This is a genomic window from Cohnella luojiensis (assembly GCF_004564235.1).
Taxonomy (GTDB): domain Bacteria; phylum Bacillota; class Bacilli; order Paenibacillales; family Paenibacillaceae; genus Cohnella; species Cohnella luojiensis.
Map to the genome: position 1 here is coordinate 57,672 of NZ_SOMN01000019.1, position 42,237 is coordinate 99,908.

The 42,237-nt window shown below is 51.0% G+C and carries 34 protein-coding genes and 1 pseudogene (1 of these 35 cut by a window edge); 24 read left to right on the top strand and 11 right to left on the bottom strand.

Annotation, left to right across the window (positions count from 1 at the left end; translation table 11 throughout):
* The 8 genes from E2980_RS13890 to E2980_RS13930 form a co-directional block, all read left to right on the top strand.
* Nucleotides 1–1,025: the 3' portion of an adenylosuccinate synthase gene (locus E2980_RS13890; protein WP_135152779.1), read on the top strand. 265 nt of this gene lie to the left of the window's left edge; the window shows 1,025 of its 1,290 coding nt (coding positions 266–1,290); its start codon lies off the left edge, out of view; the stop codon is at nucleotides 1,023–1,025.
* A gap of 936 nt (nucleotides 1,026–1,961) precedes the next feature.
* Complete coding sequence (locus tag E2980_RS13900; RefSeq protein ID WP_135152781.1) at nucleotides 1,962–2,609, top strand: hypothetical protein; 648 nt, start codon at nucleotides 1,962–1,964, stop codon at nucleotides 2,607–2,609.
* A gap of 177 nt (nucleotides 2,610–2,786) precedes the next feature.
* Nucleotides 2,787–4,349, top strand: coding sequence for a M23 family metallopeptidase (locus E2980_RS13905; protein ID WP_135152782.1), 1,563 nt, complete (start codon nucleotides 2,787–2,789; stop codon nucleotides 4,347–4,349).
* 164 nt (nucleotides 4,350–4,513) lie between these two features.
* On the top strand, nucleotides 4,514–5,254 hold the full coding sequence (gene yycF / locus E2980_RS13910) for a response regulator YycF (RefSeq protein WP_135152783.1): 741 nt from the start codon (nucleotides 4,514–4,516) through the stop codon (nucleotides 5,252–5,254).
* Nucleotides 5,251–7,083, top strand: coding sequence for a cell wall metabolism sensor histidine kinase WalK (gene walK, locus E2980_RS13915; protein ID WP_135152784.1), 1,833 nt, complete (start codon nucleotides 5,251–5,253; stop codon nucleotides 7,081–7,083). The genes yycF and walK overlap by 4 nt, the downstream gene beginning before the upstream one ends.
* On the top strand, nucleotides 7,080–8,402 hold the full coding sequence (yycH, locus tag E2980_RS13920; RefSeq protein WP_135152785.1) for a two-component system activity regulator YycH: 1,323 nt from the start codon (nucleotides 7,080–7,082) through the stop codon (nucleotides 8,400–8,402). Before walK ends, yycH begins: the two co-directional genes overlap by 4 nt.
* A 20-nt stretch (nucleotides 8,403–8,422) precedes the next feature.
* Nucleotides 8,423–9,202: a two-component system regulatory protein YycI gene (gene yycI, locus E2980_RS13925; RefSeq protein ID WP_135152786.1), complete on the top strand. Its 780-nt coding sequence runs from the start codon at nucleotides 8,423–8,425 to the stop codon at nucleotides 9,200–9,202.
* 145 nt (nucleotides 9,203–9,347) lie between these two features.
* Entirely contained in the window at nucleotides 9,348–10,166 is an 819-nt protein-coding gene (locus E2980_RS13930; RefSeq protein ID WP_135152787.1) for an MBL fold metallo-hydrolase, read from the top strand.
* On the opposite strand, the gene E2980_RS13935 is transcribed toward E2980_RS13930, so the two are convergent.
* Nucleotides 10,161–10,361, bottom strand: coding sequence for a hypothetical protein (locus tag E2980_RS13935; protein ID WP_135152788.1), 201 nt, complete (start codon nucleotides 10,359–10,361; stop codon nucleotides 10,161–10,163). The two genes, E2980_RS13930 and E2980_RS13935, sit on opposite strands and share 6 nt — an antisense overlap.
* Before the next feature lie 315 nt (nucleotides 10,362–10,676).
* On the opposite strand from E2980_RS13935, the gene E2980_RS13940 reads away from it, so the two are divergent.
* The 9 genes from E2980_RS13940 (at nucleotide 10,677) to E2980_RS13980 (ending at nucleotide 22,814) form a co-directional block, all read left to right on the top strand.
* Entirely contained in the window at nucleotides 10,677–12,005 is a 1,329-nt protein-coding gene (locus tag E2980_RS13940) for a S1C family serine protease (RefSeq protein WP_135152789.1), read from the top strand.
* A 40-nt stretch (nucleotides 12,006–12,045) separates the two neighbouring features.
* Nucleotides 12,046–12,213 carry a CxxH/CxxC protein gene (locus tag E2980_RS13945; RefSeq protein ID WP_135152790.1) on the top strand — a complete coding sequence of 56 codons (168 nt, stop codon included), beginning with the start codon at nucleotides 12,046–12,048 and terminating at the stop codon, nucleotides 12,211–12,213.
* Nucleotides 12,214–12,893: 680 nt separating this feature from the next.
* Nucleotides 12,894–14,645, top strand: coding sequence for an ABC transporter ATP-binding protein (locus tag E2980_RS13950; protein WP_135152791.1), 1,752 nt, complete (start codon nucleotides 12,894–12,896; stop codon nucleotides 14,643–14,645).
* Nucleotides 14,646–15,114: 469 nt separating this feature from the next.
* Entirely contained in the window at nucleotides 15,115–17,136 is a 2,022-nt protein-coding gene (locus tag E2980_RS13955; protein WP_135152792.1) for an ABC transporter ATP-binding protein, read from the top strand.
* Between the two features lie 322 nt (nucleotides 17,137–17,458).
* A complete protein-coding gene (locus E2980_RS13960) occupies nucleotides 17,459–18,559 on the top strand; it encodes a GerAB/ArcD/ProY family transporter (RefSeq protein ID WP_135152793.1) in 1,101 nt (366 codons plus the stop codon).
* Nucleotides 18,560–18,753: 194 nt separating this feature from the next.
* The gene (locus E2980_RS13965; RefSeq protein WP_135152794.1) at nucleotides 18,754–20,235 is read left to right on the top strand and encodes a spore germination protein; all 1,482 of its coding nucleotides are present in this window, start codon (nucleotides 18,754–18,756) and stop codon (nucleotides 20,233–20,235) included.
* 11 nt (nucleotides 20,236–20,246) lie between these two features.
* Nucleotides 20,247–21,344 (top strand): GerAB/ArcD/ProY family transporter, encoded by a 1,098-nt coding sequence (locus E2980_RS13970; protein ID WP_135152795.1) that lies wholly within the window; start codon nucleotides 20,247–20,249, stop codon nucleotides 21,342–21,344.
* Nucleotides 21,344–22,558, top strand: coding sequence for a Ger(x)C family spore germination protein (locus E2980_RS13975; RefSeq protein ID WP_167747124.1), 1,215 nt, complete (start codon nucleotides 21,344–21,346; stop codon nucleotides 22,556–22,558). The genes E2980_RS13970 and E2980_RS13975 overlap by 1 nt, the downstream gene beginning before the upstream one ends.
* Nucleotides 22,559–22,571: 13 nt before the next feature.
* Complete coding sequence (locus E2980_RS13980) at nucleotides 22,572–22,814, top strand: hypothetical protein (protein ID WP_135152797.1); 243 nt, start codon at nucleotides 22,572–22,574, stop codon at nucleotides 22,812–22,814.
* 176 nt (nucleotides 22,815–22,990) lie between these two features.
* Here E2980_RS13980 and E2980_RS13985 read toward each other — a convergent pair whose 3' ends face one another.
* The gene (locus tag E2980_RS13985; protein ID WP_135152798.1) at nucleotides 22,991–23,146 is read right to left on the bottom strand and encodes a DUF1540 domain-containing protein; all 156 of its coding nucleotides are present in this window, start codon (nucleotides 23,144–23,146) and stop codon (nucleotides 22,991–22,993) included.
* A gap of 397 nt (nucleotides 23,147–23,543) precedes the next feature.
* On the opposite strand from E2980_RS13985, the gene E2980_RS13990 reads away from it, so the two are divergent.
* Nucleotides 23,544–25,484 carry a DEAD/DEAH box helicase gene (locus tag E2980_RS13990; RefSeq protein WP_135152799.1) on the top strand — a complete coding sequence of 647 codons (1,941 nt, stop codon included), beginning with the start codon at nucleotides 23,544–23,546 and terminating at the stop codon, nucleotides 25,482–25,484.
* Nucleotides 25,485–25,631: 147 nt separating this feature from the next.
* On the opposite strand, the gene E2980_RS13995 is transcribed toward E2980_RS13990, so the two are convergent.
* Nucleotides 25,632–27,911 (bottom strand): bifunctional diguanylate cyclase/phosphodiesterase, encoded by a 2,280-nt coding sequence (locus tag E2980_RS13995; RefSeq protein WP_135152800.1) that lies wholly within the window; start codon nucleotides 27,909–27,911, stop codon nucleotides 25,632–25,634.
* An 89-nt stretch (nucleotides 27,912–28,000) separates the two neighbouring features.
* A complete protein-coding gene (locus E2980_RS14000; RefSeq protein ID WP_135152801.1) occupies nucleotides 28,001–28,219 on the bottom strand; it encodes a TetR-like C-terminal domain-containing protein in 219 nt (72 codons plus the stop codon).
* A gap of 142 nt (nucleotides 28,220–28,361) precedes the next feature.
* Between E2980_RS14000 and E2980_RS14005 the strand changes: the two genes are divergently transcribed.
* The 6 genes from E2980_RS14005 (at nucleotide 28,362) to E2980_RS14030 (ending at nucleotide 32,778) form a co-directional block, all read left to right on the top strand.
* Nucleotides 28,362–28,574 (top strand): YwbE family protein, encoded by a 213-nt coding sequence (locus tag E2980_RS14005; protein WP_135152802.1) that lies wholly within the window; start codon nucleotides 28,362–28,364, stop codon nucleotides 28,572–28,574.
* Between the two features lie 5 nt (nucleotides 28,575–28,579).
* Nucleotides 28,580–29,059, top strand: coding sequence for a 23S rRNA (pseudouridine(1915)-N(3))-methyltransferase RlmH (gene rlmH, locus E2980_RS14010; protein ID WP_135152803.1), 480 nt, complete (start codon nucleotides 28,580–28,582; stop codon nucleotides 29,057–29,059).
* Between the two features lie 188 nt (nucleotides 29,060–29,247).
* Nucleotides 29,248–29,946 carry a response regulator transcription factor gene (locus tag E2980_RS14015; protein WP_135152804.1) on the top strand — a complete coding sequence of 233 codons (699 nt, stop codon included), beginning with the start codon at nucleotides 29,248–29,250 and terminating at the stop codon, nucleotides 29,944–29,946.
* A 17-nt stretch (nucleotides 29,947–29,963) separates the two neighbouring features.
* The gene (locus E2980_RS14020) at nucleotides 29,964–31,343 is read left to right on the top strand and encodes a sensor histidine kinase (protein ID WP_240703027.1); all 1,380 of its coding nucleotides are present in this window, start codon (nucleotides 29,964–29,966) and stop codon (nucleotides 31,341–31,343) included.
* Between the two features lie 99 nt (nucleotides 31,344–31,442).
* Nucleotides 31,443–32,102, top strand: coding sequence for a hypothetical protein (locus E2980_RS14025; protein WP_135152805.1), 660 nt, complete (start codon nucleotides 31,443–31,445; stop codon nucleotides 32,100–32,102).
* A gap of 73 nt (nucleotides 32,103–32,175) precedes the next feature.
* Nucleotides 32,176–32,778, top strand: coding sequence for a class I SAM-dependent methyltransferase (locus E2980_RS14030; RefSeq protein WP_135152806.1), 603 nt, complete (start codon nucleotides 32,176–32,178; stop codon nucleotides 32,776–32,778).
* Nucleotides 32,779–32,836: 58 nt separating this feature from the next.
* Here the strand turns inward: E2980_RS14030 and E2980_RS14035 are convergent, their stop codons facing one another.
* The 7 genes and pseudogenes from E2980_RS14035 to E2980_RS25015 form a co-directional block, all read right to left on the bottom strand.
* Nucleotides 32,837–33,907, bottom strand: a complete 1,071-nt coding sequence (locus E2980_RS14035) for a protein-glutamate methylesterase/protein-glutamine glutaminase (RefSeq protein ID WP_135152807.1) — start codon at nucleotides 33,905–33,907, stop codon at nucleotides 32,837–32,839.
* 12 nt (nucleotides 33,908–33,919) lie between these two features.
* Nucleotides 33,920–34,702, bottom strand: coding sequence for a CheR family methyltransferase (locus E2980_RS14040; RefSeq protein WP_135152808.1), 783 nt, complete (start codon nucleotides 34,700–34,702; stop codon nucleotides 33,920–33,922).
* A gap of 15 nt (nucleotides 34,703–34,717) precedes the next feature.
* Nucleotides 34,718–36,748 carry a chemotaxis protein CheA gene (locus E2980_RS14045; protein WP_240703028.1) on the bottom strand — a complete coding sequence of 677 codons (2,031 nt, stop codon included), beginning with the start codon at nucleotides 36,746–36,748 and terminating at the stop codon, nucleotides 34,718–34,720.
* A gap of 16 nt (nucleotides 36,749–36,764) precedes the next feature.
* Complete coding sequence (locus E2980_RS14050) at nucleotides 36,765–37,187, bottom strand: chemotaxis protein CheW (protein ID WP_135152809.1); 423 nt, start codon at nucleotides 37,185–37,187, stop codon at nucleotides 36,765–36,767.
* Between the two features lie 13 nt (nucleotides 37,188–37,200).
* Nucleotides 37,201–39,063 (bottom strand): methyl-accepting chemotaxis protein, encoded by a 1,863-nt coding sequence (locus E2980_RS24470; protein WP_205699974.1) that lies wholly within the window; start codon nucleotides 39,061–39,063, stop codon nucleotides 37,201–37,203.
* A gap of 26 nt (nucleotides 39,064–39,089) precedes the next feature.
* Complete coding sequence (locus E2980_RS14060; protein ID WP_135152810.1) at nucleotides 39,090–40,733, bottom strand: methyl-accepting chemotaxis protein; 1,644 nt, start codon at nucleotides 40,731–40,733, stop codon at nucleotides 39,090–39,092.
* Between the two features lie 216 nt (nucleotides 40,734–40,949).
* Nucleotides 40,950–41,144: pseudogene (locus E2980_RS25015) on the bottom strand (response regulator transcription factor); the annotation flags it as partial.
* Nucleotides 41,145–42,237: the final 1,093 nt, after the last annotated feature.

Here is a 42,237-nt window from a genome sequence, read left to right on the forward strand (position 1 = left end):
ACGGATTTTCTACCGACAACTTGAAAATCAGCGATCGCGCCCACGTCATCATGCCGTATCACCTCGTGCTTGACGCTCTGGAGGAAGATCGCAAAGCCGACAATAAAATCGGCACTACCCGCAAAGGCATCGGACCTTGTTATATGGATAAAGCCGCGCGCAACGGGATTCGCATCGCCGATCTGATGGTCGCGGATGCCTTCGAAGAGAAAGCGCGCGCTATTATCGCGGATAAGAATCAAGTGATCACGCAGATGTACAACGGCGATCCGCTCGACGCGGAAAGCATCATTAAAGATTACCTGGCGCTCGCGGAATTGCTTCGTCCGTTCGTAACCGACACTTCGGTAATCCTTAACGATGCGATCGACGCAGGCAAGAAGGTGCTGTTCGAGGGCGCGCAAGGCGTCATGCTCGACATCGACCAAGGAACTTACCCTTACGTTACGAGCTCTAACCCATCGGCGGGCGGCGTGTGCATCGGCTCCGGCGTCGGTCCGTCCAAGATTAAGGAAGTTATCGGCGTTGCGAAAGCCTATACGACACGCGTTGGAGACGGTCCTTTCCCGACGGAATTGAACAATGATCTGGGCCAGTGGATTCGCGATAAAGGCCACGAGTATGGCACGGTTACCGGACGTCCGCGCCGCGTAGGCTGGTTCGATACCGTCGTGGTACGCCATGCCCGCCGCGTCAGCGGCATCACGGGATTATCCTTGAACTCCCTGGACGTATTGACCGGATTAGAGACGGTTAAAATCTGTACGGCTTATAAGTTCCGCGATGAGCTCATGGAACACTATCCGGCGAACCTTAAGCTTCTGGAAGAATGCGAAGCGGTATATGAAGAGCTTCCAGGCTGGAGCGAGGATATCTCGGGCGCGAAGACGTTGAGCGACTTGCCGGAGACGACCCGCAAATTCGTGGAACGGATTACGGAGCTTACCGGAATTCCGATCGCGATCTTCTCGGTCGGCCGTAACCGCGAGCAGACGAACCAAGTTGCGCCGATCTACGGAGCGTAATAATAATAGAAATTAATTAAGCCGTTCGACGGGGAATGTGAACCCGGCGAACGGCTTTTTTGAACATATCAGACTTACATGCCGCTGCGCGGCACCACTGATGAATGAAAATATTGTCCATACTGGTTACTGGGGCTGGCGAAGGTAGGTCGTCCTTTCTTGGTGTCACGAACCCGTATATCAGACGGACCACAACGACCCGGTGTATCGCAGATTGTTGCTCCTTCGGGAAGCACGCAGGGCAGAATAACCCTTTATTGGTCTTTGCACCAGCCTTAATCAACGACCAGTCGCAAGGAGAAGCAAGAATGGACGTATTAATGGAGCGTTGCTGCGGATTGGATGTTCACAAAAAAAGCATTACCGCATGCATCATTACCCCAAACCACCAACCACCAACCACCAACCACCAACCACCAACCACCAACCACCAACCACCAACGTCTCGTCGGCAAGCAGCACCCCGCAATCATTGGAAAAAACTAAGTGTAAAATAGTCAGTTAATTTGAAGGAAAAGGCAACCTATCCGAAACTAATTGCAGAACATAAAGTTAGTTGAATGAATGAAGGGTTGACTCGACCGGCCTCGCTCGATATAAACGTATACTGCAGTCTGAAGGATGGCGAAAAACCACCTATGTGATGGACCATACTTCCGTTATTTCGTAAATTGTGAACCGAATCCTAGATCAGCGGACTCATGTTCCGTTATTCGTCTTATATAGAGCATTTCACCACGATTTTCCGGTTGTTAACGGAAGCTCGGTCCGGAAGTGACCCCGAATGCGAGGAAATCACACAAATAACGGATTCCTTGTCCGAAACGCGCGATGGGAGAACGAGAGACCTTTTCCCTGTTTTTCTACTAGTTGAATGATTAAAGGGAGGTTTGCCCATACTAAAACTATGAAAAGCATATAGCAGGAGGTATCCTAATGTTTAAATGGGTAAGCTGGGTGATCCGGATGGGAGCGACAGCTTTGCTGCTCAGCTTCTTGTGCATATGGACGACGGGCTATATCGTGAACAGTTATATGGAATCGGTAATCAAGCAGCTAGATTTGCCGATAGATATACAGCCGATCGCTTTGTCGGGCATGTGGGGGGGCTTATGGGGCGCGGATAAAGCTCCGAAGGTAGAAGAAGTCGCGAGCCAGCTGGCATCCGAAGAAGCAGATCCGAGTTCTTCCCCATCGAATTCAGCGGAGGAGCCCGTTACGGAAAGTCCGGACTCGGAAGCGGGAGGCATCGTCCCGAGTTTTCCGAATGGGGAAGCTAACCCCAGCCCAAGTCTTGATCCCGAGGTAAGCGAAGACGATTCGGTTCCGGTGTTTAACGGCGAAGCAGGCATGAAACAATTGAGCGATGAGGACAGACAAGCATTGTATGCGATGGTCGTATCCAAGCTGGATCAGTCGCAGTTGAAGCAGCTGTCGGACTCGTTAAAAGGAGGGCTGACCTCGGAGGAGCTAACCCAACTGGAAAGCATGCTCAAAGCTACCTTGACGGATGAGGAATACTCTCAAATGATGGAAATTCTTCAGAGTTCCAAGAAAACGGATTTAGACCCTGTTTCAGAGTAAATAAAACGGTTACATTATTAATAGCCACCGGAGAAATGACCGGGGGCTATTGCCATTTTTCATAATTCTAATCTGGCCAAACGGTTGATAGATTTGCCGGACGTATGCTAAAGTTAGGTACGAACTTTTGCCAAAACCGGGAAAAGAATACCGAAAGTTAGCGAAAAGGAGCAAATCATGGCCGTTTTCAGGGGAATGGATCGAATCCGGAAATTGATTACCGCAACGCGGCAAACCTTCCGGCATGTTCGGTCCACGCAATTGAAAGGCAAGTCCGTAAGCCATCAGCAGACGCAACCTATTCTCAGCCATATATTCCGCCATTATCGCCATCCTCTTATCGTGACAGCCTGTGGCATTTTCGCAGTAGCCGCGGTCGGAATCGGAGGGCAACAATATGTGCAAGCCCATAGCGTTAATTATTATAGCGTGCTCCTTGACGGTAAACCCGTAGGAGAGATCAGCAGCCAGGAAAAGGTTGAGCAGCTACTGGCAGCCAAAGCTTCCGAGCTGGAGAAAGCAGACACCCCCGTACGCTTCGTGCTGGATGAAGATCAGGTCACATTCGAGCCTGAAAGGGCTTACAATCCGAAGACAGACGACGAAGGGACGTTAACGCGTCTTGCGGGAATGCTTCAAACCCATCCGGTCGGCGTAAAGGTGATCATCAATGGCAAAGAAGTTGGCGTCGTACGCGACCAGCAAGCGGCGGATAAGCTGCTGCAGCGGGTCAAGAATAAATATGTTCCCGCTAGACTTACCGTAAAAAAAGCGGCAACCGAAGTTCAGTCCTTGTCGATGAAAGCGGGGGCGACCGCAGCGGCCGCCAAACCGGAACGTATCGTTACTTCGGTCAGTTTCGTGGAGAAGGTTCAGACGGTCACGGCGGATATCGAGGCTTCGCAGCTGTCGGATCCGGAAGAACTATACCGCAAGTTGACGGAAGGGGAGCCGATTCCGAAGAAATACACGGTAAAGAAAGGCGATTGCATAGGATGCATTGCCTCTAAGCTGAACGTTTCCGAGAATCTGATCTACGACAATAACAAATGGATCAAGAACGATAGCATCAAGATCGGCGATGTATTGGATCTGTCCCAGGAAAAGCCGCCGATTCTGAACGTGAAGTCGGAGGAGCGAGTCACGGAGATCGAAGCCATCGAGCCGCCGGTCGAATATAGGAAGAGCGATTCCATGAAGCTGGGACAGCAAAAGGTGCTTCGAGAAGGAACGGAAGGCAAGCAACAGGTAACCTACCGTTTCCTTAAGCGCAACGGATCGCTGATCGAAGAAGAACAAATCGCGCAGAAAGTGCTGAAGAAGCCTATCTCTACGATTATTCTCAAGGGCACGAAGGTTATTCGCGGCGAAGGCTCCGGGAAATTCTCGTGGCCGGTCATGGGAGCCCGGATCACGAGTTACATGGGCGCCAGATGGGGCCGGATGCACAACGGAATCGACATCGTCGGCAAGAGCAGCATTTTAGCGGCCGATGAAGGGGTTATCGAGTATGCAGGCTACAAGTCGGGCGGGTTAGGCAACGCTGTTATCATTAACCATAACAATGGATTTAAGACCGTTTACGGCCATATGAAGAGCGTTAATGTGAAGAAAGGCCAGATCGTCGAGAAGGGCGATGTTATCGGCATCATGGGCAGCACCGGGCGATCTACCGGAACCCATCTTCATTTCGAAGTGCATTTGAATGGCAAGATGAAGAATCCGACAAGTTACCTGTAAAAATAAAAAAAACCAGTCCAAACCCTACAAAAGGTTTCGGACTGGTTTTTGCTTGCGCTAGATTAGGGACTATGGAACTCCCACGAAACGCCATTGGGGTCTTGACCGCATTATGGTAAGATAACAATAGAATAGCTTCCGAGAAGCGGAAGGCGGTGACGCGAATGTTGGGTAAAATACTGGTCGTTGACGATGAGCGGCCGATTGCGGATATTCTTAAATTCAATCTTGAAAAAGAAGGCTACGAGGTCGTCTGCGCATTTGACGGGGAGGCGGCGGTTCGCCTCGCGTTCGAGGAGGAGCCGGATCTGATCCTGCTCGACTTGATGCTCCCCATTAAGGATGGAATGGACGTCTGCCGTGAAGTACGGACGCGGTTATCGACGCCTATCATTATGTTAACGGCCAAGGACAACGAGATCGACAAGGTGCTTGGGCTGGAGCTCGGCGCCGACGACTATGTGACGAAACCGTTCGGTACGCGGGAGTTGCTCGCCCGGGTGAAGGCGCATCTGCGCCGCCAGAGAAAGGTCGAGCCGATCAGGGCGGACGAGGACGTGCAGCCGGAATCGGAGCGGCAGGGCTTAAAGCTGTTTAATCTGTTCATCGACACGGATATGTACGTCGTCTATAAGAACAATCTGCCCCTCGATCTTACTCACCGGGAATTCGAGCTTGTTCATTACCTTGCCAAGAATAGCGGCAAAGTAATGACGCGCGAGCACTTATTGCAGGCGGTGTGGGGCTTCGAGTATTTCGGGGACGTGCGCACGGTTGACGTTACGATCCGCCGGCTTCGGGAGAAGCTTGAAGACGATCCTAGCCGCCCGGAGATCATTATGACGAGGCGCGGCCTGGGTTATTTGGTGCGTAATCCGAAAATGACGGGCGGTCATTACGGATGAGAGGCGTACGTTTGTTGCGCAGCATTCAGATTAAATTGATTACGATGGTGCTGCTGCTCATCCTGATCGCGGTTCAATTAATCGGGGTGTACTTCATCAGCACGATGAAGAATTCCCTGATCGACAGCTTTACCGATAATTTGAATAAGCAGGCGAACCTGCTGACTTTCTTGACGGCTTCGAACCTTTTTTCGGACAATAAGGATACGACATCCCAAGCGGACTTGGAAGCGAAGCTTAGCGACCTCATCAGAGGCTTCGATACGATCAGCGGCGCGCAGATACAGGTTCTGGATGCGGGAGGCAAGGTGCTCGCTACCTCCAATCCCACCCAGAAATCGTATATCGGCCAGAAGAATACTTCCCTCCTCGTTAGCCGCGCGCTGCAAGGCGTCCGCGATAACGAGGAAGACATCATCGATGAAAACAACACGCGCAATAAGGTTCTTGCTAAGCCGGTATTCAGCGAAGGCAAGATCGTAGGCGCTATCTATGTCGTCGCCTCCATGAAGGACCTCTACGCGACGATGGAAGGCATTAACCGAATTTTCGTCTCGGCGACCTTAATCGCGCTCGGGCTGACCGCCATTCTCGGCGTTCTTCTCGCCGGGACGATCACATCGCCGATCAAGGCGCTTACTCGGCAAGCGACGGCGGTCGCCGAAGGGCGGTTCGACGAGCGGGTGCCCGTGTTCGGAAAGGACGAGATTGGCCAGCTTAGCGTGGCCTTCAACGACATGACCGATCGACTCAGCGATGCCTTATCGATTAACGAGGAAGAGAAAGAGAAGTTAGCGTCCATTCTCTCCAATATGAGCGATGGCGTCCTCGCCACGGACGAACTTGGGCGGGTCATCGTGACTAACCGAAGGGCAAGAGGAATGCTGGGAATATCGGAACTGAAGGATGGAACGACGTTATCCGAAGCTCTCGATATGGAGAAGGAACCGATCGCCGACACCCTTCAGGGAAAGGAATCCTCGCTTCTGTTGAACCGGGTGCTGGATGACCAGGAAGAAGAGCTTGTGTTCCGGGTAACCCTGACGCCTATCCGCCGCAGGGACAAGGGCGTGGCCGGGGCGATCGCGGTGCTTCAGGATGTAACCGAGATGGAGAAGCTGGAGCAATCCCGCAGGGAGTTCGTCGCGAACGTCTCTCATGAACTAAGAACGCCGCTCACAACCATTAAGAGCTACGCGGAAGCGCTGGACGACGGGGCGTTGGACGAGCCGCCGCTCGCCGACCGGTTCGTGGGCGTCATCCGAAGCGAGACCGAGCGGATGATCCGCCTTGTGACCGATCTCCTCCACTTATCCCGATTCGATTCCCGCCGCAATCAGCTTCGCCGGCAGAAAACGGATTTGGCCGATATGCTGGAGGAAGTGGTCGACCGGTTCTCGTTCCAATTGCGACAGAAGGCGATTACCGTGACCGTGAAGGTCGACAACAAGCAGAAGACGGCATGGCTGGACCGGGACGGCATCGACCAAGTGCTCGACAACCTCGTGTCCAACGCCATTAAATATACGCTAGACGGCGGTTCGATCGACATTTCCGCCAAGAGCAATGAAGCGGGTCAGCTGGCGATCGCTATCAAAGATACCGGAATCGGGATTCCGAAGAAGGATTTGAACCGGATATTCGAGCGGTTCTACCGGGTGGACAAAGCCCGTTCGCGTAATATGGGCGGCACGGGACTGGGCTTATCGATTGCCCGGGAAATCGTACGCGCGCACGGCGGTTCGATTACGCTCGATTCCGAATCGAACGTGGGAACCGTCGTTACGGTGCTGCTGCCGATCGTACCGGAAGGAAGTGAGACCGCATGATCGAGAAGGGTAAATCGGTACTGCTATTCTTGCTCGTGGTCGTTAGCCTCGTTCAGAGTTATTTTCTAGCTTATAGTACTCCCTACATGGAAGCCAAAGTAAAGACGGATCTTGATTACGTAAAGACGGAGCCGCTAGGCACGGAAGAAGATGTGAAGAACCTGATTTTCCCCGAGCAGCTCGTCATTCATTTGGGTAACGATAAACATACGGTATTCTATCCGAGTACCAAGACTTATTACGAGTTAATTCTTGATAAGCTGATAATCCGCGAATTCAAAGGTATGCAGCGCGATACGGTGAATTCCGTGGATTGGGATCAAATCAGGCGCGAGAATCAAGGGGTAGAGCTTCGCTTCGGCAGGGCTGTGCCTTTCGATCTGCTACAACGGGTGTTCAAGATCGATCGCGACTTCCTGTTCTTCGGGGATTCGATCGACCGCATCTGGATCTACAAGACCAAAGGCAACGACGAAGTGAGAACGTTCTTCTTCAGTTCCGACGGAAGGTTCGTGTACGAATCCCAACGGGCGGATTTAACGGTCGGGGACGTTGAGGGCTACGTGGGCTTCGGACAATACTGGGATCCGTATTACACGATCGACGGCAACCTCTACATTCCCGAGAAACCGATTACGAAATTGCTAGCTATGGAGGTCGCGTTCGACCGGTACACGACGGAGCAGATGCAAGATAACCTGTTCTTCGATCCGGGAAGCACGAGAACGATCCAAGACAGCAAATCCGGACCGAAATTCTACACGGACGGCAGGGGGAGCGGGCTTAAGATAGAGCAGGACGGATCGTGGTTGTCGTATACCGATTCCGTCGCGCCAGTCGGAGGAGATAACGACCTGGTCGATAACGTGATGGCCGCGGTTAGTTTCGTGAACCAACATGGAGGATGGAACGGCAAGCATCAGTTTGTGAAAGAAACCAATACCGAGACGGGCTGCGCGGTGATCCGGTTCCAGCAATACTACGAGGAAGTTCCTATCGTGTCAGGCGGCGGGATGAACTTCGGATTCATGCAGCTCACGATGCAGCAAGGCGGAGTGTCCTCGTATAATCGGTCTTTAGTCGTACTCGGCGACAAAACGACGAACAAGAGCCTAAAGCAACTGCCCGGCGGAGACGAGTTAAGGAAGATTATTCAGAACAAGGATTCCGGCGGCAGGGAAATCGAGGCGTTGTTCCCGGCTCTCAGGCCGACGATGAAGAAGGATACGGTAGTCTTAAGTCCGGTCTGGGCGGTTAGGCTGGCCGATGGCGAAGTGAACATTATCGCCGATTCCGGACCGGTCATCGCAAACAAATAACGCGAAGGGAGGAGAAGCGGATGGACTGGAGACGTGCGAAAAGCGTATTGATCTTCTCTTTCCTCCTGTTGAATATCGTACTCGGATATCAATTGTGGACGGAGTGGCGGGAACGATTGAATACGGCGGTCGACTGGACCTCCCTCCCTCCCGAGACGTTGCAATTCATGCGCGATAATAACATACAAGTGGTCGACAACGCCAAGATTCCGACGGAGACGCCGGCTATGCGGGAATTGACTTATATTTTCAAGCAGCGGGCCGGGGACAGCATTAATGATCGGGTAGCGATTCAGCAAACGCCGGAAACAAGATTCGTGTTTAATCAACAAGAGCTTGCGAACGCGTTAGGCGGGGTCGTTCCCGAGCTTGGCAGCTATACGTTGGATTGGCCGGCAAGCAAGGAGGGCGTGTACTTCGTCTTAAATCGGATGGAAGGCGCATGGCCGATGTTCGACATCAACTTGAATCTCTATTATAGCGAGCAGAAAATCAGAGCTTACGCGCAGGATCTCGTAGAGATTCAATCTACGACAGGCGTGAAAGAGCAGCAAGTACTGCCTGCGACTAAAGCGTTGGCCAAGGTCATCGAGAGAAATTTGCCGGCGGGATCGGTCATCAAGGAAATTCGGCTGGGATACCACGGGGAAATATTCGACGACGCGGAAGCGGAAGTACTGCAAGTATCATCCCCCTCTTGGAGGGTTCTGCTGGAGAATAGCGAAGAAGTGTATTACGTCAATGCGATTACCGCGGAAGTGACGACAGAGAAAGGCGAGGTTCTCGTTAATCCTAAATAAGTTAGTATTGGCGGGATAAGAGCTTCGTTCCGTAAACTATCAGAAAGTATATTTTTCTATGTCTTTATTCTCATCTGATAGCACGTTACAAACGTATTAGCCGTCCCATGGACAGCGAAGCCGTTTTACTTGGAGGAAAGAAATCATGGGACTTCGATTTACGGTATTGTCCAGCGGATCAACCGGCAACGCGACCGTCGTGTCTACGGACTCGGCGACGGTGCTTATCGATGTTGGATTCAGCGGGAAAAAGGTAGAGGAATTAATGAGAGAAAGAGAGATTTCCGGAGAAAATCTGGATGCGATATTCGTCACGCATGAGCATTCCGATCACATTAAAGGACTGGGAGCCTTCGCTCGAAAGCATAAGCTTCCCGTATATGCCAACGAGAAGACGTGGGGAGCGATGCTGCGGACGGTCGGCGATATCTCGGACGACCAACGAAGGATACTCCCAACCGACGGCGTGATGGAGATCGCGGATATGCGAATCGAATCCTATGCGATATCTCACGATGCCGTGGAGCCTGTGGGTTACTGCTTTCAGGCGGACGGGGCGAAGCTAAGCTTGGCCACGGATCTCGGCTATGTGAGCGACAAGGTGATGCGCCAGCTGCAGGATTCCGACGTGATGGTGCTAGAGTCGAATCATGACGTCGAAATGCTGCGAATGGGAAGGTATCCGTGGAACATCAAGCGGCGGATATTAGGCGATACCGGGCATCTGTCCAACGAAGCTGCCGGGGAAGCGTTGTGCAGCCTGTTGACGGGAAGCTTGCGAAGGGTCTACTTAGCGCATTTAAGCCAGGAGCATAATTTAATGGATTTGGCTAAACTGACGGTGAATACAGTATTAGAGAACAATGGCTTTTTCTATCATAAGAATGAATTCGAGCTATGCGATACTTATCATGACCGGCCGACTCCCTGGGACGAAGTGAGAAGTCAAATGAGAAAATTATAACAAGAGCTGCCTGTCGAGTTCCGCTTCCATCTCCGCTGCCTTGTCGCGGATTTCGTCCGGTGTCAGGAGGCCTTTCTCGACCAGCAACTCTATGAGCGTACTGACGGCAAGGAGTTGCCTGTAGTGGTCATGCTTCATATCCGACACCTGAGAAGCCAGGTCAAGGAAATGCCATCCGTATTCCGTTGATCTCATGGACATCCTTCCTTTCTTTACCTGCGGAATATGAGGGGAAAACACTTGTTTGTCCTCTCTCAATCTATTACTATTCTAGTCAAAACGTTTAAAAACATTCCTATTATTTTAGTTTCGCAGTATAGAAACCGAATAACGAGATATGATAAGCATAAAGGGCTGTCGCCGTTCTTGCGATGGCGGCAAAGATTTATGTCGGAGACGATTCAGAAATGGATAGAGTAATAGGATGCATTCTGAATCGCGGTTAAGAGGATTGCCCGCAGCGGTGAGGGGGACGTTAGGTTCCCTAATAGAAGGATGGTGCATGACCGTATGAGCTTGTTCGATGATGATTTCTATTCCACGCGGGTGAAAAGAAGTTCGCGAAACAACGATGGCTCCCCATTTCGGCCCTTCCGGGGATCACGCAATGGGTCCACGTTCCGCATTGCCATTATTTCTTCCGTTGCCAGCTCGCTTTTCGTGGCATTCTTATTCATTATCCTGAACGGCGGAGGCAAGGCGGAGCCTGAAGCCAGGCCGGCACTGACAGGAGGTCAGGCGCTGGTAGAGACGTCGGAGAGGATTATTTCCGCCTCCGAGAAAGTACGACCGGCGGTTGTCAGCATCATCAACGTTACGAATCAAGCTCTCGAGCAACAGGATGACGAGGGCAAGCTTGGCGAGGACGAAATTCCGTACAACGCGAGCATGGGGTCGGGCGTTATTTTCCACAAAAAAGACGGCAAGGCCTACATTATCACGAACGCGCATGTTATTCAGGATGCCGGGCAATTGGAAGCGGTCCTGGTTAACGGGGATAAGAAAGAAGCAACGATCGTCGGCTTGGATATCGTAACAGACCTCGCGGTGTTGCAAGTGGACGCGGAAGGGATCGATACCGTCGTCGAGATCGGCGATTCCGGCAAGCTGAGGGTCGGCGAGATGGTCATCGCGATCGGCAACCCGTTAGGATTCGGCGATTCGCTTACGCAAGGTATCGTATCTTCGACGAAGCGGATTATACCGGTCTCGATTAATCAAGACGGCAATTACGATTGGGAGCAGGAAGTGATCCAAACGGACGCGGCTATCAATCAAGGCAATAGCGGCGGGGCACTGGTCGACTTGGACGGCAAGCTCGTCGGGATCAACAGCATGAAGATCGCGGATATGGGAGTCGAAGGCATCGGATTCGCGATCCCGATCGATGACGCAATGCCTATCCTGAACGCTTTGCTGGAGGACGGCAAGGTATCCAGACCTTATATGGGCGTCTACACGATGGATTTGGGCTTATATCTCGATAGTCCTCAGGCGGACGACTCGGATGAGGAAGCCGGGGAACAGCCTGCCGAAGACGAAGTTGAAGGTGAGGGCGAAGGCGAGGAGTTCGAGATTGCCGCGCCCGTCATTCCCGAAGGCATAACCGAAGGGGTCCTCGTGCTGGAAGCAGTCGGTCCATCGCTTGATGCGGGATTGGAGTTTAACGACATCATCGTCGCGCTTGACGGAAAAGCGATCGAAAGCACGATCGATCTCCGCAAATATTTGTATAACGCCAAAAAAATCGGGGAATCGTTGAAAGTAACGTATTACCGCGACGGGAAGAAAAAAACTCTCGATGTGAAGCTTGAGGAAAAAGCGGAAGAACAAGAATAGCGTTAAGCCGGGTAGAAGCGGGCAAGAAGGGAACATAAACATGTACTGTGTATGCCGCGAGCACGTTGAGCTTGCGATCGATAAATTCGTCGACGAATACGAGGATGCTCCCGATCTGGTGAATCTCCAGACGACGACTTTCTCGGCATGGGTACCTCCGGAGCATTGCGAGTGGTGCGGTAACAAGGCGGAAGTGTTGGTCGTATAAAGTGGATTAATCGGAAAGCCGCGAACTCCTTATTTGAGGGGGTTTGCGGCTTTATTTGAGGCTTAGCTAATTCTAAGTGTAAAATCTACACTAATATTGACGGAAAAGCGTGGAGAAGGCATTTTAGTTGCAAAAGCATTGTGCACGTAGTTTGTGTTTTGAGCAAGCTATGCCTGAATTAGATGTATTTTCTGCAATTAGGTAAGTTCGGGAGTGAAGCGAGTTCAACGTGGATTTATTTCCGTTGCAAGAGGCGTTAACAAAAAAGAACTAAAAAATTTACCAAATGCCCGTTGACAGCTTTCGGGGGGCGATGGTAAAGTGACACATATACTTTGATGAACGGAAAGGAGGGTTACGACATGCGCAACGGAGATCATGACGGAATTAGAATGCTCGTTAACGGAGCATTGGTATTTGTTCGGTATGGTCGTAACCCTCTCGCGAACAATCATTGACGGCTAGAGAATGGCGGATTCTCTAAGTTGGCTTTGATGAGGCGCATGGTTACGGTGACGTAATCGTGCGCCTTTTTTATCGCATCGGGTAGTTGTAGCGGTCTTATAGACGTCTTCAGCTCCGTATGCGGCAGGGGAATGGGTAACCATCCTTTGGGGGCGTATCGCTTACGGCGGTATGCCTTTTTTGTTCTTCATTTAGAAGGGTGTGAACATATAGATATGTTTATCGTATTGAAGAAATTAAGCTGGTTTTTCAAAATGCACTGGAAGCGGTATGCGATTGCGATCGTGCTTCTGACCATCGTGGGCATCATGGACGTTATCCCTCCTAAGCTGATCGGTGTGGCGATTGACGGCATTCATCAGGAGACGCTGACTTCGGCTAAACTGACGGAGCTGCTTCTCTTCTGGATAGGTCTTACCGTCGTCGGGTATGGCATCACTTATGTTTGGCTATATCAACTGTTCGGCGGCGCGTTCGTGCTGGAGCGGCTTCTTCGTTCCCGTCTGATGCGGCATTTGCTAAAAATGAATCCAACGTTCTACGAGCGCAACCGCACTGGCGACCTAATGGCTAGGGCCACTAATGATCTCGGAGCGGTGTCGGTGACGGCCGGCTTCGGCATCTTGACGCTCATCGACTCGACTTTATTCATGGCAACGATCCTTGTGGTGATGGCCGGATTAATCAGCTGGAAGCTGACGCTTGCGGCGATGCTGCCCCTGCCGATCATGGCGCTGCTCATGCAGCACTTCGGCAAGAAGATTCACGACCGGTTCATGAAGTCCCAGGATGCCTTCGGCAGCTTGAACGATCAGGTGCTGGAATCGGTATCCGGGGTACGGGTCATCCGGGCTTTCGTTCAGGAGCAGGCGGATCGGAAACGATTCAGTAACTCGACGGACGACGTGTTTAACAAGAATATTCAAGTTGCCAAGATAGACGCTTTATTCGAGCCGACGGTGAAAATTTTGGTGGGCATAAGTTACTTAATCGGATTGTGTTATGGCGCTGTACTCGTATTCAGGGGAGAAATTACCCTTGGTGAAATGGTATCGTTCAACATGTTCCTCGGAATGCTGATCTGGCCGATGTTCGCCATTGGCGAGCTGATCAACATCATGCAGCGGGGTAACGCCTCTCTAGATCGAATCAACGAAACATTGGGCGTGAAGGAGGATGTGAAGGAAGTCGAGGAGCCGGTCGATCTGGCGGTTCCGGAATCGATCGCGTTCGATCGCGTAACTTTCCGATATCCTTCCTCTTCGATCGATAATCTGGTGGACATTTCGTTCTCGCTTCGCAGAGGCCAGACGCTTGGAATCGTGGGACGTACCGGAAGCGGGAAAACGACTTTACTTAAGCAGCTATTGCGCGAATATCCGATGGGAGAAGGAAGTCTCACGGTCGGCGGAGTTCCCTTGACCGAGCTTGAACTGAATAGGTTGCGGAGCTGGATCGGCTACGTGCCGCAACAGCCGATTCTGTTCAGCAAGACGATCCGCGAGAACATCTGGTTCGGAACGACGGACGAAGCGAAAGAGGAGGACCGATTGAACCGGGCTCTGGAGCTGGCCGCGTTCCGCAAGGACGTCACGTTCCTTCCAGAAGGTATGGAGACGCTCGTTGGCGAGAAGGGCGTCGCTTTGTCCGGAGGACAGAAGCAGCGCGTGAGCATCGCGAGGGCGGTCATCGCCGATCCCGAGATTCTAATGCTTGACGATGCGCTATCGGCAGTAGACGCAAAGACGGAGACCGAGATCCTAGAGGGTATCCGCAACGAACGCGCAGGCAAGACGACGATCATCACGACGCACCGCCTTACCGCCGTACAGCACGCGGATTGGATCATCGTACTCGACGAAGGCCGGGTCACGGAAGAAGGCACGCATGAACAGCTGCTGCAGCTCGGCGGATGGTATAAAGAACAGTATGATCGGCAACAGCTAGCTTCGATCGTGGAAGCTTAAGAACATGGGTAGATTGGCGGCCGAGTTAGCTTATAAATCGAATTAACTCCGCCCGTCGCAGTCAAATGGAGCCGAGATAGTAAAGAAAGTTTGCTAACTCCTCCCGCCGTAGTCGAATGGAGCCGAGATAGTAAAGAAAGTTTGCTAACTCCGCCCGTCGCAGTCAAATGGAGCCGAGATAGTAAAGAAAGTTTGCTAACTCCGCCCGTCGCAGTCAAATGGAGCCGAGATAGTAAAGAAAGTTTGCTAACTCTGACCGTCGTAGTCGAATGGAGCCGAGATAGTAAAGAAAGTTTGCTAACTCTGACCGTCGTAGTCGAATGGAGCCGAGATAGTAAAGAAAGTTTGCTAACTCCTCCCGTCGTAGTCAAATGGAGCCGAGATAGTAGAAAAGTTTGCTAACTCCGCTCGCCGCGGCGGGAATGAGCCTTTTGCAAGAGTCAAAGAAGAAGCGTAGGTGACATTATTCATGGGTAATAACGGCAAACGATTGTTTCAATATGCATTGAATTACAAAAAACCGATACTGCTGGCGCTTGTGCTGCTATTAATGGCGGTAGGCGTTGAGCTAATCGGTCCGTTCCTTGCCAAGCGGATGATCGATACGAACATTATGGGTATCGAGAAGCCTTGGTACGATACGGAGCAAAACGAGAAGTATGCGGTCGCATATGATGGCGGCTGGTACAAGAGAGAGGACCACTTCGCGGCAGGAGAGGCGAAGGGGCGCGAAGTACGCGTTCTGCAGTCCGGAAGAAACTATTACTTCGTCGACGCGGACGGCGTCCCGGATACCGGCAAACGGACATTCGGAGACGGTCAACTATCTATCGTGGGGGAGGACGGGAGCAAGCAATTGTTTCCCGCAACCCGGTTATCGTTAGGCGATACGTATGAATTCTACAAACCGGAATTCCGCAGTATTTTCCTCCTAGCGATCAGTTACGTCGGATTGTTATTGATCGGCGCGGTGCTCGCTTACTGGCAGAGACTGCTGCTGCAAGTAACCGCGAACCGGATCGTCCGCAAGATGCGCAACGACGTCTTCCGGCACATTCAACGGCTCCCGGTGCAGTATTTCGATAACCTGCCTGCGGGTAAAGTCGTAGCCAGGGTGACAAACGATACGGAAGCGATAAGGGAATTGTACGTATCGGTTCTCGCCAACTTTTTCTCCGGGATCATCTATATCGCGGCGATCGTCGGCGCGTTGTTCTTGCTCGATACGAACCTGGCGCTTATCGCGCTGCCGTTGATCCCGATTCTGTACGTGTGGATCATCGTCTATCGCAAGTTCGCGGCCAAATACAACCATGTCATTCGTTCTCGCTTGAGCGATATTAACGGCATGATCAACGAGTCGATCCAAGGGATGCCGATCATTCAGGCTTTCCGCAAAGAGAAGGAAACGATGGATGAGTTCCACGAGATGAACGACGAGTATTTTAAGTACCAGAACAAGCTTCTTACCTTGAATTCCGTCACCTCGCATAACTTGGTTAACGTGTTCCGGAACGTATTGTTCATCGCGGTCGTATGGATGTTCGCGGGCGATTGGCTGGGCGCGGCAGTAACGGTGGGCGTCCTGTACGCTTTCATCGACTACATGAACCGGATGATGCATCCGATCGTCGGGATCGTGAACCAGTTGTCGAATCTGGAGGTAGCGCGGGTATCGGCGGAGCGGGTGTTCACGCTGCTTGACGAGCCCGGCATCGAGGTGTCCGACAGCCGTATGGAGCGGTACAAAGGAAACGTGAGCTTCGAGGATGTAACCTTCGGCTACAAGCCGGGCGAGGATGTGCTGAAGAACATCACTTTCCGCGCGAGACAAGGAGAGACGGTTGCTCTGGTCGGACATACGGGCTCCGGCAAAAGCTCGATCTTGAACCTGTTATTCCGCTTCTATGATGTAGAGCGGGGAGCCATCACGGTGGACGGAATCGACGTTCGGGAGATGACGAAGCAGGAGCTCCGCCAGCACATGGGCATCGTGTTGCAGGATCCGTTCCTGTTCACGGGAACGATCGCTTCCAATGTTAGCTTAGACGATCCGTCCATTTCCCGGGAAAAGGTGGAGCAGGCGCTTCGCGACGTGGGCGCTTACGCCATGTTCATGCAGCTGCCGGGCGGACTGGATGAACCGGTGATCGAGAAGGGAAGCACGTTGTCCGCGGGACAGAGGCAGCTAATCTCGTTCGCTCGGGCGCTGGCGTTCGATCCGGCGATCTTGATTCTCGACGAAGCGACGGCGAGCATCGACACGGAGACGGAAGCGATCATCCAAGGCGCGCTCGACGTGCTGAAGCGCGGGCGGACGACGTTCGTCATTGCCCATAGGCTATCGACCATCCGGGCGGCCGATCAGATTCTCGTGCTCGACCGGGGCCGGATCACGGAGCGCGGCAACCACGACGAGCTGATGGAGCAAGGCGGCAAGTACTACGCCATGTACCAGCTGCAGCAGGGTTCTGCGGTAACCGTAGCTTAATTAAAAGAGGGAGAACTCGCGGCGGATGCCGCCGGGTTCTCCCTCTTTTTGTTCAATAGAAGTGAGCGGCTTAGGAGTGCAGTAATTTGAGTTAGTCTAACAAATTGGGTGATGGGAGTGGCTTAGGTGCGCCGTAGTTTGAGTTGGTCTAACTAATTGCTCACCGCAGTTAGGATTTACCGAACTTATAATAGGAGGTTGTCCCTGAGTCGAGAGATCAATGGGCAGCCTCTATTTTTGTTGTCTTCGCGGACGCGCATGATTTCGGAGCTGCTGGAAATATTAACTACAAGATTATCATTTATTCCAATGAGGTGGCCTAATGGAAAGAATCAGCCAATCTCAATTGGCCTCCTTGATTATCCTGTTCCAGATCGGAAGCTCCCCATTGTTTCTTCTCGCTAGCGAAGCGGGCACGGATGCGTGGTTGTCTGTCTTCATCGGAATGTTGTGCGGGATGGCGGTACTCATCGCGGTAACGTTGCCGATCTACCGTAAGACGCCTGATAAGAACCTCGCCGAGATCTTTACCGGAACATTCGGCAAGGTGGCCGGGAGCCTCTTCGGGGTAACATACGTCGTCTACTTTGGATACAAAGCGGTCAGAAATGTCCGCGAGTTTAGCGATCTGATGATTCTATACCTGCTGCCGACGACGCCATTATGGTTTATTATGTTCGTCTTCTTGGCCGTAGCCGGATATGCCATCTGCCAGGGAATCGAGGTGTTCGCGCGCATCGCAGAAATCTTGCTTCCCATCATTATCATTGTCTATATCGTTCTGTTCTTTATGATTTATTGTACGGGCATCTTTGATTATCAACGCTTGCTGCCGATACTAGATGACGGCTTGAAGAAGGTAGCGGACGCCGCGATTCCGGAACTGATTTCTTTTCCTTTCGGGGAGATGGTGTTGTTCCTGATGTTCTGGAAGCATGCCAGCCCGAGCGCCCGCACGACGAGAACAACCTTGTTCAGCTTTTTGTTCGCAGGCACTTTCATTACTTTGACCAATATCGTTATCATCGGCAGCTTAGGAACGTTATCGGGTATCAGCGTCGTTCCTCTCATGCAAGTCGTTAATCTCGTGCAATTTGCCAATTTCGTTGAACGATTAGACCCTGTCGTGGCCTTGTTGCTATTTGCCGGCGTGTTCATGAAGATGACCGCTTACTTCTTCGGGACGACGCTAGTATTCACCCAAGTGTTCCGAATGAATCGTCGGAAGGCCGTTATCCCCGTTGGCCTGCTCATCTTCATGGGTTCGTTAATGTTCAGAAGCTATATGCAGCATATTTGGTTCGGGTTCGAGAAGAATCTGAAATTCCATTTTCCGATTTTTCAAATCGGTATCCCGGTCTTCCTGCTGTTGGCCGTAATCCTTAAATCTCGCCTTCAGGGAAGCAAATCTCCGCCGTCTTAAACCTATATCCAGAGGAGGAGACCCCCCTGAAACCTTGGAAAATCCCTTTTTTAAGCGGAAAAAGGAAAAGAGGCAGCCAAAGTCGCAACAACGCCGCTCAAAATGATAAACGTGACGCGACAAAGAGCACCCAGGACTCAAGCTCCAAGGATTCGAAGTCTCTCGTATCGACCGAAATCGCGGATAATCTCCGTATGATTCAAACCGTGCTCGGAACGAGCTCCGACATCGTCGTTCGGAAAATTAACGATGATTCTACGGGCTTGGACGGCGTTGCCTTCGTATATATCTACGACTTAATCGATCAACAGACGGTCAATCAGATGATCCTGCACCCCCTAATGACGGAAATAGGCGAACAAACGTCACCGTCATCGTCGTCGGAGTGGCTGAAAATTATTAAAAACAAGGTGTTATCCGTCGGACAAGTGAAAGAATTGCATTCGATGGATGAAGCGGTGAATCAGCTCCTTGAAGGCTGTACGCTCGTCTTCCTGCAAGGCTGTACGGTTGCTCTGGCGGCTAACACCTATGGCGGGGAATATCGATCGATTGAGGAGCCCAGCTCGCAAACCGTTATCCGCGGGCCAAAGGAAAGCTTCACGGAGAATATCAAGACGAATATATCCTTAATGCGAAGACGCATCAAATCCACCGAACTAAGGGTAGAGCTAAGGCAAATAGGCAAACAAACAAAGACGCACGTCGGGATCATGTTCCTAAAAGGAATCGCCAAAGATAAGATCGTCGAGGAAATTCGAACTAGGCTGAATCGCATCGATACGGATAGCATTCTGGAGAGCGCGTATATCGAGGAGTTCATTCAAGACGCGAACATGACCCCGTTCCCGACCATAGAGAACACGGAGAGGCCGGACGCTGCGGCTGCGGGAATACTTGAAGGTCAAATTGCGATCATCGTGGACGGAACCCCATTCGTGCTTCTTGCGCCGGTCACGTTCGTACGGTTTTTCCAATCCAGCGAGGATTTCTATCAACGGTACGATATCGCTACCTTCTTGCGAATCATTCGCTACGTATCGTTCTTCATCTCTATGTTGTTACCCTCATTGTTCATAGCGATCTCGACTTTCCATCAAGAGATGCTTCCGACGCCTTTGCTCATCAGCTTAGCGGCGCAACGCGAAGGCGTGCCTTTCCCCGCTATCGTCGAGGCATTGCTCATGGAGATTACGTTCGAGGTGTTGCGCGAAGCGGGGGTGCGCATGCCGAGGGTGATCGGCCCCGCGATATCCATCGTTGGAGCGCTCGTGTTGGGGCAAGCGGCCGTGCAAGCGGGACTGGTCTCCGCCGCTATGGTCATTGTCGTATCGTTCACCGCGATTGCCAACTTCGTCATTCCCGCGATTAACATGGCCATCGCCGCAAGGCTCATCCGCTTCGTCATGATGATATTGGGCGGAACGCTTGGTCTGTTCGGAATCATGTCGGGAATGATGGTGATCTTAATTCATCTCGCCGGACTTAGGTCATTCGGCGTGCCCTATCTAGCCCCGTTATCTCCGTTTATTTGGACCAATTGGAAAGATACGTTCATCCGCGTCCCGCAGTGGGCGATGAAGAAGCGCCCGCCGACGATGGCATCGAAGAATAACATAACGAGACAAGGCAAAGGACAGAAGCCGGCTCCTCCCGGCCCCAATTCGGATACTTAGGAGTTGCGCTCATGCAGATGGAGCAAAAGCAAAAGATATCCACACTCCAAGCGATCATTCTCGTGGTGCAATCTATAATGCCTACGGCCGTTTTAGTTGTACCCTCTATTGCCATCGGAGCCGCTTCACAGGATGCTTGGATTTCGATTGTCTTAGCTTGGGTTTTCGGCGTCGTTCTGGCTCTGCTGTTCGGTTCCATCTGCATGCGGAATCCGGGAGTGCCCTTCCTGACATTACTGGAGAATAAGTTGGGTAGAACGGTCAGTATCATTACCGGAATCCTCTTGGCGCAGTACTACTTAGCCACTACGGCGTCCATACTGAGAGAGTCCGTTAACTTTATTTCCGAGCAGTTTCTTACGAAAACCCCCGTCATTGTCCTTGCCGCGGTATCGTTGATAGTCGTAATCTATGCGGTTTCGCATGGAATCGAAGTCATCGCACGCATTAGCATTATCGTATTTATGGGAGCGATTCATTTTCTTGCAATATATGTTGTTCTGCAATTAAATCAAATTGATTTGAAGTATTTATTTCCCATAGCGGAATCCGGAATATCGCGGATCATTCAAGGGGGGCTTCCTCCGTATGGATGGTTCTCCGAAGCGGCTTTTCTTCTGCTTCTTTCCCCTTATTTGAATAAACCCGGTCACTCTCGGGCGATTGGAGTTCTGGGAGTTACCATCGCCGGAGGGCAGTTGCTCGTAATCGTGCTGCTGGTGCTGTTTGTATTCGGACCGGAGTTGCCCAAGATGCTTTCCTACCCTACGTTCGCGATAACGGAGATCTTCTTGGAAAGGATAGACATTTTGTTTATTTGCATATGGATCGCAACGATGTATATGAAGCTTTGCATTTTCTTCTTCGGAACGGTCCACTGCATCGTTCATTTATTCAGGATTCGCTTCGAGAAGCCCTTCCTTATCGTGCTCGGTGTTCTCGTGCTGCTGACCGCCATCTATTCATGGCCTAGTAACGCGTCCATCAGCGAGCACCAAGAATTCACGTCGTTTCCTTTTTTGTTCTTGGTTAATGCGTTGCTGCCTTTCGCGTTATGGATAGGGTTGCGGTGGAAGGGACGCAACAATCTGGGGTCGGGAGGATCATGATGCGGAGAATAGCGCGGGTATTCCTCTTATCTATCGGAATGTGCTTAGTAACGACTGGCTGTTGGGACCGGACGGAGCTTAACGAGCTTGCGATCACATCGGCCACGGCGATCGATTGGGAGGATGGGCAATGGGTCGTTTCCTACCAGGTCGTTATCCCTTCTGCCATATCGGCAGCGATGTCAGCCGTTGGGGAAGGGGCTTCTAAATTACCGGTTATCGTCTATTCCACGAAAGGCAAAACGATCCGCGATGCGGTGTGGCATAGTTCGCTCGAAAGCCCGCGCAAGCTGTTCTTCTCGCATACTCGCGTCATTGTCGTAAGCAATATTGCCGCCAAGCAAGGTCTAGGCCCCCTTATGGACGTCTATTTTCGAAATCCGGATTCCAGGGAAACGGTAAGCGTGTTAATCGCGGAGGGGAACGCACGGAAGATTCTTGAGCAATTGATGCAAATTCAGATCATCCCGGGGGATGGGATCGAGGAAATGATGAGGAGGGAAGCAGCCGACTTCTCTGCACTGCCGAATGTCAGGATATACGATCTCGCGATGGGAATCGTAAGTCCGGCCCACAGCGCCGTATTGCCCGAGATCCTCGTATCCGGTTCTCCGGGGGTCACATCGGTGGACGCGATGAATAGGACGTCTCTTACATCCAAGCTTAGATTAGGCAGATTGGCGGTGATCAGGGGAGATAAAATGATCGGTTGGTTGACGAGAAACGAAGCCATGGGGGTCGCATTCATGCGCGACGAAATAAATGCCACGACGTTCTCGTTTCCTTGTCATTCGCAGGATAGGAAGGAAAGTTCCGCCTTCAGACTCAACCATTCCTCCACGAAGGTAACGCCCCGTAAATCCGGAGATCATTACGCGATGGAAATCGCGGTCAAAGGCGAGGGGATGCTTCTTGAGACCAATTGCGATCTGGATTTAAATAAGCCGGAAGTCATCAAAGAAATGGAGAAGCAACTTGAAATCAAAGTGAAAGATATGATCAAGACATCCTGGAACGCGACGAAGAACCTGCAAACGGATATCTTAGGTTTTGCCGACGTCATCCATCGCAAATATCCGAAGCAATGGAAGCAGCTGAAGAAGGATTGGCCGGCATCCTTCGTGCAGGTGAAAATCGATCCGCATGTAAAAATCACGATAAAAAGAATGGGGCTAAGCAAAAAATCGTTCAAATCGATCACGGAGAATAACTAGAGGAGGATAAAACATGGAGAGCGTAATCTTCTGCATTATCGCGTATGTGATCCTCCTATGGGTTGGTTTGCGCTCAATTCGAAAGAAAGGCTTGAAACGGGAGATGGTCTGGTATACCGGACTGGTTGGTTGGTGCTTCTATATGACCGTTGCCCAAATGTTTCGTTTGCCTTCGGGCTCCATTATTCACTTGCAAAAGTTGACGTTCGCTCCCATGGGCCAATGGATAAGATATATGTTGGAAGGTTCGACGTAGTTGAATGAGATGATTTGACAATTTAGTGATAATAATTCTCATTTTGGTTACAATACAAGGGAACGAGCGCGATGTGCTATTAGCGGCAGTTAGAGCAAGACAAAAGGCGGTTATTAGACAAAAGGCATCCCCGACGGATGCCCTTTGCCTTGCAGGTACGCACGAGCTTGCGTTCCCTAGATTTTCGGTTCGAACGTCTTGCAGTCTGTTTCCTCCGAATGGGAGGCTTGCTTGTTGCGGTTGTTGACGACATAGATCGAAGAGGCGTTGCAGGCGTTCCCAGGCGCCCAATACTTGCAGGAATTCACTTCGCAGAGTACATCCTTAGCCATTGCTCATTTCACCTCCTGTCACTAGGATGGTCGAAGGCGGTCGCTTTATACGCGCGGATTCCCGCTTACTTCCCCCGTTGGGGGGAGTAAGGGGTTTTTTTGGCGTGTGGCAGCGGGTGCTCGAGTGTAATAATTCGACTAACTCGAACTACGATACACATGAGTGACTCTCAGCGCCCAATTAGTTCGACTAACTCGAACGAGGAAGCACATGGGTGCTCTATAGTTCCTTTGGGACTCGGCCGATTCGGGTTCTTTTGCGCGGATTCGCGCGGAAGTTACATGCGGAAGGCCCGGATGTGGTAGGATAGAGGGTAATGGCTAAAGAATCGGATGGATAAGATGGGTTTGGTTTGGGAAGCCAATGAGTTAGGGATTAGAGGATGGAGTGGTTTAAATGACGGACTTTGCGGAATTAGGCGTGTCAGAAGGACGGGCAGCGATACTGAAAGCGATGGGGATCGTAACGCCGACGCCGGTGCAGGAGGAAACGATTCCGATCGTGATCGCCGGGCATGACGTAATCAGCCAAGCGCAGACGGGTACGGGTAAAACATTGGCGTTCGTGCTGCCGATGCTGGACAAAATCAAGACGGACCAGCCTTACGTGCAGGGGCTAATCGTAACGCCTACGCGGGAGCTTGCGATACAGATTACGGCGGAGATCAAGAAGCTGCTTACGCCGGAAGACGGGATCAAAGTGCTTGCCGTATATGGCGGACAAGACGTGGAAGCACAGCTATTCAAGCTGAAAGGCAGCATCCATCTGGTGGTGGCTACACCGGGCAGGCTGCTCGACCACATTCGGCGGGAAACGATCACGCTTGGCGGCGTGAAAATGCTCGTCTTGGACGAGGCGGATCAGATGCTTCACATGGGCTTCCTTAAAGAAGTCGAAGAGATTCTGCACCAGACGCCTTATAAGAAGCAAGCGATGCTGTTCTCGGCTACGATGCCGGCCTCGATCCGGGAAATGGCGGGGCGCATCCTTCGCAATCCGCAGCATGTTACGGTGAAAGCCGAGAGAGTAACCGTGAAGGACATTCGTCAGTGGGTCGTCGAGACATCGGATCGGGCGAAGCAAGATACGCTAGTGAAGTTATTGGAAGTGACGCAGCCTTACTTGAGCATTATTTTCTGCAGGACGAAGCGCCGGGCGAATGCGCTCAACGTGGCGTTGCAAGAATTGGGTTATTCCTCGGACGAGCTGCATGGCGACTTGTCGCAGGCGAAGCGCGAGCAAGTTATGAAGCGATTCCGCGATGCGCGTCTCCAGTTGCTTGTCGCGACGGACATTGCCGCGCGCGGGTTGGATGTGGAAGGCGTTACTCACGTGTTCAATTATGACGTACCGGAAGACGTGGAGAGCTACATTCACCGGATCGGACGGACAGGACGCGCGGGCGAAAAAGGGTTAGCGATTACTTTGATCGCGCCGAAGGATCGCCGGGAGCTTGCGGACATCGAGAACGGCATCCAGATGGCGATGGAGCGCAGAAGCGAAGAAGGCGCGAAGCTTGGCGGCGGAGGACTGGAAGGTCCGCGCAGCACGGGAGGGCTTGGACGCGGCGGAAGCGGCGGCGGTCGGTCGGCCCGTGGCGGCGGCGCAGGGCAGGCTAAGAGTCGCAGCGGCGGTGCGGCGCGTGGAGGCGACAAGCCGTATGGCGCGGGAGCAGGCAGTGGGCGCGGCGGCGATAAGCGGCGCGGCGCAGTGGCGAAGCCGGGCTCGGGCAACCGCTCGAGCACGGGCGAGTGGGTGGATCGCGGGCAGAGCCGCGAAGCGGTAAGCGCTGGGCGCGGCGGTCGGTCTTCAGCGAGCGCCGAGGCTTCGGACGAGGCGATCGGGTTCTCGTTCGACGGCGAGCGCGGAGCGCGCGGGGGCAGAAGCGCGGGAGCTGGCACGGGGCGCAAGCCTGCAGGCGCTCGCGGCGGTTTTGGCCGGCCGGCGGGTGCTGGCGGTGCCGGCAGAGCCGGCGGGTTCGGCGGGCGCAAGTCCGCGGATGAGCGCGGCGGTCGTTCGGGAGCGGGTTTCGGTCGTGCTGCGGCGGATGAACGCGGAGCGGGTCGTCCTAGCGCGGGCGGCGGTACGAGCAGGCGGAATTCCGCCGAACGGATGGCGGAACGCGCGGCCGACAATGCTAGGGCCGAGCGCGGCGACAGTCGTGGCGGCGGCGGTTTTGGCCGTTCCTCCGGAGGAGCTGGCGCAAGCGGCGGTTTCTCCAAAGGCGGTCGCTCGTCCGGACCGAGGAGCGGCGGCGGCAAAGGCGGCTTCAAAGGTCCGGGAGGACCTTCCGGCGGTGGCCGGAGCGGCGGTCGCGGCGCTTCGCGCGGCAGATAAAACAAACAAAAGTCTTCAAGATCACGCCCGATGCGGCGGTCTTGAAGACTTTTTTCAACGATTTAGAATGTATAGAATTACGCTATTCATTTCTGAATCGTCTCCGACATAAACCTATGCCGCCATCCCAAGGACGGCGACAGCCGTTTATGCTTGTCCCTTCACAATAGCCGATTGCTTGTGCAGCAGCTGCTCGATCATTTCGGCAGGCTGAGGCTTGTGGAAGATAAACCCTTGAATTTCATGGCACTGGTTATCCTGAAGAAAGGATAACTGCTCGCTCGTTTCCACGCCTTCCGCTATGATAGATAGATTTAGGCGGTCCGCGATAAGCAGCATGGCCAAAATGATCGCTTCGTCTTTATGATCGCGGGAAATTCCGTTGATGAAGGAACGATCTATCTTGATTTTGTCGACGGGCAGTTTCTTTAGATATGCGAGAGAGGAATATTGGGTTCCGAAATCATCGATGGAGATCTTGAAGCCCATGTCCCGCAGCTCTTGAAGGGTAGCTTGTTTGTCATCCTTCATGGCCATGTTCTCCGTGATTTCCAGCTCGATATCTCCCGGATCCAATTGGTTGTCCTCTACGATCTGCTTGATTCTTTCCGTCAAATCCTTCTGACCGAATTGTCTTGCCGATAGGTTGACGGCAATGCGAATCGGCGGGAAACCGGCTTGCCGCCAGGCTTTGCTCTGCGCGCACACCATCTGAAGAACCCGTTCGCCAATCGGGACGATCAGTCCCGAATCTTCTGCGATCGGAATGAAGCTGCTCGGCGGAATCAAGCCCCGCATGGGATGGTTCCAGCGAATTAGAGCCTCGAGACCGATGATTCTACCGGATGGAACGTCAACTTGCGGCTGGTAGTGGATAAGAAACTCGTCCCGTTCCAGAGCGCGGCGAAGGCTGTTCTTGATCTCCATCGTCTCTTTGGCGTCAGGAAACATCGTTCCGTCGAAGAACCGGTATTGGTTCTTTCCCTCTTCCTTCGCACGGTACATGGCGAGGTCTGCATTTCGCATCAGCGTGATGTCATCCTCGCCATTATCCGGGTAGAGCGCTACGCCGATGCTGGTCGTTACGAAATATTCCGTATCCTTCAGCAGGAAGGGCTGTTGGAATAATTCACGAACCTGAATAGCGATGTCTCTAGCTTGATCCGAAGAAACGACGTTCGGCACGATAATCGTAAATTCATCGCCGCCGATGCGGGAGATCGATTCGCCGCCATTCAACGCCCAAGATAATCTTTGGCCTACTTCCTTCAGGAGAATATCGCCATAGATGTGTCCAAGCGTATCGTTAATCGATTTGAAATGATCCAAGTCTAGGTACAGAACCGCTAACGTTAGCCCGGATTCCTTGCTCTTTTCAATGAGGTTCCCCAGATGTTCGTTGAAATACGTCCGATTGTACAAGCCTGTAACGGCGTCGTGATAAGCCATGTACCGGACGGCTTGCTCCTTATTTTCCAGAAGATTCAGTTGTCCTCGCAGTTCTTCTTCCGCTTGTTCCAGATTGTTTGTACGTACATTCACCAAGCTCTGAAGCTTGGCTTTCTGAGTAAGCTGGACATACAGGAAATAAAGAATCATGAGCAGGGAAAAGGCGCAGATCAGTTGTATGACTTTAATCTTCGAATGAACGGAGTCCAGGAAGACTTTCCGTGGTACCGCGGCAATTTCCCAATAGCCTTCCATCAATTCAACCTCTTCCAGAAGCTTCGGGGAATCGAATAGCTTGGGATCCCCCAAGAGATGCCGGCCATTACCCCTCACGGCAAAGTCGATCCCTTTGTACGCATTGAACAAATCGGCTTCCTGCAGGATCGGGGTAATATCGAGTACGACGGAGACGAAGCCCCAGAACCGGTTATCTATATAGATGGATTGCCTGGACATTAGCCCGACACCGCCTTGCGCCAGTTCGCGAGGACCTAGCACCGTGATGTCGTCGGTGAGTTGGGCTCTCTGGGCATTCTTGCGGACGGACGGGTCTTTGGCGGTGAAAACATTTAAGCCGAGAATTTTCTCGTTGCCGACGGACGGGTAAACGTATTTCGCTATTCCGTTAGGATAGATGGAGAAGTTGCGAATCCCCTCTATCTGACCCATGAATTGAGTTGCGAAGGTATCAAAATAGGCGGGGTTGATCTCATCGTTATGCGAAAGTTCGTTGACTACGAAGGCTTTTAAACCATTTGAGAGTAAGAGTCTGCTATCGATTGCAGACGCGAGAGCGGAGGCATTCGCGGTCAGCTGGTAGGCGGCGTCTCTATAGATTTCCTTCGTAAGTTGTTTCTTATAGACATTCGTGAACAAGCCGAGCAGGCTTCCCAGAATCACGGTCGTGCAGATCAAGATGGTCCAGATGCTAGCCGGAGCTGAATAGGAACGGGTAGATGTGATGGATGGCAGGGTCATGTAGCGTCGCTCCTGGGTGTAATTTGACGAAATGATGATGGTTTCACTATTTTACCTCATAAATAGTAATCATGTAGAAGAAATTGGCGTTAATGATTGAGTGGATTTTCTCTCAGCCCTGGCGCAATAATCGGTCCATGATTGATGATCTGCGTCATGAGGGTGCCCATCTGGCGAGGAGTCAGATTCATCCCGGATTCGAGCCAGTGCATTACGCAGTCCACGCCGTTCTGTTTGATGAGGCTCATAAGCGCTTGATGAAGGAGCTGCTTCGTTCGGGCTTGCCTACGATCTATTTTATCGGACATTTCCGCACCTCTTGTGAGATATTTTTAAAGGTAATGAACTGATGGCCGTGCGGATTGGAGATCCGGTCGGGTTTTTGCTTGATTCGTCGTTGTGGTACGATAAGGTTACAAACATGATTGGAAGCAGGAGTTGAAGAACGCAATGGCAGGTAACGGAAAAATTCGCAGCGACGTTAAGCCTGGACTTGAGGTCGATATCGTATTGAAGCAAGATCAGCGTACGGGGAAAACAACGCGAGGTATCGTGAAGGATCTGCTCACGAACTCGCCGCAGCATCCGCATGGGATCAAGGTTAGGCTGCAAGACGGTCAGGTCGGACGCGTTCAGAATATCATTAGTTCTGGGAGCCAGTAAATTTCATGCACATTCAGATCGTCAGCGTAGGCAAGTTAAAGGAATCCTACCTCGTCCAAGGGATTGCTGAATACGTAAAGCGCCTAGGACCCTATGCGAAAATTACCCTCACCGAGGTAGCCGACGAAAAAGCGCCGGAGGTTCTAAGTGCAGCGGAAGAACGCCAAGTCGTCGGCCGCGAAGGCGATCGTATCCTCGCTCAGATCAAAGACGACGCACATGTCGTTGCTCTTGCCATCGGCGGGGAGCTCTGGTCTTCGGAAGAGCTTGCCGGGCATCTCGACAAGCTCGGTACCTACGGCAAAAGCCACGTGGCCTTCGTCATAGGCGGATCGCTAGGCTTGTCCGATCCTGTGTTGAAGCGGGCCGATAAGAAGCTGTCCTTCGGCAGGCTGACTTATCCTCATCAGCTTATGCGGCTTGTATTAGTGGAGCAGATCTATCGGGCTTTTCGGATTAACCGGGGGGAACCGTATCATAAGTAAGCCCAGATTGGATAATAAATAAAGCGTACGCTCGGCCGGCAACAATGCTGTATCTTCTCCAACTTCGTTGCTTGCACTCGTGATGATAACTTCCTTTTTACACCGATTCTAGCCATTGGAGTAAAGGAATGAACAGGACATTTGGCAGGCGATAAACGAATAACCATACTTGTGGGAGGAGGGATCGAGTGAAAAAGATTCTCGTAATTGATGATGAAGAGGCCATCAGAGACTTAATTGAGCTTGTGCTCAAAAGGGAAAACTTTCTGGTGCTGACAGCGGAAAATGGCGGTACGGGACTCAAGGAGTTGGATTCCTTTAAGCCGGACTTGGTTTTACTGGATTTAATGCTGCCGGACTATTCTGGCTATGATCTGTGCAAGGAAATTACCAAGAAACAAGCGATCCCTGTGATTATGTTATCGGCGAAGAATGAAATTATAGATAAAGTGTTAGGACTTGAGCTTGGGGCGGAAGATTATCTTACCAAGCCTTTTGATAACCGGGAACTCATTGCAAGAATCAAAGTTGTACTAAGAAGATATGAGAACAGCGATCAGAAAAGATACAGCGAAGACAAACAGATGAATTATGGAGAACTGGCGTTTGATCTGGAAACAAAAGTGGTGCTGAAGAACGGAACTCCGGTTTCTCTGACAGCCAAAGAATTTAAAATTCTGGAAACGCTGCTTAAAAGGCCCGGAAAAATATTTACAAGGGATGAACTTCTAGAGATCGTGTGGGGCTATGACTATTTGGGTGACAGCCGCAGCGTGGATATGACCATCATGCGGTTAAGAAAGAAGCTGGAGGATGACGCCGAAAACCCCAAGTATGTTAAGACCATTTACGGATTTGGCTATCAGCTTGGTGGTGACTCCACCTGAAATATGCAACCCGGCTTTTGTTGAATTATTTATTTTTCTCTGTATTATCCTTTGCCGTTATTATTATTTCCGTGAATAAAGCTATCGACTACTTTAGTTTTGTGACCATAGAAAAGAAAATGATGGAACAGGCCGACTTGTATGAGCTGTCCTTTAGAGAAATCCTCGCAAAGAATGACAGATCAACAGGTGAGGGGCAAGTCTCAGATGTGCCGAGAAGCGCTTTGGAGAGGTTGAAAGCATCAGGCAAGGAAGTGCGGATCTACGATAGCAATCAGAAGCTATTGGGATTGGCGGTGAATGGAATTATCATTAATGACGGGACTCCTTTGATTTTTAAGGGGAATATTGAAAATGCCCTCAAGGGGAATTATGCTTACACGGTCACCGATAATAAATTGCTGTATTTTGCAGTACCCATTCAAGATAAGTATTATCAAAATATTTATGTGTTCGAGTTTGTGGAAGACCTTTCATACTTTTACGTTATCATGGATCAAATCCGTTATATTTTATTTGCTGGCGCAGTAGGATTTCTTGTTCTGATCACGCTTGTAAGCTTATTCATTGCCCGCAATACGACAAAACCGATCAAATATCTGCTTGGTGCTACAGAGAAATTCTCTAAACAGCAGTTCCAGCAGGTCCAATTGAACAGGAAAGATGAGCTGGGGATGCTTGCGGCAGGATTAAACCAGATGGGTATTCAATTGAACGACTATATTCAACATCAGAAGCAGTTTGTCTCCAATGTTTCTCATGAACTGAAAACACCGCTCGCCGCCATTCGGGGATTTTCCCAATATTTATATGAGGGAGAAAATGAGGACAAGGATTTACAAAAGATCTATTTTCATCTTGTAAATGAATCGGACAGGCTTACCCTGCTCATCAATGAGTTGTTAATGTTATCTCGGTTTGACAAGGCAGGTCCAGAAGAAATAGGCAAGGAAAAGACAGATTTATCTGAGTTAACCGATCGTGTGGTTGCAGAGCTGCGATCAAAAGCTGAGAACAAAGGAATAACGCTGGAAGTAAAGCCGGGAAAAAAGGCTTTTGTATATATAAATCAAATATTGATGACACACGCCATTGCGAATATTTTAGATAACGCCATAAAGTATTCCAATGCCGACACGCGGATTAGAATCGAAATGTTTATCAGACAGAAGGAAGCGGTCATTCAAATAAGTGATCAGGGTATCGGAATCAATGAGGATGAGATTGCTCTGGTTCAGGAAAGATTTTATAGGGCGAAGAATTCAAACGTTGCCAAGGGTTCAGGACTGGGACTTTCCATGTGCAAAGAAATCGTCGAGAAATTTAACGGATACTTGGCAATTGAAAGCAAAATAGATGTGGGAACCACCGTTTCTATCATTCTTCCCTTATCATGAAGTTACAAGATTGATACAAGTTTGTTATTACACTAATAAATTGTTTTCATATAATGACCTCATAAGGTTAAACAAATTAATTTTTGGAGGGAAATGATTATGAAAGCATTAAAAAAATCAGCAGCTCTGGTGTCGCTCGCGGTACTTCTTACGACACTGTTGGCGGGATGTCAGGAAAACCGGGCGGATTCGTCGGCGGCTCCAATCGACTCATCGGACAGTAATTCAGAGGGCAATAGCACTGATTCCGGGGTGATCAAGGAGGGCACTATTCAAAAGAACGGGAATGTGATTCTAAAAGAGCTTTCTTTTGTCCATAAAGACAATACAATTGCCATTTCTGACATTGTTGACGATGAAAAGCTTGAAAGTATGTTGGGAAAGGCGGAAGAGAAAAAATCCCACACCTATTCCAAAGACGATGGGTTAAACATGGATCAATTCCTTGGCCGCACGAAGAAACAATACAAATTTCTGGGGCTTGAAATAGAAACATTCAACACGGGTGAAGGAAGTAATTTCCATGTAACCGAGATTGAAATTACCGATCCTAAATATTCCACAATCCGAAATATCAAAGTCGGTGACAGTGTGGAAGAGCTTAAAAAAGCGTATCCTGAAGGAAATCTGATGGGAGATGGAGCGACCATCGAAGAGGATAATTTCCGATATACACCGGTAAATTATGTGGATGTAATGACATTTCACATAAAAGATGCAAAGATTGAGAGCATTCGCATAAGCACGCTTCTGGATTGAACTGCTCAGAAATAATGAAACAGCCTTAGTCCGGTCGAATACCGAGCTAAGGCTGCAGATTGGAGAAATACGAATGGGAAATACGGATAAGTTTGAAATGATAGCTAATAGTTATGACACTTCCGAAAGAATTCAAATTGCAAAGGTATCATCAGATGCCATTCGTGAATATTTAGTTGACGCTAATAGTAAGAATGCTATTGATTTTGGGTGTGGAACCGGTCTTGTCGGAATGAACTTGTTAAACGATTTTAATTCTATGCTGTTTCTGGATACATCACAAAACATGATTAATCAAATAAAGCAAAAAATATCTGATTTTAATATTCAGAATGCAGTTACTTTATGCTTTGATTTTGAAAAGGAAGCTCTATCGGATTTACATGCTGACTATATTTTTATGGCTCAGGTTCTACTTCATATTCCTGATGTTGAATTCGTTTTATCAAGGTTATTCGATGTTCTGAATGAAGGAGGACATTTACTAATCGTAGATTTTAATAAAAATGAAAAAATCGTTTCAGATATCGTTCATAACGGATTTAATCAAGTAAAGCTAACTGACATTATGACTAAAATAGGGTACAGGGATATTCAATCCAAAACTTTTTATAATGGAAGTAAAATATTCTTGGGACATGATGCATCTATGTTTATTCTTGATTCTCAAAAATAAACTTGTCGAACCGACATCCCGATCGTCGAAATTTTGTGTTATCGGTCCCGTTGCGGGCTTATCCCGGCAAAGACGCAACCGAAACCATCTTGTCCGCGATCTTATGCAGCGGAACGACATGATCCACGCATCCGAGCTCGATGGCCACCCTCGGCATGCCGAAGATTAAAGAGGTCTCCTCCGATTCCGCGATGGTCGAGGATGCGCCTAATTGTTTGGCTTCCAGCATGCCTTTGGCCCCGTCGCCTCCCATCCCGGTCATGATAACCAGGTGCCTCCTTAACCGGGACAACCTGGCGACAGACTCGAACAGGACGTCCACGGAAGGCCGATGACGACCGCGCGGCGGCTCTTCGTTCAAGGAAATCCGATATACCCCGCGTTCCTGTGAAACTTCCATATGGAAGCCCCCCGGAGCTATATACACCGTCTCGCCCGCAATGAGCTGATGTTGTTCTGCCTCTACGACGTTCAAGCTGACCAAGCCGTTTAACCGCTGGGCTAACGAAAGCGTAAATTTGGGGGGCATATGCTGCACGACGAGAACCGGGTATGGAAAATCGCCGGGCAATCCGGTAAGCACGCTTTCCAGCGCCCGGGGGCCTCCGGTGGATGTCCCGATCGCAAAAATCTGATCGAAACTTTTCCTGCTCTCGGATTTGAGTGCCGGTGCCCGTTCCGCGCCCGCAAACCCGCTCACCCTGCTGCCTCTCAGCGGGGTGAGCTTTTTAAGCGACGAAACCGAGGCGGCTTTGATTTTGGCGATCAAATCGTCTTTCACCAGATGCATGTCCGCCGATAACGATCCCGACGGCTTCGCGATAAAATCGACGGCTCCCAGCCTTAATGCCTGAATGGTTTCTTTGGCCCCTTCATGGGTCAACGAACTGACCATCACGACCGGAACGGGACATTCCGTCATGATTTTTTCCAGCGCCTGCAACCCGTTCATCCGGGGCATTTCAACATCCATGGTCACGACATCCGGCTTAAGCCCTTTCACCAGATCCACGGCTTCCAAACCGTTTTTCGCCGTGCCGATCACTTTCATGGAGGGCTCTTCATCGATGAGCTGGATCAGGAGCTTTCTCATAAAGACGGAATCATCGGCGACCAGCACTCTTAGCATGGGGCACCTCCATTATATTTTGCGGTAGAAAAACGTGCTGACGGGCTCCAATTGAAATTGTCCCGGGTTGATGATTTGTTCGGTTCCCCCGACAAACAAATAGCCGCCTTTTCTTAAAGCTTGACCGAACTTGCGGAACAAATCTTCTTTGGCTTCTTCGGTAAAATAGATCAGTACGTTGCGGCAAACGATGAGGTCGAAGCCTTGCTCGAACGGATCCGCCAGCAAATTCTGCTTTTTGAATCGCACGCATTTCTTCAGGTCTTCCGATATCCGGTAAAGGTTCTCCTTCATGGAAAAATGCTTCGCTAATAAAGCTTTGGGGACATCCTTGACGGAGGATGGACGATACTTGCCTTCTTTCGCTTTGTCCATGGCGGTTTGGTCGATATCGGTGGCCAGCACCTGGATGTCTCTGACCGGCAAGAAGCCGGAGAGAATCATGGACAGCGTGTAAGGCTCCTCGCCGGTGGAACAGGCCGCGCTCCAGCATTTGATCCGATTCGCGCGGGTGAGCAGTTCCGGGATGACCCGATTTTGGAGGTATTCCCAGCGGTTCGGATTGCGGTAAAATTCCGAAACGTTAATCGTCATATGATCCAGGAATTCATCGTAAACCGTCCGATCCTTGTCCATGGCATGAAAAAAATCGACGAAGGTGCGGAAGCCTATTTTCTCTCTAAAGTTGGTAAGTCGGCGAATCATCTGGTTTTCTTTGTATAAGATCAAATCGATGCCCGACTTTTTCTTCAGCAGCTGAGTAAATCGATAGTAGTCCTGATCCTGCTGGGTCATAAAGCCCCTCCGACGTTATCCGGAATGTGCGGCCTTCATCATTTTGGCGATTCCGGCCACTTCGAATATGAGGCCGACTCTGCCGTCCCCGAGTATGGTCGCCCCGGAGATGCCGCTGATTTTGCCGACATAAGAGCCGAGGGATTTGACGACCACCTCTTGGTTGCCGTTCAGCTCGTCCACCACGATCGCGATTCTTTTTTCGCCCGCTCCTACGACGACGACGGGCAAGTGCTTCCTGCCGGCTTCCGTTCTTGGAATTTGCAAATAATCATGGAGCCAGATTAACGGAAGCACCTCGCCCCTGATCACGACAACCGGGTCGCTCTTGATCGTCTGGATCTCTTCCGGAGGGATGCGTACGATTTCCACCACGCTGCTCATGGGAATGATAAACGTTCGCTTGTTCAGCTCCACCCTCAAGCCGGTAATGATGGCAAGGGTCAACGGCAGCTTGATTTTGAATCGGGTCCCTTGCCCCAGCGTCATATCGATATCGATGATCCCGTTCAGCTTCTCAATGTGGCTCTTCACGATGTCCATGCCGACGCCCCGCCCGGACACATCGCTGAGCGTTGCGGCCGTGGAAAATCCGGGGCGGAAGATCAGGTGGATCGATTCCTTCTCCGATAACCCCTGCGCCTCTTCTGCCGTGATGATTCCTTTGCGTACGGCAGCGCTTTTCATTTTGTCCGGATCGATCCCCGCTCCGTCGTCCTCGACCGTTATGACCACTTGATTCTCTTCGTGGGCCGCGGTGATCCGAAGCATCCCTTTTGACGGTTTGCCGGCATGGCGCCTCGCGTCTCCGCTTTCGATTCCATGGTCGATCGCGTTGCGGATCAAGTGGATCAGCGGATCGCCGATCTCCTCGATCACCGTCCGGTCAAGCTCCGTTTCGTGCCCTTCGATCGCAAGGTCGATATCTTTGCCCAGCGACTGGGACAAATCGCGCACCATGCGGGGAAACCGGTTGAAAAGCTGTTCGATCGGCAGCATGCGCGCTTTCATCACGCTATCCTGCAGTTCCCCGATGACGCGGGAAATATGGTCGGATACTTGCTCCAGATCATCGACCGCATCGTCGGAAGCGTAGCGATGGCCCAGCACGTTTCCGATTCTGGAGATTTGCGTCTGGTCGATGACCAGCTCCCCGACCAGATTCATCAGCTGCTCCAACCGCTCCACGTCTACCCTTACGGTTTGCGCTTTGCGCTTCGCCTCCTCCGGCTGCCGGTTCTCGCCCGGCCTCGGATTCGCGGAAGGAGATGCCGCTGACAGCAGCAGCGGACAAGCCTCGACGCCTGCAATGTCCATCATCCCGGACAGAGCCTGCTCGAAGTTAACGCCGGCATCTTCGGTGGCCACGATATACAGGATCTTGCTGATGTCCGCATCTTCATCCAGCGATTCGAGCGGAGGCAAGGTGTGGACCACGATACCCATGGAGCTCAATTGATTCGAGATGATATGCGCTCTCGCCAGCTTCATGATACAGTCGGGGGAAATCTCCACCGTGACCGCCGCAATGCTCAAGCCATGATCGATATGCTCTTGAATTCTCAGCTGGTGGTCGTAGCTCAAAGAAGCGAAGTCGACCGCTTCCGAAGCCGTCCGCGCCTGCGGCCCAGCCGGAAGCGCAATGGGCAGCGAGGCCGCGGACGATGTGAACCGGTGCAGCTCCTCCACCAGCGCTGGGATATCGGGCGATTGGCTGCGGCCCGTCACGATCTCGTCTTTCAATACACCCAAATGATCCAAGCATTTAAACAACAAATTAACCATTTCATTCGTGATGGAAAGCTGCTTGTTGCGGACTTGATCCAGGATGTGTTCCATTTCGTGGGTCAAGTCCTTCATTTGATCAAAGCCCATGGCCGCAGAAGAGCCCTTCAGCGTATGAGCCGTCCGAAACAAGCTTTGAACTGCTTCTTCCGACGACCCGTCCCGCTCCAACCTCATGATTTCCTGCTCCATGATTTGCAGCTGCTCTTCTACCTCTTCCAAAAACACGGCCATGAACTGCGAGGCATCGTACGAGCTCACTTACGTCCCCTCCATTCTACTCATACAGGACTTGATCCAGCTTCAAGAGACTGACTAAGCCTCCATTCGAATGGCCGATACCGGAAAAATAAGATCCGTCCACTCCTCCCACTCTTTCCGGAGGAGACTGAATGTCGCTGAAGGTAATGACTTGGTTGACCCGATCGACCACGATCCCGACGATTTCTTCACCATGATTGACGACGACAATCCGCGTGGTTCTGGAATACGGATCCTCTTCCATGCCGAACCGATTCCGCAAGCTGATGATCGGCACGATTTTGCCCCGCAGGTTGATGACCCCTTTAATATGCGGCTTGCTGTTCGGGATGGCTGTAATATCCTGCATTTTGATAATTTCATGGATATCGTAAATTTTGATGGCATACCTTTCTTTGGCGATGCCCACCTCAATGAATTGTCCTTGATTGGAGCCCATCTGCGCTCACTCCCTAGCCGATTTTAAATTTCATGACCGAGCCGTTCAGGTCTTCCGCCAATTGCGCCAAGCTTTGGGTCGAATGAGCGGTTTCCTCGGCAGCCGCCGCCGCTTGTTCGCTTGCTTCCGCGATGGTCTCCACGGAACGAAGCACTTCTCCCGATTGCGCCGCTTGTTCTTCACTGGCTGCCGCAATTTCCGTGACTTGATCGGCGGTCTCCTTGACCTTGTTCAAAATCGATTCAAAAGCTTTCCCCGTTTCCAGCGATACGGATACTGCTTCGGATACGGCTTGCGCGCTTTGATAGGTGTTTTCTTGCATCCCCTTGATGATGTTGGAAATTTGTTTGGTCGCCTCGCCGCTGCGTTCCGCCAGTTTGCGAACCTCGTCGGCCACGACGGCGAATCCCCGGCCTTGCTCGCCCGCTCTTGCTGCCTCGATTGCCGCGTTCAAGGCCAGCAAATTCGTTTGCTCCGCGATATCGTCGATCACTTCGATGATTTCGCCGATTTTTTGCGATTCGACTTGAAGAACCTCCGTCATTCCGCTTAATTTCTTCATGCCGTCGATGGACGCATTCACCACTTTGCCGCCGTCTTGCGCCTCTTGCTGCGTTTCGTTGGACAGCCGAGCCGCGGTCCCGGCACTATGGGCAATGGAATCGATCGATACCGTCAGTTCCTTTATGAGTTCATTCATTGACTGGGCCGATTGGGATTGGGTCGAGCTGCCGCTCGCGATCTCTTCCGTACTGGCCGAAATTTGCTGCGCGGCTGCGGCTACGCTATGGGCGGAGTCGATCGTTCGGCGAATCATTTCGCGCAATTCGATGACCATCCGGTTCAGGGAGTCCACGAGCCGGCCGATTTCATCCTGCGATTTCACATTCAGATTTCTCGTAAAATCTCCTTGCGAGAGGAGACCGGCAAATTCGGTGAGCTCCTTGATCGGGTTGGTGACATGCCGGCTTATGATCGAAGCCGAGGCAATGGCTGCCGCCATGGTGGCAATCAGAATAATGGAAGAAACGGACAGTGCTTGTTTTTGCATCGCTAGAATCGCTGACAAATCTTTGTTGATTTTCACCATCCCTTGAACATTGCTTCCCGATGGGTTAAACATCGGATAGAACACTTCGATATGGCTGCTGTCCGGCTGCTGGTTGACAAGCTCGTTCTTCGACACCTTCTCGAATATCGTCAAGTCCTCCAGCGTTTTGCCGATTCCGCTTTTATCGTCCTCTGAAGTGTTGATTAACGTACTGTCTTTATAGACGGATACTTTGCCGCCTGCCGCTTGTTCGATTTCTTTCAAGAATGCGTCGTTAAAGCCGAATCCCGTCTGCAAAGTGCCGATCACCTTGCCATCGGCATTAATCGGGACAATGGCCCGAACCGCCATGCCGCTTTCTCCGAACTCGATTCCTTTGATCGGCTTCCCGGATATGGCGGTCTTGACCGACTCGTTTCCGCTCTTGTCATCCCCGTATTTTCCGGGCTGGTGGCCGCGCGTGAATACGACTCCATTCTCGTCGCCGAATTCGAAAACGGTAATCCCCGCTTCTTGCTTCAGCGTCTGAAATAAAGGAGCGATCATGACATCCAACGCAACACGGTCTTTGCGGCGGAAAGCGTCTACCAGCTCGGCATCCTGGACGTAAATATTGGCAATCGTCAATGCATCATTTTCTTTCTGCGCGAAGTAGTATTGGGACAACCCCACTACCCGCTCCAAATCATCCACCAACACTCGATCGAGAGTCGACCGGGAATTGTTATATTGAATATAGGAGCTTATGGCCACCGGGATCATGGAGACCAAGATGAAAATCGCAAACAATTTTCTCTTTAACGAGTTGTTTAGCCAATTGAACATGGGTGGCCTCCTCCTGGGCGGTTGCATTAAATCTTGAATTTGGAAACCGAGGCATTCAACTCTTCTGCCAGCTCGGCCAACGATTGCGCCGAGGAAGCCGTCTCTTCGGCTGCGGCGGTGGATTCTTCGCTTGCTGCGGCGATGGATTCGATGGCGTTCATCACTTCCCCGGATTGGGCGGCTTGCTGCTCGCTGGCCGCGGCAATTTCCGTCACTTGTTTCGCCGCTTCATTCACCTTCCGAATGATATCCCCGAACGCAGTTTCCGTTTTCTCGGACAAGCTTACGGCATCCGTAACCGCCTTCACGCTTTGCTGGGTGTTGTGCTGCATGCCTTTAATGATCGAGGCGATTTGCTTGGTCGCTTCGCCGCTTCTTTCCGCCAGCTTGCGCACTTCATCCGCAACGACCGCAAAACCCCGGCCTTGCTCGCCTGCGCGCGCGGCTTCAATGGCGGCATTCAGGGCGAGCAGGTTCGTCTGCTCCGCGATATCGTCAATGACTTCGATGATGTCGCCGATCTTATTCGAATCGTCCTGCAGCAGCGACATTTGTCGGCTCAAGTGATTCATACCCTGGATCGACGACGATACCGTATGTCCTCCTTCTTCCGCGCCCTGCTTCGTTTGGCCCGACAGCTGGGCGGCATATTCCGCATTCTTCGCAACGGCGTCTATGGAATCCGTGAATTCACGGATCAGTTCGTTCATCGTTTGCGCCGCATGGGATTGGCTGGAGCTGCCGCTGGCGATTTCCTCCGTGCTGGCGGATATTTGCTGCGCTGAAGCCGAGACATTCTGAATCGAAGCCAGCACGCTTGTGATCAGAGCTCTCAGGTTGTCTACCATCGTATTGACGGATTGCGTCAATTGGCCGATCTCATCCTTCGACTTGATCTCCAGGGGCTCCACCTTAAGGTCCCCATCCGCCACTTGGTTTGCCAGGACGGCCACTCTCTTGACGGAAACCGTTATGTCCCGGATCAGTATCCACCCGATCAGAATGACGAGAATCAAAGCACCGCCCACCATGGAGACGACATCTATTTTCAGCCGATCCGCTTGCTTTCTTTCCGCTTTAATCTCATTCTCCGCATCGATGTCGATAATCGCCTGCACTTGATCCAATTGATCGCGGGCCGTCTGGAAGTTTCCGTCGGCGGCATTCGCCCGTTCCATGAAATCATTTCTTTGGCCGACAGGCACCGCTTGAATGGAATCGATAATCGCCGTTGAAGCTGACACCCATTGGTCGAACTCCTTGGTGAAAATATCGAAGTTCTCGAATGCCGTTCTTCGGGATTCGGGATGAACCAGATCGGCATATTCCTCTATATGCGCATTGAAATTCTCTTTTACTTTAAGGATTCTATCTTTCACTTGTACGATGTTCTCATCGTACTCGTCTTGATAGCCTTGGAATTGTTCATCCTGAGCGTCTGTCGTTAGAAGCAGCCTGAATCCGACATAAGCTTGATACATGTCCCGGTCCGCATTCAGCATGCCCCCGGAATTCGAGTAAGCCTCCGAATATAACGCTTCAATTAAACTCTCCGATACCTTGTCCAGTTTTTGCGTGGACGAAACCGCCGTAATGGCCAATGCGAGAATCGGAATGGACAGTAAGGCAATCAATTTCGTGCTGAGCTTTCGATTCAAAAACCATTTCATCTTGCAGCCCCCCTGGTAGCAAATTTAAGAAAAATTTAATTTTCTCTTTTATTATGTTGGAACCTAGGGAATAAGAATATTGTCGATTGTTCTTATATTTTGTCGAATCATGGAGCGCCAAATAGGAATGATCTCCTATTGATTTTCATTCCGTCCGATTCACGAATATACAAAAAAACCCTTAGCGTTCAGCGTAAGGGTTGCAGGAATAAGGAATTAACATCCATAACCTTCATTCATTTGATAAACTTTGGCCATCGCTTGGGTACGGTCGTGGACGCCAATCTTCTGGAAAATATTCGTCAGGTGGTTCTTCACCGTATGGTCGCTAATGAACAGCATTTTGGCAATCTCCCGATTGCTGCAGCCTTTGACGACCAGCTTTAGAACTTCCTTTTCCCGCCGCGTTAGCAGGATCGTTTCAATCATCTTCGTGATTCCCGCCGGCGTCTCTACACTTCTCTCCTCTGCGAATGAAAGTTTGGATACCACCATATCGGTATAATCCTTATGGCGTCCGGCCATAAAAATCCTAAATCGTTCGTATAAATCGTGATCCACCCTGTTCACTACGTTCGAAGTTCCGGCTCTGTCATTCCCCTTTAAGCACTGAAACACAAGCACGAGAACCTGCGAACCGAAGCGGTAGGAACTACTTCCTACCGGATCCCGTTCGTTCTCCGCCATGATCGCCCGATAGCCCTCGACGATCTCCACAAACGGCCGATTGGGGAAGGTCTCCTGCAGAAGATCGAGGTCATATCCCGCAAGCAGGCAAGCTTGGGCGATATCATAGATGTCGCTAACCGAAAAATGGAGCTGGCTTGCAAAGGAAACCGCGAGTTCTTGCGCCTTCAAAGAAAGATCGTAAGCCTGTTTATCCCAATGCTTCATGGCTTGGTGCAGCAAAACAATCTGTTGACGATCGGCCGGCATATATAAAATGGCTTGTTTGGTCAACTGTTCGAGCATTTCTTCCATGCACTCTAATCGCTTGTGGAATCCGCTATTCTCGTGTCCGGCCAACTTGGCGAGCAACTCGGCTAATCTTTCTTCATATGCCGCAAACACATCCTGTAGACGCTGCATCTTCTTCATGTTGTATCCACCTCACAGGTCCGACTAATTCTCCGAAAATTAGCCAAATAGTTTCGTATTATTTAATATCGGAAAAATAACCTCCATTGTTAGTGGGTAATATTTCCTGACCAAAACTGGAGTCTAGGTCAGACAGCTATCTTGCATGGAATTGGCGGAACAGAGATTGTATATACCAAATGGTTCGATTCCGCAGCTCTTGGAGATTATGGAGTCCACCCTTCATTTCTAGTTGTAGAAAATACACTAAGAAACACAATACTCACTCGTTTGAAGACACTATATAGACGGCAATAAAGAAGGCATCATAATTTAATACAAAGCCGATCAATAATTGTCATCGGAGTTTTGCTTATTTCTTCAGTGAAGCTTTTTACTGCAGTTCTTATCTCGTCTACTGTTTCAA

What these genes read in the sequence shown, in the direction of transcription:
- E2980_RS13970 (WP_135152795.1), top strand. Translation starts at nt 20,247, where the DNA reads ATGCAGATGGAGCAAAAGCAAAAGATATCCACACTCCAAGCGATCATT.
- E2980_RS13995 (WP_135152800.1), bottom strand. Translation starts at nt 27,911, where the DNA reads ATGACCCTGCCATCCATCACATCTACCCGTTCCTATTCAGCTCCGGCT.
- E2980_RS14025 (WP_135152805.1), top strand. Translation starts at nt 31,443, where the DNA reads ATGAAAGCATTAAAAAAATCAGCAGCTCTGGTGTCGCTCGCGGTACTT.
- E2980_RS14005 (WP_135152802.1), top strand. Translation starts at nt 28,362, where the DNA reads ATGGCAGGTAACGGAAAAATTCGCAGCGACGTTAAGCCTGGACTTGAG.
- E2980_RS14060 (WP_135152810.1), bottom strand. Translation starts at nt 40,733, where the DNA reads ATGAAATGGTTTTTGAATCGAAAGCTCAGCACGAAATTGATTGCCTTA.
- E2980_RS13945 (WP_135152790.1), top strand. Translation starts at nt 12,046, where the DNA reads ATGTACTGTGTATGCCGCGAGCACGTTGAGCTTGCGATCGATAAATTC.
- E2980_RS14040 (WP_135152808.1), bottom strand. Translation starts at nt 34,702, where the DNA reads ATGACCCAGCAGGATCAGGACTACTATCGATTTACTCAGCTGCTGAAG.
- yycH (WP_135152785.1), top strand. Translation starts at nt 7,080, where the DNA reads ATGATCGAGAAGGGTAAATCGGTACTGCTATTCTTGCTCGTGGTCGTT.
- E2980_RS13985 (WP_135152798.1), bottom strand. Translation starts at nt 23,146, where the DNA reads ATGGCTAAGGATGTACTCTGCGAAGTGAATTCCTGCAAGTATTGGGCG.
- E2980_RS13975 (WP_167747124.1), top strand. Translation starts at nt 21,344, where the DNA reads ATGCGGAGAATAGCGCGGGTATTCCTCTTATCTATCGGAATGTGCTTA.
- E2980_RS24470 (WP_205699974.1), bottom strand. Translation starts at nt 39,063, where the DNA reads ATGTTCAATTGGCTAAACAACTCGTTAAAGAGAAAATTGTTTGCGATT.
- E2980_RS13905 (WP_135152782.1), top strand. Translation starts at nt 2,787, where the DNA reads ATGGCCGTTTTCAGGGGAATGGATCGAATCCGGAAATTGATTACCGCA.
- E2980_RS13950 (WP_135152791.1), top strand. Translation starts at nt 12,894, where the DNA reads ATGTTTATCGTATTGAAGAAATTAAGCTGGTTTTTCAAAATGCACTGG.
- walK (WP_135152784.1), top strand. Translation starts at nt 5,251, where the DNA reads ATGAGAGGCGTACGTTTGTTGCGCAGCATTCAGATTAAATTGATTACG.
- E2980_RS13960 (WP_135152793.1), top strand. Translation starts at nt 17,459, where the DNA reads ATGGAAAGAATCAGCCAATCTCAATTGGCCTCCTTGATTATCCTGTTC.
- rlmH (WP_135152803.1), top strand. Translation starts at nt 28,580, where the DNA reads ATGCACATTCAGATCGTCAGCGTAGGCAAGTTAAAGGAATCCTACCTC.
- E2980_RS14050 (WP_135152809.1), bottom strand. Translation starts at nt 37,187, where the DNA reads ATGGGCTCCAATCAAGGACAATTCATTGAGGTGGGCATCGCCAAAGAA.
- E2980_RS13980 (WP_135152797.1), top strand. Translation starts at nt 22,572, where the DNA reads ATGGAGAGCGTAATCTTCTGCATTATCGCGTATGTGATCCTCCTATGG.
- E2980_RS13935 (WP_135152788.1), bottom strand. Translation starts at nt 10,361, where the DNA reads ATGAGATCAACGGAATACGGATGGCATTTCCTTGACCTGGCTTCTCAG.
- E2980_RS13965 (WP_135152794.1), top strand. Translation starts at nt 18,754, where the DNA reads ATGATTCAAACCGTGCTCGGAACGAGCTCCGACATCGTCGTTCGGAAA.
- yycI (WP_135152786.1), top strand. Translation starts at nt 8,423, where the DNA reads ATGGACTGGAGACGTGCGAAAAGCGTATTGATCTTCTCTTTCCTCCTG.
- E2980_RS14030 (WP_135152806.1), top strand. Translation starts at nt 32,176, where the DNA reads ATGGGAAATACGGATAAGTTTGAAATGATAGCTAATAGTTATGACACT.
- yycF (WP_135152783.1), top strand. Translation starts at nt 4,514, where the DNA reads ATGTTGGGTAAAATACTGGTCGTTGACGATGAGCGGCCGATTGCGGAT.
- E2980_RS13990 (WP_135152799.1), top strand. Translation starts at nt 23,544, where the DNA reads ATGACGGACTTTGCGGAATTAGGCGTGTCAGAAGGACGGGCAGCGATA.
- E2980_RS13955 (WP_135152792.1), top strand. Translation starts at nt 15,115, where the DNA reads ATGGGTAATAACGGCAAACGATTGTTTCAATATGCATTGAATTACAAA.
- E2980_RS14000 (WP_135152801.1), bottom strand. Translation starts at nt 28,219, where the DNA reads ATGTCCGATAAAATAGATCGTAGGCAAGCCCGAACGAAGCAGCTCCTT.
- E2980_RS13930 (WP_135152787.1), top strand. Translation starts at nt 9,348, where the DNA reads ATGGGACTTCGATTTACGGTATTGTCCAGCGGATCAACCGGCAACGCG.
- E2980_RS13940 (WP_135152789.1), top strand. Translation starts at nt 10,677, where the DNA reads ATGAGCTTGTTCGATGATGATTTCTATTCCACGCGGGTGAAAAGAAGT.
- E2980_RS13900 (WP_135152781.1), top strand. Translation starts at nt 1,962, where the DNA reads ATGTTTAAATGGGTAAGCTGGGTGATCCGGATGGGAGCGACAGCTTTG.
- E2980_RS14035 (WP_135152807.1), bottom strand. Translation starts at nt 33,907, where the DNA reads ATGCTAAGAGTGCTGGTCGCCGATGATTCCGTCTTTATGAGAAAGCTC.